Below are 57671 nucleotides of genomic sequence, written 5' to 3' on the forward strand. Positions count from 1 at the left end.
TTTGTACGAATGATGATATCGCCATAGGGGCGATTTTCGAGTGCCAGCGACAGGGGATTAAAGTACCGGAAGAGATTGCGATAGCTGGCTTTCATGGTCATGATGTCGGCCAGGTAATGACTCCCAGGCTTGCAAGCGTGCTGACTCCTCGTGACTTAATGGGACGTAAGGCAGCGGAATCCTTGCTCGCTCGCTTGAAAGGAGAGAAGCTGGAACAAACTTTGATCGATGTTGGGTTTACCCTTTCATTGGGTGAAAGTGTTTAATTTTTGTAGCTCAAAATGATGTTTTCCCATTTTCAATTGCGATAAGCCTCACATTTTCCTTTTTTGGTGATCCTGATTGATTGCTCACTATCCTCTTCTGTTGTTAATGTTACCGGTAATAAGTTACCAGTAACATTTAATGTGTAATATTTAATTTTATATTTTTTAATATAAATCAAATGGATATATAAGCGGTAAGATCTGTGTAAAGGAGTTTGATATGAGTGATACCCAACAGCCAAACCACGTTTTTGTATTGATGGGGGTATCAGGTAGCGGTAAATCCGCAGTTGCCAGTGGTGTTGCCCGTGAACTAGGGGCTGCGTTTCTGGATGGGGACTTCCTTCATCCCCGTGCCAATATTACAAAAATGACACAGGGTTACGCTTTGAATGATGGTGATCGTCGGCCATGGCTGAAGGCACTCAATGACGCCATTTTTGCTATGCAGCGCACCAACCATATTTCCTTGCTTGTGTGTTCCGCCTTGAAAAAAAGCTATCGGGATATGCTGCGTGATGGCAATAAAAACCTGTCGTTTCTCTATATGAAAGGAGATTTTGGCTTAATCGAGAACCGCCTGAAAGCACGCAAGGGGCATTTCTTTAAACCACAAATGCTAATCTCTCAATTTGAGACACTGGAAGAGCCGACCAGTGATGAAAAGGATGTCCATCACATTGATATCAAACCTGATCTTGATGAAGTCATCAAAAATGCGATTAAAACTATTGACCATATCCAATCTATTAACCGTATTAGTGAGGGGCATTCATGAGTACTGTAACTCTGGTTCTGACAGCCGTCGGCTCTGTTCTCCTGTTACTATTTCTGGTGATGAAAGCCAGATTACACGCTTTTATTGCCTTGATGCTGGTTTCTGTGGGCGCGGGGATTTTTTCCGGTATGCCGCTGGAGAAAATCACCCAGACAATGCAAAACGGTATGGCAGGTACGTTGGGCTTCCTTGCTATTGTTGTGGCTCTCGGCGCAATGTTTGGCAAAATCCTGCATGAAACAGGTGCTCTTGACCAGATTGCCGTGAAACTGCTGGGTAGCTTTGGTGAAAAGCGTGCTAACTATGCATTAGGTGTTGCCGGACTTGTTTGTGCGTTGCCACTGTTTTTTGATGTGGCAGTTGTGTTGTTGATTGGCGTGGTATTTGCCGTTGCGCGTCGCACCAATGGCAATGTTGTGAAACTGGCGCTTCCATTGTTTGCCGGTGTTGCGGCAGCAGCAGCGTTTTTGGTTCCGGGACCAACGCCGATGATGCTGGCTTCCCAGATGGGAGCTGATTTTGGTTGGATGATCCTCATTGGCCTGAGTGCCGCCGTTCCCGGCATGTTATTGGCGGGCCCGATATACGGTAATTTTATCAGCAAATATGTGACGCTGGATTTACCCAAAGATCTGAGTACGCCAAGTATTGGCAAAAGCCAGATGCCTTCCTTTGGTTTCAGCCTGGCATTAGTATTATTCCCATTGATATTGGTGGGCTTGAAAACTATTGGTGCACGTTTTGTTGATCAACAATCTACGCTATACCATTGGCTTGAATTTCTTGGTCATCCTTTCACTGCTATTTTGCTTGCTTGTCTGATGGCGATTTACGGGTTGGCGATCCGTCGTGGTATGAGCAAAGAGAAAGTCATGGAAATCTGCTCTGCGGCAATTCAACCTGCGGGAATTATTCTGCTGGTAACTGGCGCGGGTGGTGTATTTAAACAAGTTTTGGTGGATTCGGGTGTTGGGTCTGCATTAGGTAATGCGTTGATCGGTGCCGGCCTGCCAATCGCATTGGCGTGTTTTATTTTGTCGGGTGCGGTACGTGTGATCCAGGGATCAGCAACTGTCGCATGTTTAACCACGGTAGGGTTGGTTCTGCCAGTGATTGGCGAACTGGGCTATTCCGGTGCGCAAATGGCGGCGTTGTCAGTATGTATTGCCGGCGGCTCCTTGGTTCTTAGCCATGTGAATGACTCTGGTTTCTGGCTGTTCGGTAAGTTTACCGGTGCGACAGAAGCGCAAACCCTGAAAACCTGGACGATAATGGAAACTATTCTCGGCACAACCGGCGCGATTGTTGGTATGATCTACTTCGCTATGCTGTGATAGGTTAAAACTTTTTTAAGAGATTTTTAATGGCACTTTATCCATCATAAGGTGCCGTTTTACACGATTTCTTATGTTATCCACGTTTGTTAGGCTCTGGTTAACCATTTATCGTTGGGAAAAAGAATGTAATTCTGAAGGGAATTATAGTATGGAATTTATCAATGTTGACAGTAGATAATATAGAAATAGATTCTAAAAAATAATCCACCTTGTAATTAATACAAAGTGGATTGTTGGGAGAGTGTTATTGGATAGCTAATTCCTGAGCCTGTGAAATCAGCTTCTTGTTGCCATTAAATACTCGGTGTAAATAGCGATTATAGTTAGATCCCAGTTCAGAATAGCCATTGAGATTATCAATCAGCTTACCGGTATTCAGCGGTTCCTGTGTTGTTCTCTGTTTTGCACGTGAAGAACGCAGTGACTCATAAGCACGGTGCGTATTCAGGTTTTTCATATAGGCAATAACGGAAGCATCAATGGTAGGGTAAACTGAATAACCTTTGACTTTTCCTTTCTTTTTGCCGCAAGAGCTACAACGCATTCCAAACAAATTATTATTTTTTTTGGCGAGTTCTGATGTTCCCCAACCCGATTCAGCCGCTGCCTGAGTGGCAACAAAATGGGTGGGAATAATGTCAACCCGACTTAGCAGATTATTCCAATTGACCTGTTTTGGTGAATTGCAGGTCATTTTGTAATCCATGCAGATCTTTTTCAATCGATTACTATCCTGTACAGACCAATGATGATTCTTTTGGTGTGACAGGAGCCATTTGCGGTCTCGCATAATCTTTTGATTATGTTGATCAATTACAGGGACAATAATATTTAAAAACGCTTTCTTCCGAGGTGTACCTGAAGGGTATTGTCGCAAATCAGGCAAACTTACTTGCATGCCATCGTGAGAATACTCTTGCACTTTTGAGGTACTGGTCGAGGCATGGCTCAGACCGGTAAAGATTAATGAGATAAAGAAAGCGAAGACCGCACTTGTCCTCATCATTAGAGAGGGCATTGCTTCTCCTCTTTTTATTACTCTGGATAAAAATTAGACGAATACTAACAGAGCAAGTAAGATATAGCTACTGTTATTCGTGATTCATAAGTTTCGTTTCTGTAACGAATATTAGCACCTTACTGACAAATATCTATATTTTTTATTTTCCAGAGTAAATTAATGTAATAAATATTATGATTTTATCTGGTGAAGAGTGTTATTTACATTATATTTTATGATATTATTTTGCTTGTGGATCCAACTTAAATTAATAACTGATTTTTACTTAACTATATGTTATTAATTGGATATTACCTAATTTAACTTAGCTATCGTAGGGGGGTGAATTTTTGCTTTATTGTAGTTATTGTAAATTATTTAATTGTTCATTCTTGGTTATCTATTTTTCTGGCTTGTTTTAAGTTTTTCATCTGAATTTCAATATTATAAAATGACATTAATATATCATAAAAAGTAATATTTTTACTGAAGAAAATATGTCAATTAACATCATGATGGTGAGATTATTTTCTGGTTGGGGAGTGAATTGTTTTAAAAGAATCAGGGAGCCGAAGCCCCCTAATTGTTATGCATGATAAAAAATCAACAAAGCTTTACAGCCATTTAGCAACACCACCGTGGCGAGAGCAGGCTCCCTTACGGGATTTACTCTTACTATAGCTACCATCTTTACAAAGAGCTGTATTAGCGCCTTTTTTAGCTAAGTTATTGCTGTTTTTCTTCTTTGATATTTTTTGCTTTTTTACTTTTTTGGTAACTTTCTTCTCTAATGAATTAGCTTTGTTTTTTGCTGAGTTAACATTTTGTTCTACTGCCGTTGTCGTTTTTGAGGCGACTTCGGCTGAGGTTGATATTGCTGGCGCTGCAAGCGCTGCGCTTGAAAACAACACCAGTAATGCCGCAACTGATAACTTCAAGCTTTTCATCATATAGTTCCTCTGATTAGAGTACTGAAACCTGAAATCTACTCTTGCAGTTTGGAGTATAGTTTTGAATGTTATGATTGCAAATTTAACGATAGAGAATAAAAAATAACGCTAGTATGGGGTGGTATTGTGAAAAAAGTAACGATCATTACTGGTGGTTCCCGTGGTATTGGCAAGGCTACGGCACTTTGTTTGGCAAAACAGGGGCACCATATCTGCATTGGCTATCGTAACCGTGAAGACAGTGCTTATGAAGTGTTGGATATGATCCGTGCCCTTGGGCAGTCAGCAATTGCGGTTCAGGTGGATATTGCGGATGAAAAACAAGTGATAACGTTGTTCCAAAGGGCTGAAAAAGAGTTGGGGTATATTTCTGGGTTAGTGAACAATGCTGGGATCTTAAAGCCTCAAGCTACCATTGAACAGTTAACGGCAGAGCGGTTAAATGAAATTTTTGCCACTAATATCACAGGAGCCTTTCTCTGTGCGCGTGAAGCGGTTAAGAGAATGGCTTTGCGTCACGGTGGGCAAGGTGGAGTCATTGTCAATGTTTCATCTGCTGCCGCTAGATTGGGCTCTCCCCATGAATACGTTGATTATGCAGCATCGAAAGGTGCCATTGATACGCTGACAATTGGGTTGGCGCAAGAGGTGGCTGCACAGGGAATCAGGGTAAATGCTGTGCGTCCTGGATTCATTTACACCGAAATGCATGCCGATGGTGGGGAGCCTGGACGAATTGAAAGAATCAAAGATTTATTACCTATGAAACGGGGTGGACAGCCGGAAGAAGTTGCTCAGGCTATTGCATGGCTATTATCTGATGAAGCATCGTATGTTACAGGCAATTTTATTGATTTAGCTGGTGGGAAATAGGTTATAGAGTTTGAAATGCCGTTTGAATAAGCGGGCATTTAATACCAGATAATCTTGAAAGCCGGAATTCTTCTTAATATTTTTCCGGCTAATTGATGGAAGGCTATTTTTGTAGTAACAATTGATTTTAAGCCAATATTTCCACCAACTTAGGTTTTAGAATAATCTTACCAGGTTGCATTTCAATGTTAATAGGTTGTTCCACTAAATTGCTGATCGTTAGCCACTCCCCTGCAATATAAAGTTCACCATTTTCACGAATATTGTCGATTCCTTGGTATGGGTTATTTTCCACTTCGTTGATTAATGTGGCTAAATCTGCGTTAGGATCAACAAGAGAAATAATAACGCCATTGGGAAACTGTGAGATATGAAATAATTCATTTGCGGTAAATCCCGCATCGCTGAGTGCACTGCCGTTCAGTATTAATTCTGGGGTATCAATGTCAGAATGACGAAATGAAACATGAAGGTTCATTTGTACGTTCCTTGTGTTATGGATATACTGCGATACTCTATCAGCACTTCGCCCGCACTGCACCGCGAATTCATACGTGTTTTTCATCTAAATAGCATTCATTGTTAATAATCGACATCTACCCTAGCGGTTAGTTGGCTAATATGCCATCGGTAATGTTGTTCTTTGCGAAGCAACTCGCAAAAAATGACTGGATATTTATCCATTTTGAAATGAATCTCTGAAGTTAGTACCAAAAGTTAGAACAAAAAATAACTCTTTAAATAATTATGCGATTTTCTGTTTTATTAAAGGGATGAATAAAATATTTTAGTCTTTGGTTTATTTGATAGTTTATATTTTTTATCCTATACCTCTTTATAAATATTGACATTATATGTCGTGAAAATGCCAAGGAGTTTTAAATAAGAGTGTTAAAATTAAACGCATTCCAGAACCTTGCCGAATTAAAATGGCAGAAATATTTGTATGGCAACCTCTATATTTCCAATGATTAGTTTCTGACTCAGACTTTGGGAAATGAATTATAAATAAATAGGTAGGACAACAAAAAAAGCCCTACCGATATTATCAAGCAGGGCTTTTAATTTCAGTGCTCCGAATTCAATCTTTACACTGAAATGCCTAATTGAATAACACCCAAATTAAGCAGCATTAATACCATACTGGGCACAAACAGAAGCCAGACCGCCAGCATAGCCTTGGCCTACTGCGCGGAATTTCCATTCTGCATTGTGGCGATACAGCTCACCGAATAGCATAGCGGTTTCGGTAGATGCATCTTCAGTCAGGTCATAGCGAGCGACTTCAACTTGTGTGTCATCGTTAACCAGACGGATGAAGGCACCGGAAACTTGACCGAAGCTCTGGCGACGAGCTTGTGCTTCATGGATAGTCACTACAAACACCACTTTTTCTACATCAGCAGGAACTTGATCCAGTTTGATTTTTAGTGATTCGTCATCGCCATCCCCTTCACCTGTACGGTTGTCGCCAGTGTGCATGATGGAGCCGTCAGATGATTTCAGATTGTTGTAGAAAATGAAATCTGCATCACCACGAACTTTGCCGTTTGCTGCCAGCAGGAAAGCTGATGCATCGAGGTCAAAGTCTTGTCCGTCAGTTGCACGAGCATCCCAACCGAGACCGATCAGAACGTTTTTCATGCTTGGCGCTTCTTTGCTCAGAGAAACATTACCGCCTTTAGAAAGAGATACACCCATTGTTATTTCCTCACTTATTACGTCGTGTTAGTTATCTAGATTTTACGGAATTAGCTTGCGTTTTCTTTTTGTGGGAACAGCAGACTGGCAAGAATGCCGGCTGCCAGTACGCCAATTACCACAAATAAGCTGGTTGTGGCTGAAATCGAATAGCCGTGGTGGAATATGTGCTCAGAAGCATTTAGACCTAGTTTTATGGCAATAAAGAACAATAAAATGATCACTGCCTTTTCCAAATGCACCAGATACTTTTTCAATGCTTCAAGCACAAAGTAGAGCGTGCGCAGACCCAAGATAGCAAACATCATAGCGCTGTACACAATTAATGGTTCCCGGCTGACTGCAATCACCGCAGGTACAGAGTCAAAGGCAAACATCACATCAGACAGCTCAACTACTGCCAGACACAGCATTAGAGGTGTAGCATAAAGTGCGGCTTTGCTCGCCCGACCTACTTTCACATCGGCGTTTTCTGGTTTAGCCAACTCCTCATCCACTTCCTTTTGGTTCAGTACAAAAGCATGGCTGCTCAATTTCGGCCAAATTGGGAAGAAACGCTTTACCAGACGGTAGGCAAGGTGCTGTGAATAGTCTTCTATTTTATCGTCATCATCACCGCTTTTCAGCATCATGACTGCTGTCCAGCCAACGATAACCGCAAATACGATCTCAACCCACGGCCCAAGCGCCAGCAGGCTTGTTCCAATGGCAACAAAAATACCACGGAAGACAATCGCGCCGATAATCCCCCAATACAAGACTCGGTGGCGATAGCGATCTGGTACGGCGAACCAAGAGAAAATCGCCATGATGACAAACAGGTTATCGACGGAAAGAACTTTTTCCAGTGCGTAGCCCGTTACAAACAGACTCGCTGCTTCTGCGCCGTGATGGACATACAAGAAGCCCGCGAAAACAAAAGCAATTGCGACCCAGAAAATAGACCAAAGGGCGGCACTGCGCAGCGAAATCGGCTTATCATGACGATGCATAAAGAGGTCGATAAAGAGCGCACCAACCGACAGAATTATAAATACAGCAACGGTTTCCATCGGAAAACCAATGTGCGTGGATACCATGAAGTAAGCCTCTTAAATATCTGCGATTACAGTTCGAAATCAGACGGTGCAAAGCCAAGGGCTAAGCAAATTTCACGGGCAGCCTGTTTTTCGTCGTTATCAAAGTCACCATCACTCTTAGCGACAGCAATCCCGACACGTAACGCGAGTTGCGCCGCTTCTGGCTGCTGTTTTAGAGCCAGGATGAATTTCATGGCTTCACCTTTGCCAATGTCATCATCAAACTCATAGCTGCTGACCAGTTTGTTAAAGAATTCGATAATCTCGGAGGTATCGAATACTTTCAGCTCAGGGGAGTTTTTGATGAACCCGATCATTTTCTGCTTTTCTTCTGCGCTGACACCATTACTTGCCATAGCAACGTGTGCACATACTGCTACTGTACCTTCCATGAATTTTCTGTTCTTGAAGCGACTCACTTGGGTAGTGAGTTCTTCTCGGCCTGCATTGAATGCTGATTTGATTTTGTTTAAAAAGGACATCAGTCCCTCCGCTTATTGGTAAAATAGAGAGTTATTTCTTGCCGGATGTCCAGCTAAAGCCCCATCCAAACGCTCTGTCCATCTCTTGATGTCCGCTGAAATATTGATTGATGCGTTCTACTTTGATGGCGCCGTTTTCATTAACAAGGCGGGCAATGGCACACATACCTTTGCGGTTGTTGCCTTCTGTCATACGCGTTTCAATAGGGGGCTGGTCAGGGACATAAATTGTGACTATACCGTCGGTTTTGTCCCAGCTAGGCACGCCTTCGTAAATAAAGGCATAGATCAAAACTTCACGGATGTTCTTCCATTCAAACCCATTGACGTGGAGCCATTCACCGTCACGCACTTGACCGGTGCGATCATCGCCCTGTAATTCTACATACGGTTCATAACGGTAATCGCCAAAGCGATTTCCTAGTGCTTGTACAGCGTCTTTCTCTCCATCTTGTAGTCGGACGAATGCGCCGAGATCCAAATCCACGTTTTTGCTTGTACCGAACATGCCTTGCAATAGGCCTCTTGAGGAGGAGGAATTTTGACTCCAGTTCAGATTGATGCGAATTTCACCGTAGTTGTCGCGTTTGCTAAGACTGATAGTTGGTTTTTCTTTGGTCAGAGAAACCTTACTCAAATTCACATTATTTGGAGCTGGTGTAGTGGATGTCGGAGCAGGTGTTGAGGTTGGCGCATCATCAATAATATTCACGCCAAAATGTTCTGCCAGTGGTTTGAGTCCACCATTAAAGCCTTGGGCAATAAAGCGGAATTTCCATTCACCGTTGCGACGATACAGTTCGCCGAGGATCAAGGCAGCCTCTGGACGGTCTTGTACTTCAACATCTCCCTGCAAAATTACGCTGTTGTTCAGTTCGATCTGAATGGAAAGGTTGCGCAGATTGGAAATCGTTTGGTTACCGTCGCAAGTTGCGGTGAACGCAACTTTCTGGACATTTTGACCCAATGCAGGCAAGTTGACGTTGAATGAAGTATTGATGTTACCGCCAGTCAGGCGAATGGTGTTGTCATCATTGACCGGCTGGCCGTAGAACACCATATCTGGATCACCCTTAACTTTGCCGTCTGAATACAGACGGAAAGCAGAAACATCAACGGTTGAACCCGATAGAACCCGCACAGTAAGCGTTTGATTGGGAACGGGGGCATTGCCCCCTGGTGTCAGATTCATTAGCGCACCACCGTCTCAACGATCTGCGGATACATCGCGTCAATGGTACGTCCAAGACAAGGAACGCCGTGTGCCGTGAAATCCCACTGACCACCGTTGCGACGTAAGGAAGAGATGATAATGCCAGTGTGGGCGCCTTGCTCATTCAATTGATAGCGAGCAAGTTCTTTGCCGCTTTGGTCAACGACGCGGCAGAAGGCATTGTCAACGTCATTGAAGGTTTGCCCGCGGAAACTGTTAACAGTAAATGCAAGGTATTCAACATTGGTGGGAAGTTTGATTAGATCGACTCGGATAATCTCATCATCTCCATCACCTTCCCCAGTCAGGTTATCGCCAGTGTGTTGTATAGAACCACATTTTGATTTCAGTTGGCCAAACCATACTGTATCGATGGCATTGCCAGATTCATCAAGCAGAATGCAGCTTGCATCTAGATCAATTTCGTCATTGCCCCCGCTGAATAAACTCGCCAGAAAGCCTTTCTTCTTGGTCACAGGATCCCATCCCAGACCAAAATCCACTTTAGCCAGTGATGCGCTCTGTTTAGCGAGCGAAACTGACTGATTTTTGCTTAACGAAACCATTAATGACACCTCTATTCTGTTCGTCGGTGAATTACGGTAATTTCACGTATTAAAAAATCATAATATGACAAATAGATAGCTTAAATCTGTCATATTATGATTCCCATAAACAGTATGTCTGGTTGTTAACTGTATGATAGGAAACAATCTGTTTTCGTTTGATATGATTTCTTTTCCATGCGGAAAAGTCAAACAAATTTTGATCTAAAAAATCATAATATGATTGACATGTGCTTATTTGAAACTCTAGACTGCGACGTATATTTCACCGAATTAAAAACAAATGCTGAAAGTTACGTATTAGCTTAGGCTGAGATTTTTTTGAAAAGGCATCTCCATGACAATGTTGAGTGGCATCAATGTTGATAAAAAACAAGCTGATAAAAAACGGGTTTACCAAAAAAAGTTAAATAGCGGAACATTGACGGTGACGGCATCGCGTGGCACAGCATCTCTGGAAACCCTGTTTGATATCGCTGAACGCCGTAATCCCAAAAGAGCATTCTTATTTGTCAGTAAGGTGTTGGGGCGACATATTCCGGTCAAGCCATCGATCATGCGTTCGATTTATCAACAATTATCTGAACGGTTTCCCACTAATCTTCCTGGCCCAGTCCTATATATTGGCATGGCAGAAACGGCTGTTGGGCTAGCGGCAGGCGTATTTCAGGAAACGAAACACAAAGTCGATAAGCCAATATTTCTGACTTCGACACGCCATCCGGTTGATGGGGATTTATTGTGTGAGTTTAAGGAAAATCACAGCCATGCTACGGATCATCTGATTTATTGGCCAGCAGAAAGCCGTCTGCGCCAACGGGTGGCAAATGCCCGGACTCTGGTTTTGATTGATGATGAAGCAACCACGGGTAACACGTTCCTTAATTTGCTGGATGCACTACGTCATGCAGGGCTTGGGTATATTGAACATATTGTCACCGTGACATTGACGGACTGGAGTGGAAAGTCGGTTGTGAAACGCAGCCCATTGCCGGTTTCTGAGGTTTCCTTGCTCGAGGGGAATTGGCAGTGGGAAGCGGATATATCTGCCCCTGTACCGGTGATGCCTCAGGTCAATGTTACGGCTCGGGGAGAAATCAACATCATAGGTCAACAGAGCTGGGGACGGTTGGGATTAGATGAAATTCAGTGTGATATTGGCGCCGCAATCAATGCCAAAACAGGCGAAAACGTGTTGGTCTTGGGTTCCAGTGAATTTGTCTGGCAGCCGTTCCTGCTGGCTGAACGGCTTGAGCAGGAAGGGGTATCAGTGGTATTTGGTTCGACAACCCGCTCTCCTATCTCTTGCGGTCATGCCATCCAATCTGTTATGGCTTTTACGGATAATTATGGGCTTGGCATTCCGAATTTTCTCTATAATGTTGCGCACCAGAAATTTGATCGGATATTACTCTGTCTTGAAACCCCCAAAATGTCTGCTGATCCGGCGTTGATGGCGCAGCTTGCCCATATTTCTCCGATTGTCGAGATCGTTGGATATGATTAAGCCAGTTTGCTGACACATTAATGACTGCCTTATTTGGAGCTGTAAATAATGAATAGCTTTCCCTCTTTCTCTGGGAGTTATGCTTCTGATGATGTTCAATTCCTGCTAAAACCCGTTCAAATTGAGATGACGCCTGTAGATGTTAAGGAGCAGTTGATCCAGTCTGGCGCTCGCCATTATTCAGATATGTTAAGTCAGGAGCCAGAACCCACGTCTTATCACCTTGAACTGTTTGATAAAGCACTTGGGCAAGGGGCGGTTCGGTTGGCGACGGAAGTTGTGATGCTCGCCAAAGCTCTGGTATCCCGCTTTGGGGATATGCCGATTGTATTGGTCAGTTTGGTCAGGGCTGGCGTTCCTTTGGGGGTGATGTTGCATCAAACGCTCAGGGAAATGGGCAAGCGTTCTTATCATTATGGTATCAGCATTATTCGGGATCGTGGTATTGATAATACAGCGCTATCGTATATTGAGCAGAAACATGGAACGAATGGCGTGGTGTTTGTTGATGGCTGGACAGGCAAAGGTGCGATTACCACAGAATTGTCGCAATCTTTAGCGGGAAGAGAGGGGTATTCAGGTCTACCACGTCTGGTAGTATTGGCTGATCCTTGTGGCTGTTCGTGGTTGGCAGCCAGCGATGATGATTGGTTGATTCCTTTCGGTATTATGGGAGCGCCGGTATCGGGATTGATATCACGTTCGATCTGGTGTGAAGAAGGATTGCACGGTTGTGTGCAGTGTGATCACCTGATCAAGTTTGAGTGCAGCCGTTTATTGGTAGATACTATTGCTGACTGTCGTGATCGATTGGGTTGGGCTGCGATACCAGAAGCGGCTTGGTTGCCGCAGGAAAAAACACTTTTGCAGCAATTGAGTAAAACGGTGATTTCCAATCTTGCTGAAAAATACCAGATTGACAGTATTAACCGTATTAAACCTGGGATTGCAGAAGCAACTCGTGCAGTATTACGACGTGTGCCAGAACATGTACTCGTGCGTTCCCAGGATGATCCTGATGTTGGCCTGTTAGTTCATTTGGCACGTCAGAAAAATGTGGTCATTACGGAAGTCGGTGATCTAATCGGTCAATATCGTGCTGTAACTATTATTAAGAAGGTGGTGTGATGAAACCAATCCCTTCTCCTCATCGACTCGGCGCAACGCTGTATATGCCAGCTACCCGTCAAGATATTGCAGAAATTGTGTTACAGAATAAGATACCTGATCTGCGCTCGCTGGTTATTTGTCTGGAAGATGCAGTCAGTGAGCAGGATATTCCCATTGCTATCGAAAATCTGCGAGAAGTAATACAAACACTGGCCGCAGCAGATATCTCTTCTTCCAATATCGACCGCCATCGTCCCTTGATTTTTATCCGTCCGCGTGATGAAAAAATGGCGAATTATCTGGTTGCTAATGTGAATCTCAGTGCCATTGATGGGCTGGTTTTGCCCAAATTTACCTGTGCTTCGTTGTCCGGCTGGTGGGATGTTATTAATTCAACCCATCTGTGCATTATGCCAACATTGGAGAGTGAAGAGGTGTTTGATGTTCGGAAAATGAACCAGCTTGCGGACATTCTCAAAAAACACCCTTGCCAAGATCGCATTATTGCCTTGCGTATTGGCGGTAATGATCTGATGAATATTATGTCCCTACGGCGCTCCCGTAATTTCACTCTGTATGATGGGCCGATGGGATACGTTATTAAGATGTTGGTTGCCGTTTTTGTTGCGCGGGGATTTGCCTTGACTGCACCAGTTTGTGAGCATATTGATGATTTGAGATTACTTGAGAAAGAACTGGAATTGGATATTGTTCACGGTCTGGTGGGAAAAACCGCCATACACCCAAAGCAGATTAAATGTATCCAACGAGCGTTGATGGTTAGTGCCCACGATCATGCTGAGGCGCTGACCATTCTTAATTCCAGTAAAGCTGTTTTCAAATCGCAGGGAATGATGTGTGAACTTGCCACCCATCAACGCTGGGCGATGAATATTCTCGAACGGGTAGAGCATTATGGTATAGAACCTGAGGCAGCATAGGATCTTAAACGAACGAAAATATTGCTAACGCTTTTCATTCGCTTTGATATTGATTTACCTGTGATAGTAGCTATGCTGAAAGTTATTTTGTAGTTAACAATAGAGGGTTTGGGGTTTGTTATCCCTGACTTGGTAATAAAAAATGCTGCTTAGTCCCAAACAATTTAGAAATTTCAAATTAACCTTATTGCTTTCACATGGTAAACCGGTTAGTAAGGTGAGGATCATTAAGGAACTGAATTGTTCGGAGCCAACATTAACACGTGCATTGCGGGAATTGAGAGATCTTTACTGTGCAGATATCCGGTTTAGCAAAATGGGAAATACTTATCAGTTAGTTGATAAGGGGATTCTGACTAAGAAAGATGTAAGGAGGATTGAAGAACTGCTTGCTCAGCATCTCAGTTTTAAATCCGAAGAAGCCACTAGCCATGTTTTTCTTGATAAAGAGAAAAAAAAGCCGGTTTCTCTTTCTCTAAGGATGTCTGTCATCAGAAAAATTGATAGTTTGGCTAATCGCCTGGAGACAACCAGAAGTGATGTCGTTGAAATGGTTGTGGATAAGTTTATTGAAAAATTGCTAAAAGAGGCCATGAAAGGAAGCTCATCGAAAAGGCGAATTCCGTAATGCCAGCCGGTTGGGTTCAACTGGCATTAGGGCGATGATTGTTGGTTTGCTTGTTCGCTTAATGATTAATCGTTTAATGATTGTGGCGCGTAAGTTTATCCAGATATCCCATCACAAATGCGGATAAAACAAAGGTGAGGTGGATAATGACGTACCACATAAGTTTATTATCCGGAACATTCTTGGCATCCATAAAGACACGTAGCAAGTGAATGGAGGAAATGGCGACAATTGAGGCTGCAACTTTATTTTTGAGTGAGGTGGCATCCATTTTCCCCAGCCAGCTTAATTTCTCTTTACTTTCATGAATATCCAGGCTGGAAACAAAGTTTTCATAGCCAGAAAACATCACCATTACCAGCAATCCTCCAACCAGAGCCATATCAATCAGGGAAAGCAGCGTCAGGATTAAGTCAGATTCTGTAATGTAAAGCATGTGTGGCAGGATGTGCATGATTTCTAGAAAGAATTTAACCGCAAGGGCAAATAATGCCAATGATAAACCGAAATAAACCGGTGCAAGTAGCCAGCGAGAGGCATACATTGTGTTTTCGAGAAAGCGTTCCATTGTGTTTTTTATGTGTTACAAAAGGGGCAATAGTATAGATCAAGAGTGTGAAAGCTATGAAATACATATCGTAGCCAAGTGTTCAATGATGAACTATACATAAGCAGGCACAGTGTGATGCAGGCTTGTTATAATAGCGAGCCTGCATCTGTCCTGTTACTTACCAACCCAAGGTTGCTCCACCATCAACAACAATATCCTGCAAGGTAATATGACTGGCGAGATCTGAGGCAAGAAAAAGAACTGTGTTTGCAATTTCTTCCGGTAGGGCAATTTTTTTCAAAGGAATACCTAACTTAAATTGGTCAGGAAAACCATTAATGATATTTTGCCTGATTGCAGCGCTTTGCCACATATTATTTTGCCACATATTGCGTAGCATAGGTGTATCCGTTGAACCAGGAGAAACCAGATTACAACGTACACCGTAGGGAGCCAATTCAAGACCAACACTTTGGCACAGACTACGCATTGCAGCCTTAGAAGCGCCATAAGCTGACATTTCAACTCGTGGAACATGAGCAGCGTTAGAGCAAACAGAAACGATGTTTCCACTGCGTTGTCGTTGAAATTGTGGAATTACGGCTTGGAAGAGGTTAAAAGCGCCACCCGCATTAACATTGAAACATTGTTGCCAATCTTCCCAACTCAGGTTTTCTGTTCGTCCTGTTCGCAGGATGCCAGCACCATTGATCAATACATCCAAGCGAGGCTCTGCCGCGAGTAATTCACGGCAAAGCTGACTTACGGCTATATGATCACTGATATCTAACTTATAAGCAGTAAAAGGAAGAGCAGAATCGGGAAATACCAGATCGAATCCGATGACTTTCGCTCCGGCCTGACTAAATCGACTGGCAATGTGATAACCAATGCCACTTCCGGCTCCTGTCACCCAAACATGTTTATTGCTGAAATCAAAAGCTATTTTCATAGTTTGGATCCTGAGCTGGCAGTCAGCAAATCGAGCCAATTTGTCAACGTTGGGGTTTTCATTAGTGAGATAAAATCAACATTATGGTTTTCATAGCGCCAGCGTGCTGCCAGTGACATTATTTTTACCGAGTCGAGACCGTAATCCAGCATGTTTTCATGATCATCAATATCACCACAGTCATCATCCAATAAAGGTAGAATTTCAGCTCGGAGGCGTTCGCGAGTCCATTCAGGTTGCGGAGATATTTCATTGAGTAGTGTTTCTGTCGTTAGTACACGACCACAGCGGCCAGCAATATAATGTAATGCCATGATGTGTTCGTCGTGGCTGAAATCTGCCAATGCATCAGCGACAAAAAAAGGTTGGATATCACGCATAAAAGCATCTGTAGCCGTTATCATGCAACCAATATGAGCATAAATACCGCAGATAATTAATTGATTACGCCCCATGTCTTTCAATTGTTGTTCCAAATCTGAACGCTGAAAGGCACTGTAACGCCATTTTATTAATACGGTGTCATCGCTTTCGGGCGTCAGTGCGTTAGTGATGCTTTGTTGCTCTGGATGCAGATTTATCCCCGCGCCCCACATATCATTTAGCAAACCACGGTCTGCATCATCCTGATGTTTAGGTTGGGCGGTGTAAAAAACGGGTATTCCCTGCCTTTTACACATTGTTTTTAGACGCAAAATATTGTTGATAACCTGTTTCACTAGCAGACTATCCGTTTGCCAGAAATTGAGGAAATAATTTTGCATATCATGGATGAGTAGAGCGGCACGCTTGTTATCAAGCGGCCAATTCACTTTATTGATTGGTAATTCTTGAGGAGTGGGAAGAAGGTAGTCACTCAGTGTTGGAATACTCATTTTGTCCCTCTGTGATACGTTAAGGTGCAGCATGGATTAACGTGCTGTATGCAATGTGACGTAATTTCTGTTTATCGATTTTTCCGACAGGTGTCATGGGAAGGGATTGAACGTTTTCAAAGCGGTCGGGAAGTTTGTAATCAGCGATACCTTGCTCGCGTAAAAAGCGACGTAATATGGCTGATTTTACCTCTTCACGGGTAACGACATAGGCGCAACTCTTTTCTCCCATGATTGAATCAGGGATGGCGATCAAGGCTGCATGGATCACGAGTGGATGGCGTAACAGTAAATTTTCAATTTCCTCTGCTGCAATTTTTTCACCACCACGGTTAATTTGATCTTTTTCTCTACCCACAACTTTTAGATAGCCTTTCTCTGTCTGAATGACTAAATCACCCGAACAGTAAAAACCATTTTCATCAAATACTTGATTGTTATATTGAGGACTTTGGTAGTATCCACGGAATGTATAAGGCCCACGAGTCATCAGCAGACCGGGAACCCCATAAGGTAGTGGGTTACCCAAGCTGTCGGAGATCCACACTTCATCATCATCACTAATCGGGCGACCTTGAGTAGTGAAAATAGTTTGTTCGTCATCATCCAAGCGTGTGTAGTTAACTAACCCTTCGGCCATGCCAAATACCTGTTGCAGTTGACAACCTAACTCTGAAGGTATCCTTCGTGCCAGCGATTCACTCAGGCGGGCACCACCGACTTGCAATAACGCCAGACTTTCCAGTGGTGATTTATCCCCTGTCAGTGCAATAGTTTCCAGCCACAGGCTTACCGCAGGAGGAACTAAAGCAGCAACGTTAATCCGATATTGTTCAATCAACGGGAAACAGCTTGATGTACTGGGATCATTGGCCATAATCACCTGACCACCAGCATAAAAAACGCCTAATGCGCCTGGTGAACTCATTGGATAATTATGTGCGGCAGGAAGGGCACATAAATAGCGTGTTTGAGGATTGAAATGGCAGATATCAACACTGGCTCGAATGCTGTAGTAGTAATCATTGTGAGTTCTGGGGATCAGTTTTGGGATACCTGTACTCCCTCCCGATAGTTGGAAAAAAGCCACTTCATCTGCTGGGGTGGGCGTCGCGATAAAATGGTTTTCTTTTTCATTAATCAATGTTGTTAGGTCTATCGGGCTGTCGTTATCTCCCCGCAGAAATATGTGTGTCAGTGAAGAGTAATGAGTATGCAGTTGGTGAATAAATACATTGTCAGAAAAGAGTGAATGGCTACGGTCTGCAATCAATAGTGATGGTTTAATTTGCTCGGCATAAGCTAATAGTTCACTACGCTGATGGCTGAATAGGGCATTGACGGGAACCACACCTAAACGCAGCAGAGCAAAAAAGGTGATATAAAATTCTGCAATATTACCTAATTGCACCAATGCGGTTTGTCCATGCTGAACCCCACGGCGCTTGAGGGAAGCGGCCAGATTATCCACGAGTTGATTGAGTTGGCGATAAGTATATTGTTGATATGAGCAAATCAGAGCAGTATCTTCGTTGTCAGTATGACGCCTGAGTATGTCGCAGAGGGGAAGGTCAAGCCAATAGCCGCGCTGGCGATAGCGTTGTGATAATGTTTCAGGCCAGCGATTAAACTCAATACTCATAACACACGTTCCTTACTGTCAGATAATCCTAGAGCTTGTAGCATGGTGCCAAGTTTCACCCCTGTTTCTTGCCATTCAGCATGGGGTTGTGAGTCAGCTACGATGCCTGCTCCTGCAAAGAGTCGAATATGGTTTTCGAATAATTCACCACAACGAATGGTAACAACCCATTCCCCATTGCCTTTAGCATCACACCAACCGACAATGCCGCCAAAATAGTTGCGCTCGAAGGGTTCTAGCTGAGCGATAAGTTCGTAGGCTCGTTCTCTCGGTGTTCCACAAAGTGCTGGAGTCGGATGGAGTAAGCTGGCAACAGAGAGGGCGTTAGTGTGTTTATTGCGTAACTCGCTGCGTATTTCTGTCGCGAGGTGCCAAAGTAAAGGGGTGCTGAATATTGAAGGAGAGTCTGGGATCATCAATTCAGTACAATGTTCAGTGAGTGCGGTTCGGATTGCATCAATCACTAATTGATGCTCATGGTGATCTTTAGCTGAATGTAGCAGTGATTGGCGCAACGCATTGTCTTCCAGGATATTGTGACTTCTGCGTGCTGAACCTGCCAGTGGTTGAGAAATAAGGGTATTGCCCTGTTTACGTAGCAGAAGTTCTGGACTAGCACCAATTAACGTGCTGTTTTCTAGCGGGATATGAAAGTTGTAGCTATAAGGGTTTTGAGCATTAAGCTGTGTAAAAAGCTGGATAGAATCAGGCTTCCGATCAAATTTAATATCCAGTAGACGCGAAAGGACGGCCTTATCAAGCAAGCCATGATGTATGGCATCAACAGCTTGCAAGACCATCTGACAAAATTCTTCTTTTTCCGGCCATAAATGCCACTGCTTTATTTGTAATGATGGCATAGAGGATCGAGTGGAAAAATGTGCGGTTTCCCGTTCCAGCCAATGATATTCATAAGGTATATAGAGAGCAGAAGGTTGGCGTTTATCAAAAGGGATTGCCCCGACTGCAATAGGGTTTTTAATTCCGGCTTGTTCAGCTTGCAGGAATAATTGAGAGAGATGATCACTCAATGGATTATCAATATCATCATGATGATTGGCTGGGGTAGTGACTTTGGCAAAACGTCCTCGTGCATGTAGGCTCTTATTTGAAGACAGGAACACAAAATCATCACAACTAAAATCCAGTAATTCGGATGTGCGATATTCAGTCGTTAACTTAAGCACGATATTTCCCTGTTACTATTTGATAAAAAATTGGTTAAAAATAGATTGGTGTAAAAATCAATTATCTATTATTTAGTTTTATGGTTCGTGGCGCTTGAGACATAAAAGTGATCCAATACGTCTTAATATGTGTTGGTAGAAGCGATTCCAGTGGCAAAAAGCTTTTGCCTGATGCCACTGAGGTAAATGAGTTTTGCTTTACCAGTTATATTCCACTGTGGCAACGATGCTGCGTCCGCTGCCATAGAAGCAAGCACCTGCATTCGTGCACGAAGCGACATAACGCTTATTGGTCATGTTATTTACATTCAGTTGTACACTGGCACCTTTTAGTTGCGGGGAAGCTTCGCCAAGATCGTATTTCGCCATCAAGTCATAGAGGGTATAGGGTTTGACATGGAATGTTTCTTCATAATCACCGGAAGTAGAACCGGTATAACGTACGCCGGCGCCTAATGTAAATCCTTTCAGCGCCGTTTGTGTGAAGCTATAACTTCCCCAGGCAGATGCTGCATGTTCAGGAATAGAAGGCACTTTTTTACCAACTCGTGCAGTTCTGAGATCATCTTTGGTTTTGGTATCTGTATAGGTATAGCTTGCTATCAGATTGATCTCAGGGGTGATCTGAGAATGAACTTCGGCTTCCACTCCCTTTGAGCCAATTTTGCCAATTTGTTCACTAAAGCCAGCACCTGGTACGGAGGTTGTGACGTTTTTCTGCGTGATATCGAACAGGGAAAGTGTTAACAGGGTATTGTGATCTTTGGGTTGGAATTTAATACCGATTTCAGTCTGTTCACCTTTTGTAGGCTTGAAAGCAGGAGTGCCGGATTTACCTTGATCCAGATTAGGCTCAAACGAGGTGCTGTAACTGATGTAGGGTGAAATACCGTTATCAAAGGCATACAACAAACCCGCACGTCCTGTGAATGCACGGTCTTTTTGTGTTGTTGAGGTGTTTTTGATCAGGTTTTGTTGCTTGGTTTCAGTCCAATCATAACGCCCTGACAAGACTAAATTCCAGTTTTCCCAACTTAGTTGATCCTGCAAGTAAACACCTAACTGATTGAGTTTCTTTTTCCCATCTTGGTTGAGGGACAGTTCTTTTTCATCGACAGGAATACCCCAAACTGGGTTTGACCAATCAAAATTGTGCTTTCCTTTCTCATCCCTGTCACGCCAGAATTTATTGTGGTTATTTACCCACTTATAATCTATCCCACTGATGACGCTATGCTCAAAGTTTCCTGTTGAGAAAAGTGCTTTCAGTTGGTTATCCACGTTAATTGCTTGAGCATCATTATGTTCTCTCTGAGGGAAACGTTTAATGGTTGTCGGCGTGAGATCTGATGCATAGACGAGATATTTAGTGCGCTCATCTGATTTTGAATAACGTAGGTTTTGCTGGAAAGAGAAGACATCATCAATGTCATGCTCAAGAATGTAGCCGATAGATCCCTGCTCCCGTCTGGACTGATTAAAAGAAGGATCACTGAGATTCATATCGTAGGGAATATAACCTGCATTGGGAACCGATGTTACGGTGCCGATTTTAGGATAGAAGTTACGGAATCCTGCTTTCGGATCGTACTGATAACTGGTCAGTAATGTAAACGTTGTATTATTGTTGGGTATCCATGTCAGAGCTGGAGCAATGGCAATTCGTTCTTTTTTATAGTCTTTGACAAACTGCTTTTGGGTGCTGAGTACACCATTTAAACGATAGAGAACGGGAATGTTATCCCCCAGAGCACCGCCAAAATCAAAGGCTAATTCACCCAGGCTCTGATTACCTGCTTTCATCTGTACCTTGTGGATAGGCTGGTCAGTTGGCCTTTTGCTGGTCATATTAATCAAGCCCCCAGGGCTGACCTGACCATATAGCACAGATGCTGGCCCATGCACTAATTCCACACGTTCCAATAACCAAGGATCGAGCTGATTATTATAACTTAACCCATCAAGGAATTTAGGAGCATAACGAAAACCACGGGTAATCACTTCGTCGTTGCGGTTGGAAGAGCCGCGATAATTCGTCACAACACCACTCGAATAATTCAGGGCGTCAGCAACGCTCATTGCGCCTTGTGCTTCCATTTGTGTGCGATTGATGACGCTGATTGACTGGGGAGTTTTGATAAGAGGGGTAAGGCTTTTGGTGCCTGCGGCACTGTCTGATTCTACAAAATTTTTTTCAGAATCCCCTTTCATCTTGCTTGTGACAATTAAGGTATCTTCGCTGTTATTGGCAGTCCCATTATTGGCTGAGGCATACGGGGATAACAGTAAGATAGAAGCAAGCGATAAGAATAATTTATTATAGTTATAGTTTCTATTTGTTCTTTTTGCGGTTTTCAATCTTTCATTCTTGATAGGCAGTACCATAGATTTTATCTCTCAATATAGCTATTTTTAAAATAAATTCTTAAAAATCAAATATATAATTAAGGCGACACCATTATGGCTAAACTGAATAGTGAAGGCCTCCAGCCTCGTTACCCCGATAATGCTCCATTAATTCTGTTAGCCAGTGGTTAAGATTAATAAAATAAATTGGATGATATTGCAAACAAAAATCATTATCAATATCATTGGGAAATGATAATCATTTTTATTTTCCGTGTTCGTTGTTGGTATGGTGTATCAAATGGATATGTCATTTGTGAACGGATGTTTTTGAAGGGGATAAAGGGATGAAGTTAGTATTTCAGCCATCAGGTACGGTAGATAATTTATTATCTGATCCTAATGTTGGTAGTGAATTGTGGTGGAAAAACATTGCTATTTTGGGAGCTCCCATTATAGAAACTGCAAATAATCATCAAGTTAAAACAACCTTCTTTTGGCGAGATCCTCATGGGGACGAACAAAATTCACCTTTTCGCCGAGTCTATATTGATATCAATGGCATCACTGATCATCACCACCCGCAACCACAGAGCCTGCAACGATTGCCTGAAACGGATATCTGGTATTGGTCAGTGAACCTTGAAGATAACTGGAGAGGAAGCTATCGATTTATACCTGTTACTGACACATATTTGCCCCCCGAATTTTCCGATGAAATCAAGCAGCGCAATCAACAGCAACGTGAATGGTGGATCTCACTCTTTCCATTATCCATTTCAGATCCCTTGAATCTACAGGGTTGTCATCGTAATGGGCTTGGTTTGCCTTTATCGGCAATTCATATGCCTCATGCTTCTGCGCAGACTGCATGGTCACTCATTGATGGAATCAGCCCACATCATGCTATGCAGCCAGATCAACGAGAACCTTTGCTTTTGCATTGGCATAGTGATCGGCTTAACAATCAAAGGCGTATTTGGCTTTACTCCACGGGGGAAGAAACGACTCTTCCTCGCCCTCTTATCATCCTCTTGGATGGGTTGACTTGGGCGGAGAGAGTGCCGATTTTTCCGGTAATTGATGTAGCGACTGAAAAACGGCAGATACCAGAGGCGGTTTGGCTGTTGATTGATGTTATTGATATGCCGCATCGAGAGCGGGAACTTCCCTGCAACCCAGATTTTTGGCAAGCCATTCAGGATGAATTGTTACCGCTTATCGCACAGTATGCGGCTTTTAGCGATGATCCTGCACAAACAGTGATAGCAGGGCAGAGTTACGGTGGGTTGGCCGCATTGTATGCCGCACTCCATTGGCCACAACGTTTTGGCTGTATTCTCACACAATCAGGATCTTTCTGGTGGCCTGATAGAAAAATGGTTCGGCAGTTTCAGCCATCTGCTGAACATAAACCTGGCTGGCTGACACAGCAGGTGCTTGGGCAAAAAGTTATTCCTTCATCATTAAAAATCTTTCAGGAAGCGGGTTCCCGTGAAGCAGATATCCATTTTGTCAATGATCAAATGTATGCCGCGTTGCAAGGGGCAGGGCACAACGTGAATTATCGCGTGTTTAATGGTGGGCATGATGTGTTGTGCTGGCGCGGTGGGTTAATTGATGGTCTTAGTTGGTTACTGGCTAAGCAATGATATGACAAACCGATTATTGAAATCCAAGAATTGATGAGAATTAAAAAATGAATTTGGAACAAAAAAATCCTTTTGATGATGACGAAGCCACTTTTTATGTGCTGATAAATAATCACCAACAATATAGCCTTTGGCCTGCCTTTGCTGCAAACCCCACCGGTTGGGAGCGGGTTATTGGCCCGGACTCACGGGCCGCCTGTATCGCATACATAGAAGAGCACTGGGTGGATATGCGTCCGGCTAGTTTGCGCGAACCACGGATAAATCAAATTGATAATGCTGATGGTTTAACCTATCGATAAGAAAGGAAATCAAACGTGCCTAATGTATTGCAAGTTTCTGAAATAAAATCAGTTGATCTAACGTTGCCACTGGTCGCTGCTCAGCCTGGAATTTGGATAGCTGACCAAATTGCCAACCACCGTAATGTATTTACCATTGCGCATTATATTGAAATTAATGGGGGACTGGATCGCGCCTTATTTGATGCCGCTATCCGTCAGGGATTGGCCGAGGCCGATACTATTCACGCGCGATACTTTATTAATGAAGAGGGAGAGCCTGTACAGCAAATTCCGGTTTTCCGTCATGCACAACAGGTCGTTGCTCCTGAATGGTTTGATTTTTCTTATGGACAGGGAGAAAGCAGAGCTCAGGAATTAATGCAGACAGATCTGGCTGCTGAGTTACCCGCCGATGGAGAACGGCCATTATATCGACAAGTGATCATGAAGGTTGATGCCCAGCCAGAGCGCTGGTTCTGGTATCTGCGTTTTCACCATCTTATGTTGGATGGCTTCAGTTTTGATGCCCTGACTCGCCGCATTATTGCTATCTATAATGCGTTAAGCGCAGGTCGCCAGCCAACTGAAAATCCTTTCTGTTCCTTTGAATTAGTCGTCAAAGAGTATCAGAGTTGGGAGCAATCCTCTGCGAAAGCAGAGTCAGCCGCGTTCTGGCAAAAGCATACCCGTGAACGAGGTGCTGCTGTTTCGCTTGCTACTGAAAATAGTATAAATAATAACAATCCATTACCTCTGCATTATCATTGCCATTTTCCCCTCTCTCAGTTTGTTTCATTAAAGGAAGATGATTTACTGCGACCATTCCAGCCGGCTGAAATTGTGATGGCTGCACTCTGCATCTATTTCTATCGCATGAGTGGAGAAAAACATCTGTCGATTGGTTTTCCTTTTATGCGGCGTCTGGGATTTCAAGCGCTTTGTGCGATGGGACCCGTGGTCAATCTCTTGCCACTGCAAATAAAACTGCAAGACAGGATGTCCCTGGCAGAAGTAGCGAAAACGTTTGTAGATGAAATGAAGCAAGTTCGTCGTTACCAACGGTATGAAGCCGAACAACTGCGTTGTGATCTGGGATTATCCGGTGGCACCAATGCGCTTTATGGCCCCGTATTTAATTACAAAATCTATAATGAGGCGTTGAAATTAGACGGTAAACCCATCAAGACGCATACACTCGCGATGGGGCCAGTGGATGATTTAGAGTTTGAATTGTGTTGTTACGATGAACAGCTTCATCTGACCCTTATCGCGAATCGAAAAAAGTATAGTGAACAAACGTTACAGTGGCACGGTGAACGGATCAGCTATTTGTTGAATCAATTGCTCATGCAGCCGCAGCAGTCAATTGCGTTTATCCCACTGATTCCACCACAAGAACAACAACGGCTTGATAGCTGGTCGTGTGGGCCGAGAACTCAACCATCGATAGATAGTGTTTCTGTACTGGATCTCTTTTTGCAACAGGTCGAACGGCAGCCTGATGCTATTGCTATACGTTGTCACAATGAACAGCTTACTTACCATCAATTGATGGTAAAAGTGATGCAACTAGCACGTTTCTTGCTATTACAGGGAATGGGGGCTGAGGATGTGGTTGCCATTGGCATTCCTCGTTCAGCGGATTCAATTATTGCTATTTTGGGTGTATTAGCCAGCGGTGCGGCTTATATCCCTCTTGATCTCGATTATCCGCAGGAACGTTTACAGTTAATGTGTGACGATGTTCAGCCCGCCTTGCTGATCACCCACCTGAGTACACGGGAACAAATGCCTGAAACCGTCAAAGTCATCTGTCTGGATGATCCACAGATAGCGGCACAGTGTTCCCGTTTATCCCCATTACCCGTCACAGACGAAGAACGACGCGAAAAACTGCGTGGTGAACACTTGGCTTACATGATCTACACCTCAGGATCTACAGGTAAGCCAAAAGGGGTGATGAGCACCCATCGCGGGTTGCTGAATTTATTAACCTCCCATGCAACGTATTTATTTGGACCTGTTATCGAGAATTTTTATCGGCAACATGGCCGACGAGCACGCGCAGGACATACTGCGTCTTTCTCCTTTGATTCTTCTTGGGAGCCACTGTTTTGTATGATCTTAGGCAGTGAACTCTATATTTTTGATGAGGAACTGAGGCGGGATGCGTGGGGAGTGGTACAGCAGATGAATCTGCTACCGATTGATATCATGGATATCACGCCTTCCTTCTTGACCCAACTTATCGATAGTGGGTTGTTGGACAAAGGTAATCACCAACCTGCATTTATTATGATTGGAGGTGAAGCGGCTACGCCACGGTTATGGGAATTACTCAAGCAGCAGCCGCACATTGATGTCCACAACTATTATGGCCCTTCCGAATATACTATTGATACGTTGGGGGGCAGTATTCGGATGGCCGATCAGCCCGTGATTGGGCGTCCAGTTGCTAATACCGATATCTGGCTTTTAGACCGTTACTTACAACCCGTGCCAATCGGTGCAGCGGGAGAACTGTATCTCTCTGGAGCAGGTATCGCTCGTGGTTATTTGCATCGTCCAGGAATGACTGCAACACGCTTTGTCGCCAATCCATTCCGTCACGGCGAAGTGATGTATCGCAGTGGTGATCTAATGCGTTGGCGTCCTGATGGGCTGCTTGAATTTATTGGTCGAGTGGATCATCAGGTTAAAGTGCGAGGTTTCCGTGTTGAGTTAGGCGAAGTAGAAAATGCGCTGGTTGATTTACCGGAGGTGAGTTCTGCGGTAGTCATGGCTGAACCTATCGGTGCAACATATCGGTTGGTGGGGTATTGCGCTGTACCGGATGAACAACAACGTGCTTTACCTCATATCTCGGCTCTGCTGCTGGCTGCACTGGCAAAGAAACTGCCTGATTATATGGTTCCTTCCCTCTTAATGATATTGGAAACCTTACCGATTTCGATCAATGGCAAAATAGACCGTAATTCATTACCCAAACCCCAGCAATTTCAATTGCCAGTGGGCAGAAAAGCGGAAAGTGAGCAGGAAAAATCTATTTGTGGGGCATTCTCCAGCTTGTTAGGTGTGCAAGAAGTCAGTGCAGACGATGACTTTTTTGCACTGGGAGGAGACAGTATTTCTGCGATGGCGCTGGGAACGCAATTACGTCGCCTTGGCTGGCAGTTACGTCCGCGGGATGTTTTCAGTGAACGTACACCTGCACGCATGGCGTTGAAGATGGCGCCTATTGCCATTGTTAAGCCTATCCCTACACGTATTCAAAAAGGGGCGATTGATAGCCTGCCTATTTTACATTGGTTTGCTGATTCTCATGGCATTAACACCCGTTTCGTTCACGGTGTATTCATACATGTCCCCGCAGAATTGCAGCCACAACACTTGTCACAAGCATTGGTTGCCTTAGAACAAGCGCATCCCGTACTACGCGCATTGACTCGTGATGATAGCCTGATTTTAGGTGAGTCTACTCCGGCTTCCGAAGCCGCTCATTACAGCCTGTGGCAAGATTGCGCAGATATTGAAGCCTGTGCCGAGCAAGCTTTCCATGATGCGGTTATGCGTTTGGAACCTGCGAGTGGTCAGTTATTCCATGCTTGCTTATTGCAACATGGAGGCGTGTCTAAAGGATTAGTGCTCGTTATTCACCATCTGGCAACAGATGGTGTTTCGTGGCGAATATTATTAGATGAGTTACGTCAAGGCGTAGAAGCAGCAATCGCCGGTAAGTCCGTAGTCTTGCCCGCAGAAGAATACACTCTATATGATTGGAATGATTATCTACGCCAAGATCTGCCACAACGTGTAGCTGAATTGCCTTTTTGGCAACGAATGCTAAATGAAGAAACGCCTCTTTTAGGGCAGCGTCCGCTAGATATACAGCGGGATCGCCAAATAAGCGCCTGCAAGCAGCGAACATTATTGAGCGGCGAGCAAACAGTCGCGTTATTAGGCCTATTGCCAAAGCAATATCACGCTAATATTGAAGAAATCTTATTAACGGTATTAGCAATGGCTTGTTATCGCCATTTTAACTTCAACAAGTTACGCTTCCAGTTAGAATCTCATGGCCGTATTGAATTCGATCAAACAGGCGATTTAGCGCGCACGGTTGGCTGGTTAACCGCTGAGTACCCAATAGTGGTAAGTTTGCCACTAACAGGAGAACACCAACCTGCTGAGATCGTGACTTCTGATATAGTTATTTCTGAAATAGTCAGGGCGGTGAAAAGCGTTTTGCGGGCAGTGCCCGATCGTGGAGTCGGTTATGGCTTGCTGCGCTACCTTGATCAAACAGGGCGGGAAATACTGGCAACGCAAGAGACACCAGAGATCTTATTTAATTATCTGGGGCGCTTTGTCGAGACAGATCACTTATGGGCACCACGACGAACTAAAAATCTTTTCCGGGATGCTTTTGCGGTTTATCAGGACCCCGAAATGTCCCTAAGCCATAGCCTGGAAATTAATTTGTTTGTGGAGGAGCAGGACGACGCCCCACAGTTGGTGGTTAATTGGCAATGGGTTGATGGTATTTTCAGCCATCAAGATATTGCGGAATTACATCGCGGCATGGCATGGGCGGCTGATTGCTTAATCCAGTTCGCCAGACAGCAGCCCTTACGGGCTATGGCAACTTTAGTCGCCGCAGAAACTGGGCTATCAGATATCGAGGAGAACGATCTCACTCAGTTGGCTGAGCAGTATGGCTCACTATCTGCCGTATTACCGTTACTGCCACTGCAACAAGGGTTATTATTCCATGCACAGACAGCTACCGAGCAGGGTAGCTATAACTCATTGACACGCCTTTCCCTGTTTGGATCATTGTCTGTTGTTAAGCTACGTCGGGCGCTGTCAGTTTTAGTGCGGCATCATCCTCAGATAGCTGCGAAATTTGATACTGAACAATACGTCTCTCCATTGCAATTGATTCCCATCATTTCTGATGACAAAGATTATTGGACACTTGATTTCCATCAACTACCTGAGTTGACAGCGGAAGAGGAAGAGATAGCGTTACGGGAACTGGAAAAAGCAGAACTTACGCGAAACCTCTTTCAACAACCCACAGCGATGTTACATGCATTGCTGGTGCGCCACGGTAAAAGCTTACGCCATACGCTATTGCTAAATGCTCATCATCTGATCGTTGATGGCTGGTCAACCCCTATTCTGGTGCGAGACCTTTTGACCTTGTTGAATCAAGGAGAGCAAGCCTTGCATAAACCTGAGATACGTTATCAAGACGTAATTCAGCAATTATTGGCACGTGAAACGGAGCCTTCTCGTCAATGTTGGCAGCAGGTATTGAAAGGTGTTCAACCAACATGTTTATTTGGTGAACAACTCCATGCTGGCGAGGTTAAAGAGCTTGAGATTTTACTTGCACCAGAGATGGAACAGGCATTGACTGACTTGTGTCAGCAACGTGGTTTAACACTCAATACTCTGATGCAAGGGATTTGGGCGCTGTTATTGAATATACAAAGTGGCTCATCTGATGTTGTTTTCGGCTCTCCTGTATCGGGGCGGTTTGGGCAGATTGACGGGGTGGATCAGCATGTCGGGTTGTTTAGTAATACCCTACCCGTTCGCGTTATTCTGGATATGGAGCAACCTCTATTACCTCAACTAGAACAGCTACAGGCACAGCAGATCCAATTGATTGAACATGACAATATTGGCCTGGGCGAGATTCAGCGAATTGCAGGTACTGGCACGCTTTTTGATACTTTATTGGTAGTTGAAAATTATCCTGATGTGGAGCAGGACAAAGGGAATAAAGAAAATATTGCAGGCATCCTCTGCCAAGGAATCAATAACCGTGGTTATACCCATTATCCTTTGACGTTATTGGTGTTGCCGGGTAAGCGCCTGCGTTTATTAATGGAATACCGTGAAAGTGTTAAACAACCTGAGCATTTGGCACAACGCATCCTGTTCTTGTTTCAACAATTGATCGAACGACCTGAAATTGCTCTGCGGGAGTGGAGTTTACAATCAGTCGATGAAGCCGCACTCATTGAGGAAGTTAATAACACTTATCATGATATTCCTTCCAAAACACTTCATCAGACTGTGATTGAGCAGGCAAGTAAAACGCCTGACGATTTGGCATTGTTGGATTGTCATCATCGTCTGACCTACCAGCAAATGCGCCGGCAAACTCGGCTATTGGTGGATCGTCTAATTGAAGCGGGTGTACAAGCAGGAGACATTGTTGGGATTGCATTATCACGTTCGGTTCGGCTAAGTCTGGCATTACAGGCGATTCTGGAAGCAGGGGCGACATGGTTGCCTCTTGATATCGGCTATCCTGATGAACGTTTGACCATCATGTTGGAAGATGCTCAACCTCGATTAGTGATTACAGAAAGTGGGTATCAGGCACGTTTTTCCAGTCAGGCTTCTTTGTTATTGTTGGATAAACTGGCAGATGAAACGCAACAGCCTATCCATCCTGCCGCCAATGTAACGCCTGAACATGCCGCATATATTATCTATACCTCTGGCTCTACGGGGCGACCAAAAGGAGTGGTGGTAAGCCACCAAGCCATTGTTAACCGTTTATTGTGGATGCAGGATGCTTACCCATTGACTACAGATGATGTGGTATTGCAGAAAACACCATGTAGTTTTGATGTTTCTGTATGGGAGTTTTTCTGGCCGTTGATGACCGGTGCTCAGTTAATGATGGCTCCACCAGAAGCGCATCGCGATCCCACACGCCTTCGACAACTTATTGATGATTACCATGTCACGACCTTACATTTTGTGCCATCAATGCTGGCAACATTCATTGATTCTTTAGCGTTACAAGGACAAGAAGCGCCTTTCTGCCGTGGTTTGAGACGAGTTTTCTGTAGTGGGGAAGCTTTGTCATGTGAACTGGCGCATCGCTATCAAACGCTGATCACTGCACCTTTGCATAATCTTTATGGGCCAACAGAGGCGGCGGTAGATGTGACATGGCAACCTGCGTTTGGTGAGGCATTACAGCGTTGCAGTAGCGCTGGTGTTCCTATCGGCCGGCCGGTATGGAATACCCAATTGCGTATTTTAGATCCTTGGTTGCGCCCTGTTCCCATTGGAGTGGCGGGTGATCTTTATCTCAGTGGTATCCAGTTAGCGACAAACTACCTTAACCGAGCCGATTTGACAGCCAGCCGTTTTGTGGCCGATCCGTTTGCATCGGGTAAGCGGATGTACCGAACGGGGGATATTGCATGCTGGTCAGAAAATGGTGAGGTTGAATACCTTGGACGCAGTGACGATCAATTAAAAATACGTGGTCAGCGTATTGAGCTGGGTGAAATTGAACAAGTTTTACTAGAACAACCAGGGGTTGCTCAGGCTGCGGTTGCTGCACGTGAGTTAGGTAAGTCAAGTCAGGCAATAGAGAATGTTGATGCGCGTCAGCTAATTGCTTGGGTGATCCCGCAATCAGATGTGACATTGGATATTGAAGCACTGCAACACACGATGATGAAACGATTGCCTGCTTATATGCTGCCGGTCAGCTATGTAATACAGGAAAAATTCCCGCTGAGTGCCAATGGAAAATTGAATCGCAAGTCACTCCCGATGCCAGAGAAATTAACGACTGGCAGGTTACCGCAGGCGGGTTTGGCAAGTCAGCTAGCGAAGTTGTTCGCAGAAATCTTAGAGTGCGACATTGTTTGGGCTGATGACGATTTCTTTGCTTTGGGCGGTCATTCGCTGCTGGCAATGCGTTTGGCTGCCGAAATACATCGACGCCTTAATCTTCGTGTTTCAGTCGGTCATATTATGGTCGCACGAAGTGTAGAAAAATTGAGTGCGCTATTGGTTGATGAAAAGCAGAAAAACTCTGGCGAAAACAGTGGAGTAGGCAAGGTTTTACCGTTGAGGGAAGGAGTCGGGCCAGCACTGTTCTGTGTGCATCCTGCGTCAGGTTTTTCTTGGCAATACAGTGGGTTACTGCGTTATCTGGAGGGAGGCTGGCCGATTATCGGATTACAATCTCCTCGTCCTCGCGGTGTCATTGCTGACTGCGACAGCCTCGACGCAATGTGCACACGCCATTTGGCGACTTTACGAAATATCCAACCTCATGGGCCTTATTACTTGCTGGGTTATTCTTTGGGAGGAATGTTGGCTCAGGGAATGGCTATCCGTTTACAGCAAGAAGGTGAGGAAGTTGCTTTCTTGGGATTATTGGACGCTTATCCTCCAGAAGGTCAGGATTGGGGAGGATTAAGCGAAGAAGAAGCCAAACAGGAAATTGCCCGTGAACAGGCAGAGTTTATGGCGGCCACAGAAGATGAGCATGATCCGCAACTGCGTAAGGAAAAACAGGCAATGTTTGAGGATATCGTGGCTAATTATCGAGACGCTGTCCGCAGTTTATTATCCGCTGTTAACCAGAAATATGATGGCGAAGCTACGTTGTTTGTGGCTACGCGGACGTTGCCGCCTGAATTGGATGTCGAGAAAACATGGGCACCTTGGATCCGCCATTTAAGCGTTTATCGGCAAGATTGTGAACATGCAGATATCCTTTCTCCAGATTCGTTGGAGCAGTGGGGCCCATTGCTGAATGGCTTGTTGAAACGACGCCGTAATTAAGCTATCGCAATTGACTTTAATCGTATTTAACGCATCGTATGGAACATTATGGCTACTTCATCAATTTTTTTGGATTTTAGTTTACTTAAAAATAATGCCCATTTTCGCGCTATCTTTATTGCCCGTATGTTATCTGTCTTTGCATTAGGCATGCTGACGGTTGGGGTTCCTATCCAAATGCAGTTTTTGACAGGATCTACCTTACAGGTGGGAATTGTGGTTGCACTGGACGGAATCGGTATGTTCATCGGGTTAATCTTAGGGGGAATACTGGCTGATCGTTATGATAGACGTAAACTCATTTTGTTTGCCCGTGGCACCTGTGGTCTCGGTTTTGTCGCACTGAGCTTTAACGCATTCCTAGACTCTCCGTCCCTGTATATGCTCTATTTTCTTTCTATTTGGGATGGTTTTTTTGGTGCGTTGGGTATGACGGCATTAATGGCAGCCATCCCCAATTTAGTCGGGCGGGAGAATCTGGCTGCGGCAGGAGCTTTGAGCATGATTACTGTTCGCATAGGTGCCATTATTTCACCGGCATTGGCAGGCATTATTATTGTTGTTGGTGGACCAGGGTGGAACTTTGCTGTTGCAGCAATCGGCACATTAGCCACATTGTTGCCCCTGATGAGGCTTCCTGAAATGAAGCCTCAGCCAAGTAAACAAGAGCATCCAATCAGTGCGTTGGTAAGCGGAGTTAAATTTGTTTGTCAGCATAAAATTGTGGGCAGTGTCATATTGGTGGGGATGATGATCAGTATTGCAGGAGCAGTTCGTATTCTGTTTCCTGCATTATCTCAAGAAGTATACCATCAAGGGCCGTCAGCAACGGGGTTGATGTATTCCGCTGTTCCTCTGGGAGCCATGCTCGGAGCCTTTACCAGCGGTTGGATAGGACGAAGTAACCGACCTGGTGTTCTGCTTGTTATATGTGCTCTGTGCTCCTTTATCATGTTATCCATGCTAGGGATAGTCACAAATATCGTTCTGGCATTACTGGTGTTGGTTTGTTATGGATATTTGAATGCATTTGCATCCTTACTGCAATTTACCCTTGTTCAGAGTCATACACCGGATCATTTATTGGGACGAGTGAACAGTTTTGTCACTGCTCAAGATGTTACTGGTGATTCTTTGGGAGCATTGGGATTAGGTTTTATGGGACGTTTGCTATCTCCAGTAATCACCGTCTTTTCGTTTGGAACTTTTGCTGCACTTACCTGCTTGTTGCTTGCAGCAGTAGTAAAACCTTTACGTCATTCTACACTGCGTGGCCGCATGCCATTATCCGAAACAAGCACCTTAGAACATGAGCCTCAGCAAAGTGATAATTCATTGAAACCATAGTTAACGGAAATAACACCATAACATGGGGTGTTATGGTGTTGTTAAAGATTGTTAAAATAAGGGGAGGGTCAAATGTGGCATTTTATGGTGTGCATCGGTGATGTAAATAGTGTAGGTGATGGCTTTGATTAAACCCGCTTTCTTTTGATAACAATCTAAAAATCAGCACTTCTTTTTAGTCTGTCTCTGCTTTTTAGACAACTATCACCTTGATGGTTTCAAGCTGCCTACACAATAAAAAAACATAAGAGCTGGTATTTTTGCAAATCAACAATGGATGGTGACTAAAATGAATAAGAGATACAGAATACCTTGGAACCCTCTGACTTCCACACGTTTATCAGTCAAAACCCAACCACGAGTACTTTATCACGCTATAGCTTGCTGTTTGGCCGCGGCTAGCGCAGGAGCCTATGCGGAAAATTATGTTGAGAAAGGGCGGAGTGGCGATCCTGCCAGTTGGCGTTCCAGTGAGTTTTTGAGTCAATGGGGGCTTGTTGCTATTCACGCTGATGAAGCTTATGCCAGAGGCTATACCGGTAAAGGGATCAAATTAGGAATATTTGATCAGGTAGTTTATGCCAAGCATCCTGAGTTTATGGGAAAAGACAAGATCACTAACTTAGTGACTTCTGGGATACGTGAGTATACTGATCCCTATATTCCGGTGAAGAAAGGTGATCCATTCACTTATGATGGCACGCCGTCCGTGGATAGGTACGGAAAGCTAGGAACACATGGTGTCCATGTTGCAGGCATAGCGGCGGGTAACCGAGATGGCAAAGAAATGCATGGTGTGGCCTATAATGCCCAAATACTCAGTGCGGATAACGGTGATCCCGGTCCTGAAGATGGCATTATCTTGGGTAATGATGGGGGTGTTTATCAGGCTGGTTGGAATGCACTGATAGATAGCGGCGCTCGTATTATTAACAACAGCTGGGGAATTGGTATTAATAGGGAGCTTGAGAGGGGTGGGAAAGATCCGAACGCAGCCCATTTTACTTTAGCTGAAGCCCAGAAGCAGTTTGATGCAATAAAACCGATTTTGGGTACAAAACCTGGTGGTGCATATCAGGGCGCAATTGATGCGGCTCGTAGCGGCATTGTGACAATTTTTGCTGCTGGTAATAGTAATAACTACAGTAATCCAGATGCTATCGCGGGCTTGGCTTGGTTTGTGCCAGAGATTGCACCAAACTGGCTGACAGTCGCTAGTTTGCAAAAAGATCCAAATAGTACCAATAGTGTGCCTTATTCCATCAGCGATTTTTCCTCCCGCTGTGGCTATACTGCCAGTTTTTGTGTCAGTGCACCTGGTAGCTGGATATATAGCTCAGTTATTAAGGGAACCGGAATAGACAATATTACTACCGGCTATGACAGTTACAGAGGGACTTCAATGGCTGCGCCACATGCTGGTGGTAGTATTGCGGTATTGATGGAACGTTTCCCATATATGACCGGCGATCAAGTAGCCTCTGTGCTTCGTACTACGGCTACTGATATGGGAGAAAAGGGTATTGATGAGCTTTACGGCTGGGGATTGATCAACCTCGGTAAAGCAATAAATGGCCCTGGTATGTTCTATACCGCAGAAGATATCCCTGAAAAATTCCGTATTCCAGATCCTGACGGAGTAGCCTACGGCAAAGGGCAGTTTATCGCTGATATTCCGGGGATTGGTGCTGTGCTCGATAAGGGTAAACCGACTGAACGCATCTGTGATGCTGGTCAGTGTGCTGAGGATCAATGGAGCAATGATATCAGTGGTCATGGTGGGTTAACCAAACAAGGTAGGGGTACACTGACTCTCAGTGGTCAAAATAGCTATTCTGGACCAACGCTGATCAAACAGGGATTACTGAATGTGAGTGGTAGTGTCTCTTCTACCGTTTCAGTACTGGAAAGTGGCATTCTTGGTGGAAATGGTACGGTGGGTGTGCTTAATGTGCAGCGTGGCGGTACGGTAGCACCAGGTAACGCAATAGGGACACTTAAGGTTGCCGAAAAAATTACCTTTGAACCCGGTTCTCATTACGCGGTTGAAATCGCTGCTGATGGGCGCAGTGACAAAATTCAGGTTGAAAAAAGTGCACAGATTGATGGAGGAAAAGTTGCCGTTTCCCTTGAGAATACGGGTAACTTGCTTTCTTTTAAAGATGTGCGAAGCCTGACTGGTCAGCAATACACGATTCTTAGTGCGAAGCAGAATATCAATGGCCGCTTTGATGATGTCGTTCCGAATTATCTCTTCCTTGGCGCAGGATTGTCTTATCAGCCTGGTGAAGTCACTCTCCATATTGGGCGTAATGAGACTGCTTTTGTCGATGTTGCTAAGACACAGAATGAACGTGCAGTGGCTGTCGTCGCGGATACCCTTGGTATAGGGAATCCGGTTTACGAAAGTATCTTAGCCAGTCATTCTGCGGAGCAAGCCCAATCTGCATTCCGCCAGCTTAATGGGCAAGTCCACGCTGATATTGCGTCTCAGTTGGTCAATGACAGCCGTTATTTGCGCGATACCTTGAATTCTCGCTTGAGTCAGGCCGAAGGCCGTTCATTCTCGCCTGATATTCATGGTGATGATAATGGTGCATGGGTTCGACTGCTTGGTGCATGGAGCCACGCTTCTGGTACAGCGAATGCGACGGGCTATCAGGCTTCAAACTATGGTGTATTTATTGGTGCGGATGCTCTTATTGATGAATACAGCCGTCTTGGTATTGCAACTGGTTATACCCGTACTTCCCTTGATGGTGGTAACAGTGCTACTGCTGACAGTAATAACTATCACTTCGCTCTTTATGGTGACCGTCAATTTGGTGACTTTGTTTTGCGTGCCAATAGTGGGTTCACTTGGCACCGTATTGATACCAAACGTTTTATCAGCTATGGCAGTCAGCGTGATAGTGAGAATGCCAAGTACAGTGGAAGAACAACACAATTATCCGCTGAGCTTGCTTACCATCTGCCGACAGAGATTGTGAATTTAGAGCCATTCGTTAACCTGGCTTACGTCAATTTCCGCAATGAAGGCATTAGCGAGGACGGTGCCGCCTCCGCACTTCACGGTAACAGCCAACATACTGAAGCAACTCTCTCCACATTGGGATTACGTGCCAATCATAGCTGGCAGGCTTCATGGGGTTCTTCGATTACCCTAAATGGAGAATTAGGTTGGCAGCATCAATACGGTGAGCGTGAACGAGCAACAGGTTTATCGTTCCGTGGCAGCCATACGACATTTGTGACTCGCAGCGTGCCTGCCTCTCGTGATGGCGTGGTGTTAAAAGCGAATGCGGAGATGAGTGCAAGTAATAACGTCTCATTCACGCTTGGCTATAGTGGATTGCTCTCCAGCAGTCATCAGGACAATAGTATGAATGTCGGTTTTAGATGGCAATTCTGATGATAGGTGGAAGATAATTATCTGGTAAAACATGTGGAGTCAGTAATACTAATACTGGCTCCACAATCCGCGAAACAGTCAAAAAACTCATTGATCCCAATATCTGCATGTTGATAAACAATCTTCTTTCATAATGGAAAAACCCTGTTATTTTAAGCGGAATTTATTAGCAATTTGGCATTATTCAGAATGATGTTTTATTCTGTTAAGAATAACGCAACTTGCCATAAAATGGCCATTTACTAGGAAAAGTGTTAGTAGAAGCCCCACTATAATTTTTTTATCAACTATTATTTCGGTATATTGTCTTAATATGATTGAATCTGATACAGGTAGAGGGGTAATGAATGATAAAGGAGAAGTAATACTATATGTCCTACCATTGTCGAGAAAAATAGTTAAATTTATTTATCAATTCCTGTTCCTTAACAGCAAATTTATGTACAAGGTCGTTCTAGATGGCATCCGTTTGCCTCTGAAAGAGGAATACCTGTCATATTAATGATGGATAAAATTAATCACGTTTTAAACCTTCAAGTAATAAGTCAAAGGCAGAAAGCGTTTTTAAAAGTTTAGCTTCTGGGTCAATATCATCAGCAATCCATAAAGCAGCTTCAACTAAGCTTCCATTTATTAAACAAGCCAAAACTTCTGTATCAACGTCTTTTATTTTCTTTTCAAGAACCATTTTTTTCAAAAGTATTCTCATTGATGAAATACAGTGAGCTTGGGATTCTCTAAATTGATCACCTAAAATGATTTTTGAATCTCTTAACACTATTTGTTGAAATTCTGAGTTAAGTGACATTGTTAAGTAAGCTCGGCACCTATCTCGGAATCCAGTCCATAAATCAATGGCGTTATCAGATATAGACTGGAGATATTGATCCATTTCTGAATCGATTTGTTCAACAACAGCCATTAATAAACCTTTTTTATCACCGAAATGATGGTACAGAGCTCCACGAGTTAATCCTACTTTGGAAGTAAAATCATCCATTGAGGTATTAGAATAACCTAAAGAGCCAAAGGCATGACGAGCAGTAGCCAATAGTTTAGTGCGAGTCTCTTCAATCATTTCCGTGCGGGTTCGCCGAGTCATTTATTCTCCGTTACTATACAAATAATATAGAGTAATCCTTTTACATACGTTGCGTATGTTGATATGTTACCTAACATACATAGCGTATGTGTATGCGCTAATATCTTAAATTTTATGCAACCAATTATCACAATGGGAAGCAATATGGGCAATCCTTATAGTGAATTATTCAAAACACCTGGCGCAATAGGATTTACCTTGGCAGGTTTTGTGGCTCGTATGCCACTTCCAATGACGGGAATTGGTATCATCACTATGATATCACAGCTAAGTGGTAGCTACGGATTAGCTGGAGCGGTATCAGCAACTTTTGTATTAACTTATGCATTGGTAGCGCCACAAATTTCTCGTTTAGTTGATAGTTATGGGCAACATCGTGTGTTACCCATTGCTACCACGATAAGTGTTTTAGGTATACTAGCTCTTTTGGCTTGTACGTATTGGAATGCTCCTGTTTGGACATTTTTTTATGTGCTTTTCTGGCAGGTTTTATGCCTAGCATGTCCGCTATGGTACGTGCCCGTTGGACCGCTATCTATCGAGGACAACCTCAGTTACAAACAGCTTATTCTCTCGAAACAGTATTTGATGAAATTTCGTTCATTGCTGGGCCACCTATATCGGTTGGTTTAAGTATAGCCACTTTTCCGCAGGCGGGACCACTTGCGTCAGCGCTTCTGTTAGCTGTAGGTGTGTGCTTGTTTGTTACGTTTCGAAGTACAGAACCACCTGTAGAAACTCAGAAATTTACTCTGGAAACAAAAGGTTCAGTTATTAGAATTTCTGGTGTATGGATTCTGGCATTACTACTTATCTTTATGGGTATTATTGTTGGTACTGTGGATATAGTCAGTGTTGCTTTCGCTAAGCAATTGGGGCGCCCAGCAGCAGCTAGTATAGTGTTATCTGTTTATGCAATAGGTTCCTGTCTTGCTGGATTGATATTTGGTGCACTTAAGTTGAAGACTCCATTACACAAACTTTTCCTTATAGGGGGATTAGCCACGGCTTTGACCACTCTTCCTTTCTTAGTTACTAACAGCATTTCTGGTTTAGCTCTAGCTGTCTTTATGGCGGGTTTATTCTTTGCACCAACAATGATCGTATCTATGGCATTAGTTGAGAAAATGGTTCCTGAGAGAAGATTAACGGAAGGATTAACCTGGTTACTTTCCGGTCTTAACATAGGAGCAGCTTTGGGAGCTGCGGTGGCGGGGCAATTTGTTGATATATATGGTGCTCATGGTGGATTTATGGTTTCCTTGATTGCTGGATTGGGGATCGTTTTAGTTACATTGTATGGTTTTTTGCGCATACGTACACATCGTGCTGTATCTTGATATAACGTAAAACTAGTGCACCCTCTGTCAGATTAGTTGACAGAGGGATTTTCAATACTATCGCAAATCCGTCATTGATTGATATTAACAGCGGAATACGTATTCCCAGAGTTAGCTGCCGGTTGCGATCTGTAGCGGTCAAGAACTACCGGACACATTTCTAGCCGCTTCCCACTGTCTTTCATATTCAGCAGGGGAAATTCCTCCATTAAAACTATGGGGAGGGTTTCTCTTTGCACACGAGATATGCAAATTACTTAAGGTTAAATATTTCCCGTTTGCATCCATTGTCGACATTGACACATTGTGTGAAGCGATAGATGCCAATGAAATTGATACGATAATTTGTCTGCCAAGCTTTCTGGAACGGCTCCTTCATTCCGGGGACACCGGACAGCTTTCTTCGCTCAGGACAATTTTTTATCTGGGAGAAATGTTTCCAGCGTCGCTAATCGATAAGGTGAGGCAAAATCTTCAGAACATTACTATCAAGTCCCTGGCCTATACTTCTCAGGAAACTGGCCCCATCGGGTATCAATGCTCATCTCTTGACGGTAATAACTACCATAATTTCCCCCACTACATGTAGGTAATCATCTTATTTTGGCAGACAGGATACATAAAAAACAATTACGTTCAAAAAAGATCCCGAATAGGTTCTTACAACCCCAACTTGGCATTCCTTGTCTTACTGTTGCTCAGAAAAGATACTGAATAGCCACTGACATATTTGTGACTAGTGAGCCATTAGTGATGAAAATATAATGTGCCAGCAGCCGGATAGAATTTACCGGCTACCAGCATAAAACATAATTCACCTCATTAAGTTACCGGTGCAGACGTAGCGTACTGGCAAGAGATGATAGAGCCGATATGGCACAAGCTACCCCAAACACATAGACGGCAAACTGAACGCCCGCTTGCCCTGTTAATCCATTCAACAACGCAATTATCATCGCAACCAATGCAGCACCAATAGATTGCCCCGCCGTTCTGGCCGTTGACAGTACTCCAGAGGCCGTTACCGTACGATTTGCTGAGACATTTGAAAACATTTCCTTATTATTTGGTGGCAGGAAGAAACCATAGCCGATCCCGCAAACCGCCACACGCCACAGAAAATCATTCACCGTCGCAGCTTCTGGCAACAGAGCAAGTGAGCCTAAACCTAGGCAAAATACTATCACTCCCCCAGTGGATATCTGGGTTGGATTCAAATGGTTCGACAGCTTCCCTGCAAGCGGAGCACAGCAGGCCACAGCAACCGGCCAGGGTGTGAAAATGAATGCTGATTCCAGTACAGAATAGTGATAAGTATACTGTAACACAAAGGGTAAACCGACCAGTGCCATCCCTTGTGCGACGAACATGGAGACAGAAGATAACACCGCTAAGGTGTACTGCCGAGAACGAAATATATCAAGTGGCAATAAGGGGTTATTTGAACTCGTCTGGATTCTTAAAAAGATGGCGAATAACACCACAGACGCAACACCACAAAATATCAGGGTGCTACTCTCCCAGCGCCCGATTTGATCGACAGCAATAACCATCAGGCCTAATGCGAAAACTGAGCTAATCGCCCCTCCCCAGTCGAAGCCTTTCTCCTTTTCGGTATCCATACCCAATGAGATGAACGAGAATACTATAGCCAGCCCTCCCAGCGGGATGTTGATATAGAACAGCCAGGGCCAGGATAGGTAAGAGATAATAAGACCACCCAGCGCAGGACCGATGGCTGTACCTACTGCAAATGCCAGCGCATTCAGTCCAAATATCGTTCCCAGCGAACTTGGTGGAAAGATCACTCGGTACAGCCCCAATCCAACGCTTATCATAACCGCATAACTCACTCCTTGGAGTACTCGCATGAAAACAAGTACGCCAAAGGTCGGTGAGAGACCACAGCCTAGTGAGGACAGAGTAAACAGCACCATCCCTGCCATGTAGAAACGCCGCTCTCCTATCCTTGTTCCCAGCGACGCACAAATCAGCATTGTCGCAGCACTGGCAACCTGATAGCCATTGGCAACCCAGATACTGGAGGCTGAGTCTATCTGTAATGCACTGGCAATGGAGGGTAAGGCGATATTAACAATGGAACTATCCAATGCAGCCATTAGAACGCCTATCAAAATGGCCGCAGCTGCCAGATATCGCCTCGGCGTTTCAAACCCTTGTTCCAAGGTATTACTATTTACTAACGACATATCCTCAGATCCTGTATTGGAATGAAATTACGCGCAAAGACTTTCGCTCTCAACGCTAGCTCCTTCGAGATAAGCCAGCATGCCTAGCATGAGCACTTCTTCAGGCAGGGCTATTACAGGAAAACGCGGTGCTTTCCAATCTTTCTTGCTACCGTTTATGCGAATACTCCTTAAGAAACAATAGGTTGTTAGAACATAAAATCGATTACGCATATGCTCGCCTATTAGCGGAAGCATACCGGAAATCCCACCTATTTCAGGGATTTCATTAAGAATATTACCGTAGTCTTGTTTCGACAGAACGAACATAAGTGCGTCTGACATAGGTACCATTTTGACTGCATCTTCAACCTCCGCTGCCAGTTCATGCCAAAATGAAAAGGCAAACCGAGAAAATCCAAAAAGTGGATCGAGACCTCGTACAGAAAAATCGGGGTCAATGAAGCTGGTCTGGGATCGCTCCTCGTTATAAAGCACGTTACCAAAATGGAAATTGAAATGGGCCTTTTCTATCGAAAGGAATTTTTCGCTGCGGGCCATTTCCAGCGATTTTTCAAAGACCTCTCTGGCAGTTATGTTGAAGCGAGCACCATTAAGCAAAACTGGTTTATCAAAAAGTTCATGTGCAAAACGAGTGCCTTCCCATTCCTCCAGTAATCTGGTTGGCATATCGTTCTCCAGTGCAGTCTGGCTGCCTATCTCCAAGTTGATTGCTTTTTGTATGTTTTCCAGCGCACACCGCACAATTTCCCTCCTCTCCCCCAGATATCGCCGCTCATCAAACACGATATTAGATAACGAGAGAGAGTCTTTTTTTTCAAGAACATAGAACTGCCGACCTGCGGCTAATCCGTCGTGCAAAACCGGAATCATCAGTTCAGGATAGATTTCGTGTAATGCGCATATCTGTTCTACTTCAGCCTTCAGTTTTCCATTAAATGCTGCGGACATGGCAGTCTTCACGACAAAGCCAGAACTCAATAAATCAACGGTATGTGATCTGCTCATTTTTCAATCCCCCGAAAAGTGGCAATTGGCTGTCCCAGCGCAATACTTCGTGCTACCGCCCGGACAACAGCGGTGTAACCCACCGTATTGTTAACGAACGACTGGATGATAACTTCACTCAGATTCTGACTTGCCAGATACGAGGGGCGAAGGATTAATAAATGGTTAGTGTCTGAGAGAATGGTTGAACACCGTCTCTCGTATGCATAAGCACGTCCACCTAAAGGTGAACGTGAGGCCTGGACAATATGAGGATGTGCTTTGTTCACCCGTTCAATTGCCGCCTCAATAAGACCAATGTTTAACGCACCATTATCCTTAACTATAAAGCGATTTATTTGATAGCCGGGTGCATGAACTGGTGCACGTAACGATACAGTATTCACCAGTGGGGCCCAAGGCATGACCTTTTTCTGGCTCATTGCAATTTGAGAAAAGCTTGGACGGAGATTGTCGCGTGCATCCTGCATCCGCCCTTCAAACGAACGTGTACCAAGCACACCATTGGGAGTGTCGGGGTGTACAATATCGGTTTCTACAGCAACAATATGCGAAGCGTTGCAATTAATAGTACTCAGCGTGTCGCACACGACACGCAATGAAGCATGCATACCATTCGTCTGGCAGGATCCCAGGCAGTACATGCCAGAGTTAACAACCTGGCTGTGTATCGTACTAATATCGACGCCAGTCAGATCTCCCAGACAGCCGTAGATACTAGGTAGGCTATCAGCCTCAGCAACGCCCAGAACTACGTCGGCCATCTCTTTCATATTTCGAGCCACAGGGCTGTTCTGATCCATATCTTGCTTACTGGTCGCAACAAATCCAATATCGAAACGCTCCTTTACTGGCGGACATTCCTTGGCTAAATCTCCAAAGAAGAAACAAATTTCACGACCGTCAATTTGCAGGGTATTTTTATTGATAACGTTGACCCTTGACTGTATACCGGGATGCGCCATCGCTAGACGTGCCACAATGCCGTCAATCGGGCATAGTTCGGGATAATGTTTATCTACTGAAGGAGGATTCGTCACAACCATCTGAATAGCGAAACCATCATGCTGCGGATCATTCTGAATCAGCAGGTTTGCGCCAATTTCTGCACCGCAGCCAACAAGTATTGCCCTTTTCACTTTAATCACCTCTAATTTTATGAATTATATAAATGTTTTAGTTGCATCTTAATCCCAAGAAAACAATTTCAGGAAGTCAGCAACGGACATAGCATCCAGCTTTTCGCCTGAAGTCAGGGTATCGGCCAGAATGCCTGCCTGATCTCGTAGCGGACTGTCGGAGAGATTGAGATGGAATTTTTTCAGAAGCGCGTCAAAACATTCTTCACGACGACGGACATGGCCGAGCGGATACTCGATGAGTTCCGACACCTCTTCCGTTATTCCACGAAACTTTATGTAGAGAGCGTTAGAGATCGCGCGCTTTTCTGGGTCGTAGTAGCTTTCGGTAAACGAAGGACGTTCAGCGCATGTAATTTTCTGACGTATTGCTTCTAGTTGAGGATCGGAGGCAAGTGGTTCGTGAAAATCCTTAATGGTTAGATTTCCGGTTTGAAGCCCTACCGCAATCATGTACTGGAGGCAGTGATCGCGATCCGCAGAGTTATTCAATATTCCATACTTATCAATAATTTGAATCGCAGGACGTGTAGTTTCCACACGCACATACTCGATACTTTCAGGGGAAAGTCCCTCAGAGAGCATCCGTTTACGAAGTAAAATAGCCGCTTCTACCGCTGTCTGAGCATGATACTCAGCCGGATTGGGAACTTTGAACAGGATATTCCTGATAACAAAGTCAGATAAATTACGTGTCAGATTGAGCGGCTGACCTCTGAGAACCGCATCATCAAACCCCCAACGATTAGCAGTGAGCGCCGTTGGATAACCCATTTCACCAGTTTGTGCAAAAAGAGCAAACTGTAGACCTCGTGCCGCTGCATCACCGGCAGCCCATGATTTACGCGTTCCCGCATTTGGTGCATGTCGGTAGGTTCTGAGGGAATGACCATCGATAATTACGTTGGAAAGTGCACTGAGCGCCTGATCTTTTGATAATCCTAGGATTTGGGCGGCAGCGATTGCAGAAGCTATCTTGACCAGCACGACGTGGTCAATACCCAGCTCATTAAAACAATTTGACAAACACAACACACCATGAATTTCATAAGCACGAATCATCGTGTTCAGAACGGCTGTCATGCTGACAGCTGACTGATTGTTATTGGAGAGGTTACGCCATGCCGCAGCTGCCAAAATCGCCCCCAGGTTATCGGACGGATGCCCCCATTCTTGTGCTAGCCATGTATCGTTAAACTCAAGCCAGCGGATCATCGAACTAATCTGAAAAGCCGCTTCAATTGGGCCTAATCGTAGTGCAGTGCCCACTACAGGCACACCCTGGTTGTTCTTACTGAATTGCACACTGCGCATCAGCCTGGAGCAATCTGGGTCGGTAGAGGCAGCGATCGCACACCCAATCGAATCCAGAAGGCAAAAACGCGCTAGGTGAAGCGTCTCATTATCAAAGGTTGCTTGCTCATAGGCATAATCAACCAGCTCAATCATTATTTTATCAAACTCAGCATGTGCCATTTTTTATCCCATTAACGAAAAGAAGTTTTCACCAATACAAATAATAAAGGTCATGAAAGATATAGGTTTGTATTTAATTAATCCGATATCTAGTTAATTTATAAGTAAACAACAAGACCTTACCAATGAAATTGTATTTGGCATACGAATAAAAAAACCAGCGAATAAAATCGAGGCATTCATCGAAAAAATAAATACCCTAACCATATTCAGATGAATAATGAGACATTAAGGCGTGTCGGTTATTAAACAGAAACAGGCGGATCAATACTGTGATGTCTCTGCCAATTGCAGGCAGCAATTGGCCCAGCATGTCTTCAGAATTAGAAATATAGTGACAAATTAAACATCACAATTTATATTAACCCTGTGGCTATTTGTGTTTTTATAACCAAATGTTTTATATGATATTATACCATACAAAAACAGATCGATTGCCACCATGTTAATAAATACTATTGAAATATTAAATCAACTTTCAGCATTAGGTCTCAAATGAAGATAAGTGAACTTCTTGCGTTCGTGACGGTCGTGGAGACAGGGAACATAACCCAAGCCGCAGAGCGCCTGAATCGAGTGCAATCAAGCATTTCCCATCGAATACGAAATTTGGAGGATAACCTTGATGTTACCTTGTTAGACAGAAAAATCGATGGATGCTCTCCCACAGCACAAGGTCAGATACTTTATGATTATGCGCAAAAAATTCTGAACCTAGCGGATGATTGCAAAAACAACATTTCCTACTCTAAAAGCAGTCGGGTAACCATAAGAGTTGGAATAATTGAATGCTTACCTCCCTATATTATTAGCTCGCTGATTGATTTAGAGCAGGATCTAGGCTGGAATATCGATATTTCAATCGGGAATACAATAGGTTTGCTCAGTGACTTTGATAAAAATGAGTTTGATGCAGTAATCATCGGGGCAGGCTTTACCAACTCACAACATGCACGATCCTTATTACTTTCCAGTGAACTGGTGATTATCACCGAGAAAAATTATCCCCCCATAACAGATATCTCCAGTCTGGATGGCGAAGTCTTTTTGCTTAGCAGTAAAAAATGCGCAACTTCAACCCGCAATTTCAATGTGCTCTTCAATGAAAGCAATATCACACCAAAACGTGTGGTTGAGTGTGGCTCCTACCCTGTGCTGTTTTCAAGTATTGCCGCCGGTAAAGGCGTCTCACTGGTGTTACGTTGTTCGATCAGTAGCAGAGTAAAGAGCAAAATAAAAATTCATCAGCTATCCGGCCAGTTCAACGATTTCAAAATAGAACTGGTATACCGTCCAGAATGTCCCTATCTGGATAGCGCAAAATTTACCGATATGATGGCTTCCGTCTTTCAGGATCCACGGCTGCGAGATATCGGCTATTAACACACTTGTCCAGACTACACACTATGCTCTTAATCCTAATAAAAAAAGACACATACCATTTGATCATTATCGGTAAAAGTAGCTAACCTGAGATTCGTTTAAGAAGGGAACTAAAGTGCCTGAGGCACGATCAAAGTTTTTGTCAAAGAAAACAAAATCGTGGAGATCCTCAGGCATGTCTAATTTAGAAGAACTTTACTGCTGCGCCGATGATTTTTGCCAAAAATTTATCCCTCTCTGGCATCAACAGCTCATTGAAAGCCGATTACTCAAACGGCGCCGCGAAGCTTCCCTTTCTCTCAGTGAAGTCATGGCGATCCTCATTTTATTCCATATGAGCCATTATCGTGATTTTAAAACGTTTTATAATAAACATGTAAAACAATGCCTTATCGCCGAATTTCCCGGATTAGTCAGCTATATCCGCATGCTTACCCTGAAGAAGAGGGCTATTATTCCTTTATGCGCTTTTCTTTCGTCGCGTAAAGCGACAACCCAAGGGATCGCTTTTATTGATTCCACCAAAATTGCCGTTTGCCACAACCTTCGTATTCCCCATCATCGGGTATTTGAGGGAATTGCACAACGAGGAAAAACCAGCACGGGCTGGTTCTATGGTTTTAAACTTCATCTAGTTATCAATGATTGCGGGGAACTTTTGGCCGTGAAATTAACCGCAGGAAACAAGGATGATCGTCACCCTGTCAAAGCATTAGCAAGAGGTTTAACGGGATGTTTATATGGCGATAAAGGGTATTTATCACAGGCGTTATGCGATGAGTTGGAAGCGGAAGGGATCACGTTAATCACTCATGTCCGTAGTAACATGAAAGCCAAAGCGTTATCTCTATGGGATAAGTCAATGTTAAGAAAGCGATTTTTGATATAAACGGTCATCGACCAGCTCAAAAATATTTCTCAAATAGGGCATTCAAGACATCGCAGTCAGCTCGGTTTTCTGCTTGAAATCGCCGCAGGTCTCATTGCTTATACCTTCCAACCTAAAAAACCGAGCTTGAACTTACGGGACACTGATATTGCTATTCTTAAACGAAGCTGAGGTTAGCTACATAATCGTTCACGGAAGATGCTAGTAAAAGACTATAGGTTTCTCATTGATTAAGCAGTAAATAGTTAGAGAATAGGCTATTACAGCATGCTGCACCCTCCGGATGAGAAGGAGCCACTTCGTACTTTAACGAGATAATTTCTCTATAACGTTTCAGATCTATTATTAAGAAGATCTATTCATAATGACCAGTGTTTTTGTTCTGAACTTAGCCAAGATTATTTTCATCATCGGGACTTCGAAATACTTGTATAAAAAAGATGCACAAGATATTGACAGAATCAGCGCAACGACTATAAGCCCGGCACCTTCCACCAAACTGAACTTCTTTCCTGCCGTCAAATTCAAAAAATAGAAAAGCACTAAGAAATGTACCATATAGAACGCATAAGAGATCTCACCTAACCAAACCGATGTTTTATGATTGAAAGCGGTTTTTTTGTATTTTATATCATCACCAGCAAATGAAGTAATTAATAAACAAACTGGAATGATAAATACTACACTCATACTGAATTGGTATGGAATATACATGGATCCAATATACGTCGCGACAAGTAAGGCAAACGATGTTGTTTTATTTAGCATGATTGCTCGCCCATTTATCAGCAATCGTGCGGCAAACATACCTGCAAGAAACTCAAATATACGCGTTGGTGGGAAAATATACGAAATCCAAAAGTGATGCTGAGAGATAGGGAATGCTCCCATCATTTTGTTCGGCTCAGCCCATATGTAAATAGACATCTGTACCAGAAAAGATGATACGGTTACAGCAATAAAGCCAAGTAAATCGTACTTTCCAGGTATGGCTTTCATTATTCTAAAAAGAAACGGGAATGAAAGATAAAACATCGCTTCGATGCACAAAGACCAGCTAGGTCTATTACCCACGAAAAAGTATCGGACATCGTCAAACCAAGTATTTAACAGCAGAAGATTTGATGACCATAATTTATACTGATAAATACTAATTGCACCAACAATAAATGCGACAACCCAGGTCAGACAATGAGTGGGATAAATCTTAGCAAAACGCCTTAGGTAAAAATCACCAACGGTATCGTTATCTCTTGCGGACCACACCATAATAAATCCACTTAATATAAAAAAGTATGAAACACCTAACCATCCAGCCTTACCTACAATAACCGTATAAATATGCTGGATTTTGGGGTCTGCAAATGGTGCGAGATCGCTGGGCAGCGATGCGTGAAATAAAAAAACTAAAAAGGCGGCCCAGAACCTACTCCCGGTAATTGAAGGTAGTTTAGGCCGTACTGTTAGTGCCCCTGCCGCCATTGGTTGCCTCCCTGGTATTTTATTAACTTTGTCGTAAATAATATCAACATTTACTTCTCTTGTTACTGCTGAATTCATCACACTCCCTCATAGGCGGTATTTTTAAATTAATAAGTTCATTCTGAAATAGAATCATAGTTACAGACAGAATAATGAATAACGGCAAAGCAATATAATTCAGGATTAACATGCACTCAGCTTTGAAAAATAATAATGACTGTCAGGAAAATTATTTTATGGCTGACATACTCTTCCTTTGCTTTAGACTACCCCATATCCTGACTTCAGTTTTTCTATATAGCCAAATCCTTGTAATCCAAAATGCATCCCACCGACAAGAATTCGGTCTGAGCTGACCATATCAAGGATGCGAGCACGCGTTTCCGCCGCCTGTTGTGGATCATGATCGAAAGCTATAGATACTTCCGGTTTTAACAATTGGATGTGTGGAAAATGGACAATATCTCCCCAAATCAACAAATTTTCATTGCAACCCTTAACGCTATATCCCATATGACCAGGCGTATGGCCTTTTAACAGTATCGAAAAAATGCCGGGATAAATCTCGCCTTCATCAATTAAGCGAAGATTGTGCTGATACTTTTTAAATATACTCCGCGCCAAAAGAAAGTTACCTTTTACACGATCAGTGACGGCAAGAAAATTTTTCTCATCTTCTATATAATTAAATTCATCAGCGCTTATCAGTAATTCTGCGAAAGGAAATACAGCCTCTCCCTGTGAATTGATTAGCCCACCAATATGGTCAGGGTGAGCATGCGTAAGAAGAACTGCGTCAATATCCCCTGGTTTTATCCCAAGTTTGGCAAGATTATTTACCAGTTCCCCCCCCCAGCCTTTAACACCACCTGCACCACTATCGATCAAGATGTTTTCGCCCTTTCGTCGGATTAAGAAGGTATTAATATGAACCGCATTTCGTTCACTTATACAGGCATTTTCTTGGATTTTTCTGCACTCTGCTTCATCAACATTTGCAAGTAGCCTAAAATCAACTTGGAGGTAACCATCACTTACTGCGGTAACTGAGACATCACCAAGGTCTTTTATTGGAAATTTTTCATTCATAATATTCCCCCTCAATTTATGGCATAAATGCTATTGACTTCATAAAGAAAGCAGCGAATTCTCGCCACTATGCCGATCTTCTCCTTAATTAATAAATCGACCTGATGCAAAAACTCATCCAGCACGGGTCCGGTACGGAAAACCTCCTGCCTGAGCTTTGCTTCTAAGTAAACTGGTGTCCCAAACCCTATGTCAGCGGTAAAATAGCTGATATGAATATTATTTTCTTTTGCTTTCAGGAGCTCCATGGCAAGGTTTGCTAAAGAGGTCGAGAATTCTGCAAAAGAAACAGCATCTAATCGATAGTCTGCGGACGTATAAATGGTAATGCTGGGCATTTGATATCAACTCCTGCAAATAGATATTTTAATAATTTCGTGATTACACGACTTCAGTTGTTACTAATCGCATTCTTTTAATGACATCCGGATTCACAACAGTACCAATCTCGGCATCGCCTCGACGGAGCTGTTCAATCAAATCCATACCTCTTGTAACTTTTCCGAACGCGGTATAATTATTATCTAAGAAGTTTGCTCTGGTGGAGGTGATAAAAAATTGATGGCAGGCACTATGTGGATTTCTCGATCTCGCCATTCCAATAGTGCCACGTTCAAACGGTAGGTGATTAAATTCAGCGGCCAGTTTAGGTAATGTTATGTGATCGAATCTCGTACTTTTTACTGGATCTCCTGTTTGCGCCATAAATCCATCAATAACACGAGAAAAAGGCATGCCATCATAAAATTTCGACTGAACCAGCGTTTTTATACGATCCACATGATTGGGGGCCAAATCTGAAAATAATTGGATAGTTACAGTTCCACTATCCAATTCCATCTCTATGATATCCCCCTGAATACTTAACCAACTTAACGCAGTGGGAAGCACGGCTGCACCTGCACATAAACCCAAGCATCCACCTATAAATAACCGACGATTCATATAATTGACTCCATTTCACAATCCATTTGCTTATTAACAACGCCCATACGCTCCATATTTATGTTTATGGCCGTTATTAAGCCGGTGTTCAAATAGAAATACTTTTGTTAATTTAAATCGCAATATATTGTTTATAAAATTGATTTTAAATGGATTTATTTACATTCTTAAAATTCAATTATTGGTAAAAGCATACCGGGTTAATAATGTGTATTGCCTTCGATAAACGATATGATTTCATCTGTGAGCGCATCTGGTTGCTCAAAATTCGGTAAATGAGAAGCTCCAGGTATTATATGTAATTCTGCATTCCGTTTATTTGCCAGACGTTGTGCATAGTCTTGTGGCGTCAGCTTGTCTTCTGCCCCTCTGACCACAACCGCTCTCACATCAGGAATCTGCATATTTGTTAAATCAGTATCGGCAATCGCTAAAGAACAGCCCGAGAAAGCTTCGACCGTTGTACGACGCAGCATCTGCCTGAGGCCATCAGTCTCAGGCGAGTCGATAAATTTCGATGTAACCCAATTGCTGATAATGCCATTCTCAAGGTGTTCAAGGCCATGTTGGAAGACATCTTCCGCCCTAGCGCGCCATAGCGAAGGTGGCGCGGCGTTCACCAATGAAGTATCGATGATAACCATACCCAGTACCCGTTTAGGTAATTTGAAACCAATCCATTGCGCTATCGTGCCTCCAATCGAAACGCCAGCAATATAAAACGAATTGATTTTCAGGTGATCCAGCACGGCGACAACATCATCGGCTAGGTCGGACATTGAAAACGGTTGAGCATCAACAGCGCTTAGCCCATGACCTCGAATATCTAGTCTGACAACACGATAGCGTTCGGTTAATCGTGGCATTTGCAAATCCCACAAATGCAAATCCGTTCCCAAAGAATGAAGAAGTATCAATGTGGTAGCTTTTTCAGGCCCTTGTACATCGACATGCTGAGTTAATTTAAGTGGTCGAATAAACATTTAGCACTCCGTATTCTTATTTTTAGCTTTATCATTGATTCCATATAACGTGATACAGATCCAAGCACCCTGACTCACCAATGGAAAACTTAAACTTTTCTAAGTTTATGGAAAAATTAATGTTATTTTCTTCAGCAACATAAGGGAGGGGGGGTTATTAATTTCCCTCACACTCTTGTCAGTATTATTAGAGCAATTATCACCATTACCCTAATGGATAATTTCGATATCCCTATCGAAATTGTAGATGCACGAAAGGGCAATTTAGTCGCATTATACCCATCGTCATTGAAGATGCTTGATTTTTCATTCCTATCAGATCAAAATCGCGCCCATGAAAATTACCCTGACAGATGCCCAAAAAGAAGCGCTTGAATTGATGCACGATACGACTCGTGATGGGCGCGTACGCGACCGTATCAAGGCCGTGCTTTTGGCCTCAGAAGGCTGGACTGCCCAGATGATTGCCCAGGCTTTGCGTATTCATGAAAGTACAGTGAATCGCCATCTGAAGGACTACTTCTCTGAGGAAAAGCTCGTCCCTCAAAATGGGGGGCTCTGAAACCGTCTGTCTGCTGAACAAACAAAACAGAGTTAGTCGCGTAAATCAGAGAAGACAAGCGCAGCGCGTCAGTGTCATCCTACATAGGCCAAAATAATTAGCATCTTATTAGTCGAAAACTCCTTTCTGGCTGGCAATTAGTTTAGCACTATAGGCCGTATACATTCCTTATAACATAATAAATCTTCATCAATTTCTTGTAACTGAAACCATGGTAATGAAGTTATTTCGCTATTCCTGCTACACTGTTAGCGTTCCCAGATATAAACCACAATTTGTGCAAAGGTATACATCAAAACCACCGTTACATTATCATCTAATTCAATAAGTTAATTAATAGACAAATGACTTTTAGAACCGCAATTTTTAGAGGTGATTTTCTCCTGAGAGAAGAAATTTTTAAGATTACCACTCAGACTATCTCATGAATGAATTTATTATATAAATGCAAGTATTTTTGAAATTATAGCTATTAATCGAATTATATAATTAAAGAAATTAATATTTTATATTTTTGTTTTTATAATATTTGATTATAAACTGACAAACAAATCAAATAAAATTGAATTAATTAAACTTTAAAGATGTATATCAGCCGTTTAATATCTGTAAAGTACAATTGTTAGAATTTACACGATAATAAAAATAAGGAGATCATATTTTAATTCTATCTCACGAAATTAAAAACATATTAAAGTTTAACAACATGGTTAAATTACATAAAAATGCATTTCATATTTTGTTTTATAAATACTCAGTTACCAAAAAGCGGGATATTTCATCTGTCTGCAATATTATTATGAAAGGAAAAGTAAAGTTATGTTGTCATCAAAATATCTGGCTGTTAATCCATCTAATTATATTCTTCATTCCGCTTATATACCCTCATCGAAGCCAGAAACTCAACGAGCTATTCTGGCTGCCAGTTTGGCTGACGGTAAGTCAATTATTAATAATGACTTACGTTGTCTGGAAACCAGTACAATGAAAGAAGCATGTCGCAGTATTGGAGCCAGAATTATTGAGGAACCGAGAAGATTAATTATTTATGGAACTGGTGGTAAAATTAACCCTGAAAAAAAAGTCATTGATGCTCTCGGTTCGGGGCTAGTCTTCCGTGTAATAACTGCCCTTACTTGCCACAGTGAAACTCCCGCTGTGATATCGGGTGATGCAACTCTCAGAACTCGTGTGATGGAACCTTTACTGAATTCACTTGTTGAATTGGGTGGAAACATCTCCAGTGTTCATATGAACGGAAAAGCACCTTTCATCAATTGGGGAGGGTATATTGGTGGTGAATGCGAAATCGAAGGAAACATTAGTTCCCAATTTATTACAGCAATTCTTTTCACAGCCCCCCCTTGCTAAAAAAAGTACTACAGTGAAAATCAAAGGAGAGATCCTATCATTATCCTATATTCGGCAGACATTAGAAGTTCTTGCAATAGCCGGCATTAAATTTAAACATAATGAAAATTTCTCCAAAATTACGGTGTTCCCTGGTAAATACAGTCCTGCTGAATATATAATAACAGGCGATTACACTTCGTGTTCTTATCTGGTTGCGGTAGCGACTTTATTTCCATGTGATTTGACACTTAAAAATATCAATAGTAAGAGCTTACAAGGTGAGCAGGCTATTCTGGCATTTGTTAAAGAAATGGGAGTGGAAGTCATTAGAAATGATCAAAAAAATGAAATTAGGTTGATTAATAGAAAAGGTCTACTCACTGGAAACTATGAATTTAATGTCAGCAACTGCCCTAATATTGTACCTACGTTAGCTTCAATAGGAATATATGTCAATGGCTGTTTCAGAGTTACCGGGGGATCTATAACCCGTCTTCATAAATCATCAAGAATAAAAGCAATGGTAAATGAGTTACTAAAATTGGGTGTTAACATTCAACCCTTGATTATAAATGATGTTTATGACGGTTTCGAAATTCATGGAGCATCATCCTATTCTGGAAATTGTAGACTGTCTAGTTGGGGGGATCATCGTATTTTTATGTCTTTATTTGTAGCGTCATTACGTTGTCAACAAACTAATTACATTGATGGTTATGAAGATGTCCATTGTTCATTCCCTTCTTTCTTTAAAGAGTTTGAGCAACTTGGTATTACATTCAAAGAAATGATTCACCAATCTGAGTCAGCTTATTAACTTTATTGAGGATATCAATATGAATATCACCAAAAAAATGTGCGAACAGGGTTATGTTGTGATACCTGAAATAATAGGCAAAGAAGAGATTAAAAATATCAGAGATTTTTATAAAAAAACCTCTGAAATAAATAATCTTTCAACTCTTCTTCCAACAGACATATTAAAAAACACTGAAATATTTCATGCTATTTTGAATGATAAAGCAGTTACAGCAATCAAGGAGATTTTTGGCAGAACTTTTTCTTTATTCCCTAATTTTACGATTCGGGAAAGTGTTTATATCCCTTGGCACAATGATGCCTATTTTTTACCTGATGAGATAATAAATCCTGATACACACTTACAATTTATGCAATGTGCTATCTATTTGCAGGATAATGAGCCTGATCATGGCGGAGGAATAACACTCATCCCCTTTTCTCATCGGCTAGATCAAGCCACTGTGAAAAGTATGTTGAATATTCCACAAGCCTACGAAAAAGTTATCATGAGCAAAGCCGGTGATCTTATTCTCTGGGATAACAGAATAACTCACAGAAGCACTTATCCTGATAAGGCGCCTGATAACACCAAATTAGCTTTACAATGGACAGTCTCTGCTTCAGAACAACATAACGAACCATACCTACAGTACCTTCGGGATCGTGCTCAACATAATATGCATGTTTCAGATTATCTCCCCAAAAGCCCAAAACCTTATTTTGCAGATATGCCTAATGTCCGATACCCAGACTCATTTCATGAGGATTCATTAAAAATAATGAAAAAGCAAAATATACACTTTATAGGGCTATGAACTATGACATATTCAAATGATGGACAGAAAGAAAATGGGGCATCTTATATATTGAGGCAGCTACGCCGATTAGGTGCTTTTCATCTCTTTATGGTGCCAGGTAAACTCATTAATGCATTCATGAAATGTTACCCGAAAGATAATGATTCAGTATTAGATATTTTTCCTGTTCCGGTAGTCACCGCCTGCGAAACGGGGGCTGCTTATATGGCAGAAGGATATGCTCGTGTTTCTGACAATTTTGGTATATGTCTAGTCATTGGTGGCCCTGATGTTACAAATACTCTGACAGGCATAACTTCCGCCTACACAGATAATTTTCCTGTTTTACTCTTAGCTGGTCAAATTTCTTCAGCAATGGAAATGCACAATGTATTACAGGACAGTACCCAATCTGGAATTAACCAACAAGCCATTTTTTCTCCGGTAACTCGCGCAACATTTGAAGTGAAAGCGGGTCAATCAATCAGCCGATTTCTGAGAGAATCACTTCGGGCAATGAAAGGAATTGAAAGGGGTCCTGTGTATCTGGGAGTCAGTAAGGAAATTTTAAATGAATATGATGAAAATCGCCCCGACATTAGTTCAAGCATTGCTGATTCTTGGAAAAATCGTCCGGTCGATATTAACAAAATACATTCACCCGAATTTGAAAATTTCATGAGTAAAACCCATAAATGCATCATTCTCGCGGGGTTACGCAGTAAAACACCTGAAACTGCTGATACACTGTTAGCATTTGCAGAAAAGTATCATTTCCCAGTAGCAACAACGCTGAGTGGTAAAGGGATATTTCCAGAAGATCATCCTTTGTCACTCGGTATTTATGGTTATTCAGGGAGTCCCAGAGCGATTGAAGCATTTAAGAATCCAGAGTTGGAAGGTATTATTTTATTGGGCATGGATACCACTCAGTGGAGCACTATGTTATGGTCTCCAGACTTACAGCTTTCAGGTAGAACAGTTCAGGTGGATACTAATCCCGAATATCTTGGTAAATACCTTGATATCACTTGTGGGATCACAGCAAACAGTAGTGCATTCCTGGAAGCTCTTGATGAACATTACCCTAATATTCTCATGCAAGGCCGTTCTAAACGGGAGAAATGGTTACAATACCTTAGTATAATTCCCAAGTATTTCCCTATTGATTTTAGCGCAACAGGCGATGCAACAAGACACCCAGCATCCTATATCAATATCCTCCAGAAACATTTTCCAGAAAATGGAATAGTCAGTGTTGATTCTGGTGCGCACCGATCATTTTTTGGTCATCACTGGATCGCCCGCAGACCTGAAGCGTATATATCAGCAACCACACTTGGCCCTATGGGCTGGAGTATCCCAGCAGGAATAGGAGCCAGCTTTGCTGCTCCAGATAGAAAATGTATGGTTATAACAGGTGATGGTTGTATGTTAATGCAGGGAATGGAGTTAGCCACAGCATCAAAATACCATCGCAATATACTTTTCATTGTCTTTAATAATGCATCTTATGCTGCAAGCTATTTTAATAATAAAGATAACAAAACAGATCTGACAAAAATTCCCGATTATGATTGGTGTCAATTGGCGAGAGGATTAGGGTTAAACTGTTTGTGTGTCAATTCTCCTGATCAATTACAGGAATGCATTGCCGAAATTATGCAACAGAACAGCCCATTTTTAATCGAAATTAAATGTGACAATCAACACACAACGCCAAATAAAGAATATAACAAACGCATAAAAGCGTTCCCACTCGTATGAAAGGTGAAAAGGCATGAAGTCAAAACTTATTATCATCAATTCGTGCGT

Annotated in this window: 44 protein-coding genes and 3 pseudogenes (2 of these 47 cut by a window edge); 23 read left to right on the plus strand and 24 right to left on the minus strand. The window is 43.1% G+C overall.

Annotated elements, in window-relative coordinates; all coding sequences use genetic code 11:
• The 3 genes from gntR to gntU all read left to right on the plus strand — a co-directional run.
• On the plus strand, positions 1 to 266 hold the 3' portion of the coding sequence (gene gntR / locus Xentx_RS09425; RefSeq protein ID WP_074019994.1) for a gluconate operon transcriptional repressor GntR. 730 nt of this gene lie to the left of the window's left edge; the window shows 266 of its 996 coding nt (coding positions 731-996); its start codon lies off the left edge, out of view; the stop codon is at positions 264 to 266.
• A 220-nt stretch (positions 267 to 486) separates the two neighbouring features.
• Positions 487 to 1044, plus strand: a complete 558-nt coding sequence (gntK, locus tag Xentx_RS09430) for a gluconokinase (RefSeq protein WP_074019995.1) — start codon at positions 487 to 489, stop codon at positions 1042 to 1044.
• Positions 1041 to 2378 (plus strand): gluconate transporter, encoded by a 1338-nt coding sequence (gntU, locus tag Xentx_RS09435; RefSeq protein WP_074019996.1) that lies wholly within the window; start codon positions 1041 to 1043, stop codon positions 2376 to 2378. The genes gntK and gntU overlap by 4 nt, the downstream gene beginning before the upstream one ends.
• A gap of 247 nt (positions 2379 to 2625) precedes the next feature.
• Here the strand turns inward: gntU and Xentx_RS09440 are convergent, their stop codons facing one another.
• Both Xentx_RS09440 and Xentx_RS09445 read right to left on the minus strand, forming a co-directional pair.
• Entirely contained in the window at positions 2626 to 3399 is a 774-nt protein-coding gene (locus Xentx_RS09440) for a protein bax (protein WP_074019997.1), read from the minus strand.
• Between the two features lie 596 nt (positions 3400 to 3995).
• Entirely contained in the window at positions 3996 to 4331 is a 336-nt protein-coding gene (locus Xentx_RS09445; protein ID WP_244149847.1) for a DUF3761 domain-containing protein, read from the minus strand.
• 123 nt (positions 4332 to 4454) lie between these two features.
• Between Xentx_RS09445 and Xentx_RS09450 the strand changes: the two genes are divergently transcribed.
• Positions 4455 to 5204, plus strand: coding sequence for an SDR family oxidoreductase (locus tag Xentx_RS09450; RefSeq protein WP_074019999.1), 750 nt, complete (start codon positions 4455 to 4457; stop codon positions 5202 to 5204).
• A gap of 127 nt (positions 5205 to 5331) precedes the next feature.
• Here the strand turns inward: Xentx_RS09450 and Xentx_RS09455 are convergent, their stop codons facing one another.
• The 6 genes from Xentx_RS09455 to Xentx_RS09480 all read right to left on the minus strand — a co-directional run bounded on the left by Xentx_RS09455 (position 5332) and on the right by Xentx_RS09480 (position 10245).
• Positions 5332 to 5682: a SymE family type I addiction module toxin gene (locus tag Xentx_RS09455; RefSeq protein ID WP_074020000.1), complete on the minus strand. Its 351-nt coding sequence runs from the start codon at positions 5680 to 5682 to the stop codon at positions 5332 to 5334.
• A gap of 644 nt (positions 5683 to 6326) precedes the next feature.
• Positions 6327 to 6905, minus strand: a complete 579-nt coding sequence (locus tag Xentx_RS09460) for a TerD family protein (protein ID WP_074020001.1) — start codon at positions 6903 to 6905, stop codon at positions 6327 to 6329.
• Positions 6906 to 6955: 50 nt separating this feature from the next.
• Complete coding sequence (locus Xentx_RS09465) at positions 6956 to 7984, minus strand: TerC/Alx family metal homeostasis membrane protein (protein ID WP_074020002.1); 1029 nt, start codon at positions 7982 to 7984, stop codon at positions 6956 to 6958.
• A gap of 26 nt (positions 7985 to 8010) precedes the next feature.
• Positions 8011 to 8466 (minus strand): tellurite resistance TerB family protein, encoded by a 456-nt coding sequence (locus tag Xentx_RS09470; RefSeq protein ID WP_074020003.1) that lies wholly within the window; start codon positions 8464 to 8466, stop codon positions 8011 to 8013.
• A 31-nt stretch (positions 8467 to 8497) separates the two neighbouring features.
• On the minus strand, positions 8498 to 9658 hold the full coding sequence (locus Xentx_RS09475) for a TerD family protein (protein ID WP_074020004.1): 1161 nt from the start codon (positions 9656 to 9658) through the stop codon (positions 8498 to 8500).
• Positions 9658 to 10245: a TerD family protein gene (locus Xentx_RS09480; RefSeq protein ID WP_074020005.1), complete on the minus strand. Its 588-nt coding sequence runs from the start codon at positions 10243 to 10245 to the stop codon at positions 9658 to 9660. Before Xentx_RS09480 ends, Xentx_RS09475 begins: the two co-directional genes overlap by 1 nt.
• A 343-nt stretch (positions 10246 to 10588) precedes the next feature.
• Between Xentx_RS09480 and Xentx_RS09485 the strand changes: the two genes are divergently transcribed.
• The 4 genes from Xentx_RS09485 to Xentx_RS09500 all read left to right on the plus strand — a co-directional run bounded on the left by Xentx_RS09485 (position 10589) and on the right by Xentx_RS09500 (position 14431).
• Positions 10589 to 11752 (plus strand): phosphoribosyltransferase domain-containing protein, encoded by a 1164-nt coding sequence (locus Xentx_RS09485; RefSeq protein WP_074020038.1) that lies wholly within the window; start codon positions 10589 to 10591, stop codon positions 11750 to 11752.
• Positions 11753 to 11800: 48 nt separating this feature from the next.
• Entirely contained in the window at positions 11801 to 12880 is a 1080-nt protein-coding gene (locus Xentx_RS09490) for a cysteine protease StiP family protein (RefSeq protein ID WP_074020006.1), read from the plus strand.
• A complete protein-coding gene (locus Xentx_RS09495) occupies positions 12880 to 13803 on the plus strand; it encodes an HpcH/HpaI aldolase/citrate lyase family protein (protein ID WP_074020007.1) in 924 nt (307 codons plus the stop codon). The genes Xentx_RS09490 and Xentx_RS09495 overlap by 1 nt, the downstream gene beginning before the upstream one ends.
• Before the next feature lie 142 nt (positions 13804 to 13945).
• Positions 13946 to 14431: a tellurium resistance protein TerW gene (locus Xentx_RS09500; RefSeq protein WP_074020008.1), complete on the plus strand. Its 486-nt coding sequence runs from the start codon at positions 13946 to 13948 to the stop codon at positions 14429 to 14431.
• Positions 14432 to 14504: 73 nt separating this feature from the next.
• Here Xentx_RS09500 and Xentx_RS09505 read toward each other — a convergent pair whose 3' ends face one another.
• The 6 genes from Xentx_RS09505 to Xentx_RS09530 form a co-directional block, all read right to left on the minus strand.
• Positions 14505 to 14999 carry a TIGR00645 family protein gene (locus tag Xentx_RS09505; protein WP_074020009.1) on the minus strand — a complete coding sequence of 165 codons (495 nt, stop codon included), beginning with the start codon at positions 14997 to 14999 and terminating at the stop codon, positions 14505 to 14507.
• Positions 15000 to 15159: 160 nt separating this feature from the next.
• On the minus strand, positions 15160 to 15933 hold the full coding sequence (dhbA, locus tag Xentx_RS09510) for a 2,3-dihydro-2,3-dihydroxybenzoate dehydrogenase (protein WP_074020010.1): 774 nt from the start codon (positions 15931 to 15933) through the stop codon (positions 15160 to 15162).
• Positions 15930 to 16808 carry an isochorismatase family protein gene (locus tag Xentx_RS09515; protein ID WP_074020011.1) on the minus strand — a complete coding sequence of 293 codons (879 nt, stop codon included), beginning with the start codon at positions 16806 to 16808 and terminating at the stop codon, positions 15930 to 15932. Before Xentx_RS09515 ends, dhbA begins: the two co-directional genes overlap by 4 nt.
• Positions 16809 to 16827: 19 nt before the next feature.
• Positions 16828 to 18450 (minus strand): (2,3-dihydroxybenzoyl)adenylate synthase, encoded by a 1623-nt coding sequence (locus tag Xentx_RS09520; RefSeq protein WP_074020012.1) that lies wholly within the window; start codon positions 18448 to 18450, stop codon positions 16828 to 16830.
• A complete protein-coding gene (locus Xentx_RS09525) occupies positions 18447 to 19637 on the minus strand; it encodes an isochorismate synthase (RefSeq protein ID WP_074020013.1) in 1191 nt (396 codons plus the stop codon). The genes Xentx_RS09520 and Xentx_RS09525 overlap by 4 nt, the downstream gene beginning before the upstream one ends.
• Before the next feature lie 198 nt (positions 19638 to 19835).
• Positions 19836 to 22022, minus strand: a complete 2187-nt coding sequence (locus tag Xentx_RS09530) for a TonB-dependent siderophore receptor (protein WP_083600930.1) — start codon at positions 22020 to 22022, stop codon at positions 19836 to 19838.
• A 308-nt stretch (positions 22023 to 22330) separates the two neighbouring features.
• Between Xentx_RS09530 and fes the strand changes: the two genes are divergently transcribed.
• From fes to Xentx_RS09555, 5 genes are all read left to right on the plus strand, one after another.
• Positions 22331 to 23635, plus strand: coding sequence for an enterochelin esterase (gene fes, locus Xentx_RS09535; RefSeq protein WP_074020014.1), 1305 nt, complete (start codon positions 22331 to 22333; stop codon positions 23633 to 23635).
• A 47-nt stretch (positions 23636 to 23682) separates the two neighbouring features.
• Positions 23683 to 23937 carry an MbtH family protein gene (locus Xentx_RS09540; RefSeq protein WP_074020015.1) on the plus strand — a complete coding sequence of 85 codons (255 nt, stop codon included), beginning with the start codon at positions 23683 to 23685 and terminating at the stop codon, positions 23935 to 23937.
• Positions 23938 to 23952: 15 nt separating this feature from the next.
• A complete protein-coding gene (locus Xentx_RS09545) occupies positions 23953 to 32538 on the plus strand; it encodes an amino acid adenylation domain-containing protein (protein WP_074020016.1) in 8586 nt (2861 codons plus the stop codon).
• Between the two features lie 48 nt (positions 32539 to 32586).
• Positions 32587 to 33885 carry an enterobactin transporter EntS gene (gene entS / locus Xentx_RS09550; RefSeq protein WP_074020017.1) on the plus strand — a complete coding sequence of 433 codons (1299 nt, stop codon included), beginning with the start codon at positions 32587 to 32589 and terminating at the stop codon, positions 33883 to 33885.
• Between the two features lie 289 nt (positions 33886 to 34174).
• Complete coding sequence (locus Xentx_RS09555; RefSeq protein ID WP_074020018.1) at positions 34175 to 37297, plus strand: autotransporter outer membrane beta-barrel domain-containing protein; 3123 nt, start codon at positions 34175 to 34177, stop codon at positions 37295 to 37297.
• 514 nt (positions 37298 to 37811) lie between these two features.
• Here the strand turns inward: Xentx_RS09555 and Xentx_RS09560 are convergent.
• Positions 37812 to 38399, minus strand: a complete 588-nt coding sequence (locus tag Xentx_RS09560; RefSeq protein ID WP_074020019.1) for a TetR/AcrR family transcriptional regulator — start codon at positions 38397 to 38399, stop codon at positions 37812 to 37814.
• A 144-nt stretch (positions 38400 to 38543) separates the two neighbouring features.
• On the opposite strand from Xentx_RS09560, the pseudogene Xentx_RS09565 reads away from it, so the two are divergent.
• Positions 38544 to 39739 (plus strand): annotated as a pseudogene (locus Xentx_RS09565) (MFS transporter).
• A 295-nt stretch (positions 39740 to 40034) separates the two neighbouring features.
• On the plus strand, positions 40035 to 40328 hold the full coding sequence (locus Xentx_RS20100; protein ID WP_415843301.1) for an AMP-binding protein: 294 nt from the start codon (positions 40035 to 40037) through the stop codon (positions 40326 to 40328).
• A 238-nt stretch (positions 40329 to 40566) separates the two neighbouring features.
• On the opposite strand, the gene Xentx_RS09575 is transcribed toward Xentx_RS20100, so the two are convergent.
• The 4 genes from Xentx_RS09575 to Xentx_RS09590 are packed head-to-tail and all read right to left on the minus strand — an operon-like array spanning position 40567 to position 45572.
• Positions 40567 to 41949, minus strand: a complete 1383-nt coding sequence (locus Xentx_RS09575; protein ID WP_074020021.1) for an MFS transporter — start codon at positions 41947 to 41949, stop codon at positions 40567 to 40569.
• A 27-nt stretch (positions 41950 to 41976) separates the two neighbouring features.
• Entirely contained in the window at positions 41977 to 42957 is a 981-nt protein-coding gene (locus tag Xentx_RS09580) for a hypothetical protein (RefSeq protein WP_074020022.1), read from the minus strand.
• Entirely contained in the window at positions 42954 to 44096 is a 1143-nt protein-coding gene (locus tag Xentx_RS09585) for a hypothetical protein (RefSeq protein WP_074020023.1), read from the minus strand. Before Xentx_RS09585 ends, Xentx_RS09580 begins: the two co-directional genes overlap by 4 nt.
• A gap of 48 nt (positions 44097 to 44144) precedes the next feature.
• Positions 44145 to 45572: a bifunctional 2-methylcitrate dehydratase/aconitate hydratase gene (locus Xentx_RS09590; RefSeq protein WP_074020024.1), complete on the minus strand. Its 1428-nt coding sequence runs from the start codon at positions 45570 to 45572 to the stop codon at positions 44145 to 44147.
• Positions 45573 to 46067: 495 nt separating this feature from the next.
• On the opposite strand from Xentx_RS09590, the gene Xentx_RS09595 reads away from it, so the two are divergent.
• Positions 46068 to 46955, plus strand: a complete 888-nt coding sequence (locus tag Xentx_RS09595; protein ID WP_074020025.1) for a LysR family transcriptional regulator — start codon at positions 46068 to 46070, stop codon at positions 46953 to 46955.
• 175 nt (positions 46956 to 47130) lie between these two features.
• Positions 47131 to 48015, plus strand: a pseudogene (locus Xentx_RS09600) (IS982 family transposase).
• 174 nt (positions 48016 to 48189) lie between these two features.
• Here the strand turns inward: Xentx_RS09600 and Xentx_RS09605 are convergent.
• The 5 genes from Xentx_RS09605 to Xentx_RS09625 form a co-directional block, all read right to left on the minus strand.
• Complete coding sequence (locus Xentx_RS09605) at positions 48190 to 49404, minus strand: acyltransferase family protein (RefSeq protein ID WP_074020026.1); 1215 nt, start codon at positions 49402 to 49404, stop codon at positions 48190 to 48192.
• 183 nt (positions 49405 to 49587) lie between these two features.
• Positions 49588 to 50415 (minus strand): MBL fold metallo-hydrolase, encoded by an 828-nt coding sequence (locus tag Xentx_RS09610; RefSeq protein WP_074020027.1) that lies wholly within the window; start codon positions 50413 to 50415, stop codon positions 49588 to 49590.
• A gap of 11 nt (positions 50416 to 50426) precedes the next feature.
• The gene (locus tag Xentx_RS09615; protein ID WP_074020028.1) at positions 50427 to 50753 is read right to left on the minus strand and encodes a hypothetical protein; all 327 of its coding nucleotides are present in this window, start codon (positions 50751 to 50753) and stop codon (positions 50427 to 50429) included.
• A 43-nt stretch (positions 50754 to 50796) separates the two neighbouring features.
• A complete protein-coding gene (locus tag Xentx_RS09620; protein ID WP_074020029.1) occupies positions 50797 to 51360 on the minus strand; it encodes a peptidylprolyl isomerase in 564 nt (187 codons plus the stop codon).
• A gap of 200 nt (positions 51361 to 51560) precedes the next feature.
• Entirely contained in the window at positions 51561 to 52343 is a 783-nt protein-coding gene (locus Xentx_RS09625) for an alpha/beta fold hydrolase (RefSeq protein WP_074020030.1), read from the minus strand.
• A 334-nt stretch (positions 52344 to 52677) separates the two neighbouring features.
• Here Xentx_RS09625 and Xentx_RS09630 point away from each other — a divergent pair.
• The 6 genes and pseudogenes from Xentx_RS09630 to Xentx_RS09650 form a co-directional block, all read left to right on the plus strand.
• Positions 52678 to 52899 (plus strand): annotated as a pseudogene (locus tag Xentx_RS09630) (helix-turn-helix domain-containing protein); the annotation flags it as partial.
• Positions 52900 to 53724: 825 nt separating this feature from the next.
• On the plus strand, positions 53725 to 54276 hold the full coding sequence (locus Xentx_RS19790) for a hypothetical protein (RefSeq protein WP_279625086.1): 552 nt from the start codon (positions 53725 to 53727) through the stop codon (positions 54274 to 54276).
• A 13-nt stretch (positions 54277 to 54289) separates the two neighbouring features.
• Positions 54290 to 55075 carry a 3-phosphoshikimate 1-carboxyvinyltransferase gene (locus tag Xentx_RS19795; RefSeq protein WP_279625087.1) on the plus strand — a complete coding sequence of 262 codons (786 nt, stop codon included), beginning with the start codon at positions 54290 to 54292 and terminating at the stop codon, positions 55073 to 55075.
• Positions 55076 to 55094: 19 nt separating this feature from the next.
• The gene (locus tag Xentx_RS09640) at positions 55095 to 55874 is read left to right on the plus strand and encodes a phytanoyl-CoA dioxygenase family protein (protein ID WP_074020031.1); all 780 of its coding nucleotides are present in this window, start codon (positions 55095 to 55097) and stop codon (positions 55872 to 55874) included.
• Between the two features lie 3 nt (positions 55875 to 55877).
• Positions 55878 to 57623, plus strand: coding sequence for a thiamine pyrophosphate-binding protein (locus tag Xentx_RS09645; protein WP_074020032.1), 1746 nt, complete (start codon positions 55878 to 55880; stop codon positions 57621 to 57623).
• Between the two features lie 13 nt (positions 57624 to 57636).
• Positions 57637 to 57671 carry the 5' end (the start) of a multidrug effflux MFS transporter gene (locus Xentx_RS09650; protein WP_074020033.1) on the plus strand. 1156 nt of this gene lie beyond the right edge of the window, so the window shows 35 of its 1191 coding nt (coding positions 1-35); the start codon lies at positions 57637 to 57639; the stop codon falls past the right edge of the window.

Origin of the sequence: Xenorhabdus thuongxuanensis (genome assembly GCF_001908095.1) — a bacterium.
In the GTDB taxonomy this organism is placed as follows: domain Bacteria; phylum Pseudomonadota; class Gammaproteobacteria; order Enterobacterales; family Enterobacteriaceae; genus Xenorhabdus; species Xenorhabdus thuongxuanensis.

Excerpts from the sequence above, each read along its gene's own strand:
- gntK (WP_074019995.1), top strand. The coding sequence starts at position 487 with ATGAGTGATACCCAACAGCCAAACCACGTTTTTGTATTGATGGGGGTA.
- gntU (WP_074019996.1), top strand. The coding sequence starts at position 1,041 with ATGAGTACTGTAACTCTGGTTCTGACAGCCGTCGGCTCTGTTCTCCTG.
- Xentx_RS09440 (WP_074019997.1), bottom strand. The coding sequence starts at position 3,399 with ATGCCCTCTCTAATGATGAGGACAAGTGCGGTCTTCGCTTTCTTTATC.
- Xentx_RS09445 (WP_244149847.1), bottom strand. The coding sequence starts at position 4,331 with ATGATGAAAAGCTTGAAGTTATCAGTTGCGGCATTACTGGTGTTGTTT.
- Xentx_RS09455 (WP_074020000.1), bottom strand. The coding sequence starts at position 5,682 with ATGAACCTTCATGTTTCATTTCGTCATTCTGACATTGATACCCCAGAA.
- Xentx_RS09460 (WP_074020001.1), bottom strand. The coding sequence starts at position 6,905 with ATGGGTGTATCTCTTTCTAAAGGCGGTAATGTTTCTCTGAGCAAAGAA.
- Xentx_RS09465 (WP_074020002.1), bottom strand. The coding sequence starts at position 7,984 with ATGGTATCCACGCACATTGGTTTTCCGATGGAAACCGTTGCTGTATTT.
- Xentx_RS09470 (WP_074020003.1), bottom strand. The coding sequence starts at position 8,466 with ATGTCCTTTTTAAACAAAATCAAATCAGCATTCAATGCAGGCCGAGAA.
- Xentx_RS09475 (WP_074020004.1), bottom strand. The coding sequence starts at position 9,658 with ATGAATCTGACACCAGGGGGCAATGCCCCCGTTCCCAATCAAACGCTT.
- Xentx_RS09480 (WP_074020005.1), bottom strand. The coding sequence starts at position 10,245 with ATGGTTTCGTTAAGCAAAAATCAGTCAGTTTCGCTCGCTAAACAGAGC.
- Xentx_RS09485 (WP_074020038.1), top strand. The coding sequence starts at position 10,589 with ATGTTGAGTGGCATCAATGTTGATAAAAAACAAGCTGATAAAAAACGG.
- Xentx_RS09490 (WP_074020006.1), top strand. The coding sequence starts at position 11,801 with ATGAATAGCTTTCCCTCTTTCTCTGGGAGTTATGCTTCTGATGATGTT.
- Xentx_RS09495 (WP_074020007.1), top strand. The coding sequence starts at position 12,880 with ATGAAACCAATCCCTTCTCCTCATCGACTCGGCGCAACGCTGTATATG.
- Xentx_RS09500 (WP_074020008.1), top strand. The coding sequence starts at position 13,946 with ATGCTGCTTAGTCCCAAACAATTTAGAAATTTCAAATTAACCTTATTG.
- Xentx_RS09505 (WP_074020009.1), bottom strand. The coding sequence starts at position 14,999 with ATGGAACGCTTTCTCGAAAACACAATGTATGCCTCTCGCTGGCTACTT.
- dhbA (WP_074020010.1), bottom strand. The coding sequence starts at position 15,933 with ATGAAAATAGCTTTTGATTTCAGCAATAAACATGTTTGGGTGACAGGA.
- Xentx_RS09515 (WP_074020011.1), bottom strand. The coding sequence starts at position 16,808 with ATGAGTATTCCAACACTGAGTGACTACCTTCTTCCCACTCCTCAAGAA.
- Xentx_RS09520 (WP_074020012.1), bottom strand. The coding sequence starts at position 18,450 with ATGAGTATTGAGTTTAATCGCTGGCCTGAAACATTATCACAACGCTAT.
- Xentx_RS09530 (WP_083600930.1), bottom strand. The coding sequence starts at position 22,022 with ATGGTACTGCCTATCAAGAATGAAAGATTGAAAACCGCAAAAAGAACA.
- fes (WP_074020014.1), top strand. The coding sequence starts at position 22,331 with ATGAAGTTAGTATTTCAGCCATCAGGTACGGTAGATAATTTATTATCT.
- Xentx_RS09540 (WP_074020015.1), top strand. The coding sequence starts at position 23,683 with ATGAATTTGGAACAAAAAAATCCTTTTGATGATGACGAAGCCACTTTT.
- entS (WP_074020017.1), top strand. The coding sequence starts at position 32,587 with ATGGCTACTTCATCAATTTTTTTGGATTTTAGTTTACTTAAAAATAAT.
- Xentx_RS09555 (WP_074020018.1), top strand. The coding sequence starts at position 34,175 with ATGAATAAGAGATACAGAATACCTTGGAACCCTCTGACTTCCACACGT.
- Xentx_RS09560 (WP_074020019.1), bottom strand. The coding sequence starts at position 38,399 with ATGACTCGGCGAACCCGCACGGAAATGATTGAAGAGACTCGCACTAAA.
- Xentx_RS09575 (WP_074020021.1), bottom strand. The coding sequence starts at position 41,949 with ATGTCGTTAGTAAATAGTAATACCTTGGAACAAGGGTTTGAAACGCCG.
- Xentx_RS09580 (WP_074020022.1), bottom strand. The coding sequence starts at position 42,957 with ATGAGCAGATCACATACCGTTGATTTATTGAGTTCTGGCTTTGTCGTG.
- Xentx_RS09590 (WP_074020024.1), bottom strand. The coding sequence starts at position 45,572 with ATGGCACATGCTGAGTTTGATAAAATAATGATTGAGCTGGTTGATTAT.
- Xentx_RS09595 (WP_074020025.1), top strand. The coding sequence starts at position 46,068 with ATGAAGATAAGTGAACTTCTTGCGTTCGTGACGGTCGTGGAGACAGGG.
- Xentx_RS09605 (WP_074020026.1), bottom strand. The coding sequence starts at position 49,404 with ATGAATTCAGCAGTAACAAGAGAAGTAAATGTTGATATTATTTACGAC.
- Xentx_RS09610 (WP_074020027.1), bottom strand. The coding sequence starts at position 50,415 with ATGAATGAAAAATTTCCAATAAAAGACCTTGGTGATGTCTCAGTTACC.
- Xentx_RS09615 (WP_074020028.1), bottom strand. The coding sequence starts at position 50,753 with ATGCCCAGCATTACCATTTATACGTCCGCAGACTATCGATTAGATGCT.
- Xentx_RS09620 (WP_074020029.1), bottom strand. The coding sequence starts at position 51,360 with ATGAATCGTCGGTTATTTATAGGTGGATGCTTGGGTTTATGTGCAGGT.
- Xentx_RS09625 (WP_074020030.1), bottom strand. The coding sequence starts at position 52,343 with ATGTTTATTCGACCACTTAAATTAACTCAGCATGTCGATGTACAAGGG.
- Xentx_RS19790 (WP_279625086.1), top strand. The coding sequence starts at position 53,725 with ATGTTGTCATCAAAATATCTGGCTGTTAATCCATCTAATTATATTCTT.
- Xentx_RS09640 (WP_074020031.1), top strand. The coding sequence starts at position 55,095 with ATGAATATCACCAAAAAAATGTGCGAACAGGGTTATGTTGTGATACCT.
- Xentx_RS09645 (WP_074020032.1), top strand. The coding sequence starts at position 55,878 with ATGACATATTCAAATGATGGACAGAAAGAAAATGGGGCATCTTATATA.